The 57,671-nt window shown below is 66.4% G+C and carries 46 protein-coding genes, 2 tRNA genes and 2 pseudogenes (2 of these 50 running past the window's edge); 31 read left to right on the top strand and 19 right to left on the bottom strand.

Annotated features, from left to right (window positions below; translation table 11 throughout):
- Positions 1-1,240: the 3' portion of an acyl-CoA carboxylase subunit beta gene (locus OWC43_RS01075; protein WP_137829835.1), read on the top strand. 293 nt of this gene lie to the left of the window's left edge; only the last 1,240 of its 1,533 coding nucleotides appear in the window; its start codon lies beyond the left edge, outside the window; its stop codon occupies positions 1,238-1,240.
- Positions 1,241-1,386: 146 nt separating this feature from the next.
- Here OWC43_RS01075 and OWC43_RS01070 read toward each other — a convergent pair whose 3' ends face one another.
- Positions 1,387-1,725: a hypothetical protein gene (locus tag OWC43_RS01070; RefSeq protein WP_393955383.1), complete on the bottom strand. Its 339-nt coding sequence runs from the start codon at positions 1,723-1,725 to the stop codon at positions 1,387-1,389.
- 170 nt (positions 1,726-1,895) lie between these two features.
- A tRNA-Val gene (locus OWC43_RS01065) sits at positions 1,896-1,970 on the bottom strand.
- A gap of 206 nt (positions 1,971-2,176) precedes the next feature.
- Between OWC43_RS01065 and OWC43_RS01060 the strand changes: the two genes are divergently transcribed.
- The 3 genes from OWC43_RS01060 (at position 2,177) to OWC43_RS01050 (ending at position 4,719) form a co-directional block, all read left to right on the top strand.
- The gene (locus tag OWC43_RS01060) at positions 2,177-2,821 is read left to right on the top strand and encodes a TetR/AcrR family transcriptional regulator (RefSeq protein WP_393955382.1); all 645 of its coding nucleotides are present in this window, start codon (positions 2,177-2,179) and stop codon (positions 2,819-2,821) included.
- 32 nt (positions 2,822-2,853) lie between these two features.
- Positions 2,854-3,873 carry a ketol-acid reductoisomerase gene (gene ilvC / locus OWC43_RS01055; protein WP_137829832.1) on the top strand — a complete coding sequence of 340 codons (1,020 nt, stop codon included), beginning with the start codon at positions 2,854-2,856 and terminating at the stop codon, positions 3,871-3,873.
- 192 nt (positions 3,874-4,065) lie between these two features.
- The gene (locus OWC43_RS01050; RefSeq protein ID WP_393955381.1) at positions 4,066-4,719 is read left to right on the top strand and encodes a pyridoxamine 5'-phosphate oxidase family protein; all 654 of its coding nucleotides are present in this window, start codon (positions 4,066-4,068) and stop codon (positions 4,717-4,719) included.
- Here the strand turns inward: OWC43_RS01050 and OWC43_RS01045 are convergent, their stop codons facing one another.
- The 4 genes from OWC43_RS01045 to OWC43_RS01030 all read right to left on the bottom strand — a co-directional run bounded on the left by OWC43_RS01045 (position 4,720) and on the right by OWC43_RS01030 (position 10,197).
- Positions 4,720-5,409 carry a haloacid dehalogenase type II gene (locus OWC43_RS01045; RefSeq protein WP_393955380.1) on the bottom strand — a complete coding sequence of 230 codons (690 nt, stop codon included), beginning with the start codon at positions 5,407-5,409 and terminating at the stop codon, positions 4,720-4,722.
- A gap of 4 nt (positions 5,410-5,413) precedes the next feature.
- Complete coding sequence (gene trpS, locus OWC43_RS01040) at positions 5,414-6,475, bottom strand: tryptophan--tRNA ligase (protein WP_393955379.1); 1,062 nt, start codon at positions 6,473-6,475, stop codon at positions 5,414-5,416.
- A 283-nt stretch (positions 6,476-6,758) separates the two neighbouring features.
- Positions 6,759-7,475, bottom strand: a complete 717-nt coding sequence (locus OWC43_RS01035; RefSeq protein ID WP_137829828.1) for a PhoH family protein — start codon at positions 7,473-7,475, stop codon at positions 6,759-6,761.
- Between the two features lie 382 nt (positions 7,476-7,857).
- Positions 7,858-10,197 carry an ATP-dependent helicase gene (locus OWC43_RS01030; protein ID WP_393955378.1) on the bottom strand — a complete coding sequence of 780 codons (2,340 nt, stop codon included), beginning with the start codon at positions 10,195-10,197 and terminating at the stop codon, positions 7,858-7,860.
- Between the two features lie 117 nt (positions 10,198-10,314).
- Between OWC43_RS01030 and OWC43_RS01025 the strand changes: the two genes are divergently transcribed.
- A complete protein-coding gene (locus tag OWC43_RS01025; RefSeq protein WP_393955377.1) occupies positions 10,315-10,590 on the top strand; it encodes a hypothetical protein in 276 nt (91 codons plus the stop codon).
- Positions 10,591-10,778: 188 nt separating this feature from the next.
- Here the strand turns inward: OWC43_RS01025 and OWC43_RS01020 are convergent, their stop codons facing one another.
- The 3 genes from OWC43_RS01020 to OWC43_RS01010 form a co-directional block, all read right to left on the bottom strand.
- Complete coding sequence (locus tag OWC43_RS01020; protein ID WP_393955376.1) at positions 10,779-13,256, bottom strand: TonB-dependent siderophore receptor; 2,478 nt, start codon at positions 13,254-13,256, stop codon at positions 10,779-10,781.
- A 177-nt stretch (positions 13,257-13,433) separates the two neighbouring features.
- Positions 13,434-14,378 (bottom strand): FecR family protein, encoded by a 945-nt coding sequence (locus OWC43_RS01015; RefSeq protein WP_393955375.1) that lies wholly within the window; start codon positions 14,376-14,378, stop codon positions 13,434-13,436.
- Positions 14,379-14,450: 72 nt separating this feature from the next.
- Positions 14,451-14,975, bottom strand: coding sequence for an RNA polymerase sigma factor (locus OWC43_RS01010; protein ID WP_393955374.1), 525 nt, complete (start codon positions 14,973-14,975; stop codon positions 14,451-14,453).
- 511 nt (positions 14,976-15,486) lie between these two features.
- Here OWC43_RS01010 and OWC43_RS01005 point away from each other — a divergent pair.
- Positions 15,487-23,298: an Ig-like domain-containing protein gene (locus OWC43_RS01005; protein ID WP_393955373.1), complete on the top strand. Its 7,812-nt coding sequence runs from the start codon at positions 15,487-15,489 to the stop codon at positions 23,296-23,298.
- Positions 23,299-23,553: 255 nt separating this feature from the next.
- Here OWC43_RS01005 and OWC43_RS01000 read toward each other — a convergent pair whose 3' ends face one another.
- Both OWC43_RS01000 and OWC43_RS00995 read right to left on the bottom strand, forming a co-directional pair.
- Entirely contained in the window at positions 23,554-24,006 is a 453-nt protein-coding gene (locus OWC43_RS01000) for a hypothetical protein (protein WP_393955372.1), read from the bottom strand.
- Between the two features lie 113 nt (positions 24,007-24,119).
- Complete coding sequence (locus OWC43_RS00995) at positions 24,120-24,305, bottom strand: hypothetical protein (RefSeq protein WP_137829822.1); 186 nt, start codon at positions 24,303-24,305, stop codon at positions 24,120-24,122.
- 645 nt (positions 24,306-24,950) lie between these two features.
- On the opposite strand from OWC43_RS00995, the gene OWC43_RS00990 reads away from it, so the two are divergent.
- The 3 genes from OWC43_RS00990 to OWC43_RS00980 all read left to right on the top strand — a co-directional run bounded on the left by OWC43_RS00990 (position 24,951) and on the right by OWC43_RS00980 (position 28,492).
- Positions 24,951-25,994 (top strand): Hint domain-containing protein, encoded by a 1,044-nt coding sequence (locus OWC43_RS00990; RefSeq protein ID WP_393955371.1) that lies wholly within the window; start codon positions 24,951-24,953, stop codon positions 25,992-25,994.
- Between the two features lie 532 nt (positions 25,995-26,526).
- Entirely contained in the window at positions 26,527-27,573 is a 1,047-nt protein-coding gene (locus OWC43_RS00985) for a Hint domain-containing protein (RefSeq protein ID WP_393955370.1), read from the top strand.
- A gap of 25 nt (positions 27,574-27,598) precedes the next feature.
- A complete protein-coding gene (locus OWC43_RS00980; protein WP_393955369.1) occupies positions 27,599-28,492 on the top strand; it encodes a hypothetical protein in 894 nt (297 codons plus the stop codon).
- A 200-nt stretch (positions 28,493-28,692) separates the two neighbouring features.
- On the opposite strand, the gene OWC43_RS00975 is transcribed toward OWC43_RS00980, so the two are convergent.
- Both OWC43_RS00975 and OWC43_RS00970 read right to left on the bottom strand, forming a co-directional pair.
- On the bottom strand, positions 28,693-28,884 hold the full coding sequence (locus OWC43_RS00975) for a hypothetical protein (protein WP_393955368.1): 192 nt from the start codon (positions 28,882-28,884) through the stop codon (positions 28,693-28,695).
- A gap of 69 nt (positions 28,885-28,953) precedes the next feature.
- On the bottom strand, positions 28,954-29,466 hold the full coding sequence (locus tag OWC43_RS00970) for a DUF892 family protein (protein WP_393955367.1): 513 nt from the start codon (positions 29,464-29,466) through the stop codon (positions 28,954-28,956).
- 273 nt (positions 29,467-29,739) lie between these two features.
- Here OWC43_RS00970 and OWC43_RS00965 point away from each other — a divergent pair, with 273 nt between their 5' ends.
- From OWC43_RS00965 to OWC43_RS00950, 4 genes are all read left to right on the top strand, one after another.
- Positions 29,740-29,913, top strand: a complete 174-nt coding sequence (locus OWC43_RS00965; protein WP_393955366.1) for a hypothetical protein — start codon at positions 29,740-29,742, stop codon at positions 29,911-29,913.
- A 25-nt stretch (positions 29,914-29,938) separates the two neighbouring features.
- A complete protein-coding gene (locus tag OWC43_RS00960) occupies positions 29,939-31,006 on the top strand; it encodes a phosphoesterase (protein ID WP_393955365.1) in 1,068 nt (355 codons plus the stop codon).
- Positions 31,006-31,689: an SDR family NAD(P)-dependent oxidoreductase gene (locus tag OWC43_RS00955; RefSeq protein ID WP_393958463.1), complete on the top strand. Its 684-nt coding sequence runs from the start codon at positions 31,006-31,008 to the stop codon at positions 31,687-31,689. The genes OWC43_RS00960 and OWC43_RS00955 overlap by 1 nt, the downstream gene beginning before the upstream one ends.
- 90 nt (positions 31,690-31,779) lie before the next feature.
- Entirely contained in the window at positions 31,780-32,034 is a 255-nt protein-coding gene (locus tag OWC43_RS00950) for a hypothetical protein (RefSeq protein WP_393955364.1), read from the top strand.
- Between the two features lie 316 nt (positions 32,035-32,350).
- On the opposite strand, the gene OWC43_RS00945 is transcribed toward OWC43_RS00950, so the two are convergent.
- From OWC43_RS00945 to OWC43_RS00935, 3 genes are all read right to left on the bottom strand, one after another.
- Positions 32,351-34,492: a peptidase domain-containing ABC transporter gene (locus OWC43_RS00945; protein ID WP_393955363.1), complete on the bottom strand. Its 2,142-nt coding sequence runs from the start codon at positions 34,490-34,492 to the stop codon at positions 32,351-32,353.
- A gap of 74 nt (positions 34,493-34,566) precedes the next feature.
- Positions 34,567-35,313, bottom strand: a complete 747-nt coding sequence (locus OWC43_RS00940) for an HlyD family efflux transporter periplasmic adaptor subunit (RefSeq protein WP_393955362.1) — start codon at positions 35,311-35,313, stop codon at positions 34,567-34,569.
- Positions 35,314-35,890: 577 nt separating this feature from the next.
- Positions 35,891-36,829 carry a hypothetical protein gene (locus OWC43_RS00935; protein ID WP_393955361.1) on the bottom strand — a complete coding sequence of 313 codons (939 nt, stop codon included), beginning with the start codon at positions 36,827-36,829 and terminating at the stop codon, positions 35,891-35,893.
- Between the two features lie 537 nt (positions 36,830-37,366).
- On the opposite strand from OWC43_RS00935, the gene OWC43_RS00930 reads away from it, so the two are divergent.
- From OWC43_RS00930 to OWC43_RS00915, 4 genes are all read left to right on the top strand, one after another.
- Positions 37,367-37,705: an acyl carrier protein gene (locus tag OWC43_RS00930; RefSeq protein WP_393955360.1), complete on the top strand. Its 339-nt coding sequence runs from the start codon at positions 37,367-37,369 to the stop codon at positions 37,703-37,705.
- The gene (locus OWC43_RS00925; RefSeq protein ID WP_393955359.1) at positions 37,702-38,898 is read left to right on the top strand and encodes a beta-ketoacyl-[acyl-carrier-protein] synthase family protein; all 1,197 of its coding nucleotides are present in this window, start codon (positions 37,702-37,704) and stop codon (positions 38,896-38,898) included. The genes OWC43_RS00930 and OWC43_RS00925 overlap by 4 nt, the downstream gene beginning before the upstream one ends.
- Positions 38,899-38,911: 13 nt before the next feature.
- On the top strand, positions 38,912-39,517 hold the full coding sequence (locus OWC43_RS00920; RefSeq protein ID WP_393955358.1) for a MaoC family dehydratase: 606 nt from the start codon (positions 38,912-38,914) through the stop codon (positions 39,515-39,517).
- Positions 39,518-39,901: 384 nt separating this feature from the next.
- The gene (locus tag OWC43_RS00915; protein WP_393955357.1) at positions 39,902-41,107 is read left to right on the top strand and encodes a TolC family protein; all 1,206 of its coding nucleotides are present in this window, start codon (positions 39,902-39,904) and stop codon (positions 41,105-41,107) included.
- A 384-nt stretch (positions 41,108-41,491) separates the two neighbouring features.
- Here OWC43_RS00915 and OWC43_RS00910 read toward each other — a convergent pair.
- Positions 41,492-41,662 (bottom strand): annotated as a pseudogene (locus tag OWC43_RS00910) (transposase); the annotation flags it as partial.
- Positions 41,663-41,823: 161 nt separating this feature from the next.
- Between OWC43_RS00910 and OWC43_RS00905 the strand changes: the two are divergent.
- Positions 41,824-42,474, top strand: a pseudogene (locus tag OWC43_RS00905) (cytochrome P450); the annotation flags it as partial.
- Positions 42,451-42,987 (top strand): FAD-binding protein, encoded by a 537-nt coding sequence (locus tag OWC43_RS00900; RefSeq protein WP_393958461.1) that lies wholly within the window; start codon positions 42,451-42,453, stop codon positions 42,985-42,987. The pseudogene OWC43_RS00905 and the gene OWC43_RS00900, both read left to right, overlap by 24 nt.
- Before the next feature lie 1,789 nt (positions 42,988-44,776).
- Here OWC43_RS00900 and OWC43_RS00895 read toward each other — a convergent pair.
- Positions 44,777-44,853 (bottom strand) — tRNA-His (locus OWC43_RS00895).
- Positions 44,854-44,986: 133 nt separating this feature from the next.
- Between OWC43_RS00895 and OWC43_RS00890 the strand changes: the two genes are divergently transcribed.
- From OWC43_RS00890 to OWC43_RS00875, 4 genes are all read left to right on the top strand, one after another.
- The gene (locus tag OWC43_RS00890; RefSeq protein ID WP_393955356.1) at positions 44,987-46,822 is read left to right on the top strand and encodes a chloride channel protein; all 1,836 of its coding nucleotides are present in this window, start codon (positions 44,987-44,989) and stop codon (positions 46,820-46,822) included.
- Positions 46,823-46,866: 44 nt separating this feature from the next.
- Positions 46,867-47,391: a hypothetical protein gene (locus tag OWC43_RS00885; protein ID WP_393955355.1), complete on the top strand. Its 525-nt coding sequence runs from the start codon at positions 46,867-46,869 to the stop codon at positions 47,389-47,391.
- A gap of 8 nt (positions 47,392-47,399) precedes the next feature.
- Positions 47,400-48,263 (top strand): 3-deoxy-8-phosphooctulonate synthase, encoded by an 864-nt coding sequence (gene kdsA / locus OWC43_RS00880; protein ID WP_393955354.1) that lies wholly within the window; start codon positions 47,400-47,402, stop codon positions 48,261-48,263.
- Positions 48,264-48,438: 175 nt separating this feature from the next.
- On the top strand, positions 48,439-48,759 hold the full coding sequence (locus OWC43_RS00875) for a hypothetical protein (RefSeq protein WP_137827406.1): 321 nt from the start codon (positions 48,439-48,441) through the stop codon (positions 48,757-48,759).
- A 78-nt stretch (positions 48,760-48,837) separates the two neighbouring features.
- Here the strand turns inward: OWC43_RS00875 and queF are convergent, their stop codons facing one another.
- Complete coding sequence (gene queF / locus OWC43_RS00870) at positions 48,838-49,299, bottom strand: preQ(1) synthase (protein ID WP_393955353.1); 462 nt, start codon at positions 49,297-49,299, stop codon at positions 48,838-48,840.
- Positions 49,300-49,567: 268 nt separating this feature from the next.
- On the opposite strand from queF, the gene eno reads away from it, so the two are divergent.
- The 8 genes from eno to lpdA form a co-directional block, all read left to right on the top strand.
- Entirely contained in the window at positions 49,568-50,857 is a 1,290-nt protein-coding gene (gene eno, locus OWC43_RS00865) for a phosphopyruvate hydratase (RefSeq protein WP_393955352.1), read from the top strand.
- A gap of 281 nt (positions 50,858-51,138) precedes the next feature.
- Positions 51,139-51,450 (top strand): septum formation initiator family protein, encoded by a 312-nt coding sequence (locus OWC43_RS00860; RefSeq protein ID WP_137827403.1) that lies wholly within the window; start codon positions 51,139-51,141, stop codon positions 51,448-51,450.
- A gap of 188 nt (positions 51,451-51,638) precedes the next feature.
- Positions 51,639-52,688 (top strand): pyruvate dehydrogenase (acetyl-transferring) E1 component subunit alpha, encoded by a 1,050-nt coding sequence (gene pdhA / locus OWC43_RS00855; protein ID WP_137827402.1) that lies wholly within the window; start codon positions 51,639-51,641, stop codon positions 52,686-52,688.
- 124 nt (positions 52,689-52,812) lie between these two features.
- Positions 52,813-54,261 (top strand): pyruvate dehydrogenase complex E1 component subunit beta, encoded by a 1,449-nt coding sequence (locus tag OWC43_RS00850; protein WP_393955351.1) that lies wholly within the window; start codon positions 52,813-52,815, stop codon positions 54,259-54,261.
- Positions 54,262-54,540, top strand: coding sequence for a DUF5076 domain-containing protein (locus OWC43_RS00845; protein WP_137827400.1), 279 nt, complete (start codon positions 54,262-54,264; stop codon positions 54,538-54,540).
- 82 nt (positions 54,541-54,622) lie between these two features.
- Positions 54,623-55,210 (top strand): Uma2 family endonuclease, encoded by a 588-nt coding sequence (locus tag OWC43_RS00840; protein ID WP_393955350.1) that lies wholly within the window; start codon positions 54,623-54,625, stop codon positions 55,208-55,210.
- Positions 55,211-55,213: 3 nt separating this feature from the next.
- Positions 55,214-56,635: a pyruvate dehydrogenase complex dihydrolipoamide acetyltransferase gene (locus tag OWC43_RS00835; protein ID WP_393955349.1), complete on the top strand. Its 1,422-nt coding sequence runs from the start codon at positions 55,214-55,216 to the stop codon at positions 56,633-56,635.
- 148 nt (positions 56,636-56,783) lie between these two features.
- Positions 56,784-57,671 carry the 5' portion of a dihydrolipoyl dehydrogenase gene (gene lpdA, locus OWC43_RS00830; RefSeq protein WP_393955348.1) on the top strand. The gene runs 552 nt beyond the window's last position, so only the first 888 of its 1,440 coding nucleotides appear in the window; it begins with the start codon at positions 56,784-56,786; its stop codon lies beyond the right edge, outside the window.

Here is a 57,671-nt window from a genome sequence, read left to right as displayed (position 1 = left end):
CTCGCTGTCCGAGGCGCACGCCGCCAAGATCGTCAAGGTCCAGGATATGGCGCTCAAGATGCGCGCCCCGATCATCGGCATCTTCGATGCCGGCGGCGCCCGCATTCAGGAGGGCGTGGCCGCGCTGGGCGGTTACGGTGAAGTGTTCCGCCGCAACGTCGCCGCCTCGGGCGTGATCCCGCAGATCTCCGTCATCATGGGGCCGTGTGCGGGCGGCGACGTCTACTCGCCGGCCATGACCGATTTCATCTTCATGGTGCGCGACACGAGCTACATGTTCGTCACCGGACCCGACGTCGTGAAGACGGTGACCAACGAGGTCGTCACGGCGGAGGAGCTCGGCGGCGCCAAGGTCCACACCACCAAATCCTCCATCGCCGACGGCTCGTTCGAGAACGACGTCGAGGCGATCCTGCAGATCCGCCGCCTGCTCGACTTCCTGCCCGCCAACAACATCGAGGGGGTGCCGGAGATCGAGAGCTTCGACGACGTCGATCGCCTCGACAAGTCGCTCGACACCCTGATCCCGGACAACCCGAACAAGCCCTACGACATGGGCGAGCTGATCCGCCGGGTCGTCGATGAGGGCGATTTCTTCGAGATCCAGGCGGCATACGCCCGCAACATCATCACCGGCTTCGGCCGCATCGAGGGCCGCACGGTCGGCTTCGTGGCGAACCAGCCGCTGGTTCTGGCGGGCGTGCTCGACTCGGACGCCTCGCGGAAGGCCGCCCGCTTCGTGCGCTACTGCAACGCCTTCTCGATCCCGATCGTCACCTTCGTCGACGTGCCGGGCTTCCTGCCGGGCACCGCGCAGGAATATGGCGGCCTGATCAAGCACGGCGCCAAGCTGCTCTTCGCCTACAGCCAGGCGACCGTGCCGCTCGTCACCATCATCACCCGGAAGGCCTTCGGCGGCGCCTACGACGTGATGGCGTCCAAGCATGTCGGCGCCGACCTCAACTATGCGTGGCCGACGGCGCAGATCGCGGTGATGGGTGCCAAGGGCGCGGTCGAGATCATCTTCCGCGCCGAGATCGGCGATGCGGAGAAGATCGCCGAGAGGACGAAGGAATACGAGGATCGCTTCCTCTCGCCCTTCGTCGCGGCCGAGCGCGGCTATATCGACGAAGTCATCATGCCCCACTCCACCCGCAAGCGCATCGCCCGCGCCCTCGGGATGCTGCGCACCAAGGAGATGGAGCAGCCCTGGAAGAAGCACGACAACATCCCGCTCTGAGGCTGCTGTTCGATCCGCTTCCATCGTCCTGAAGCGCCCTCGAAGGGGTTCCGGTCTTCACGAAGACTTCTGGATCCCGCCTTCGAGGGCGTCTCTTCGCGTCATCGGCGCGGGATGAGGGTGTCGAGGGGGGGCGCCGTGCGCCGCTACTCCGGCACCGCCGCCACGCACAGCCGGACCGCCGCGTCGAGTTCGAGGTCGCGCGGGTCGCCGATATTCACGGTCTCTTCCAAGCAGCGGATGAAGTAATCGCGGTCGAGCCGGGGCGAGAGTGCCGAGAACGACTTGGCGAGGCGGTTGGCGAGATCGATGCGGTCCTCGCTCGAGGCACGGCGATAGGTGCTGAGCTTGTCGGTCACCGAGAGCCGCGCCTCCGCGCCACCGACCGAGCCTCCAAGGAAGCCGCAAGTCAGGAGCAGCACGCCGATCCGGTGAAGCCTCGCTCGGCCCAGGCGTGTGGCGGGGATTGCACGGCGGAGCGGCATCGGCATGTCCTGACAGCATCCGACAGCGGACGAGCCGTCAGTGTCTCCGCGCAGCCGATGCCGGGTCAATGGCAATCGGTCAGGCAAAACTGCCCGACGCATGTGGACGAACGGCGTGGAGACACTGTGCCTTCCGACACCTGATGGGATCGATTTCGATGAGAGGGGCGTGGTGGGCGCGACAGGGATCGAACCTGTGACCCTTCGCGTGTGAAGCGAATGCTCTCCCGCTGAGCTACGCACCCGTGCCCCGACATGCCGCCCGGGAAAGTCGGCATGGGCGCCGCAAACGCGACGTGAGCGCCGTATACGTCGGGTCGCGGCGCTCGTAAAGCGCCTTGTGCGACGGCGACCACGGTTGTTTCGCTCACCCGCTCATCCGCCTTGCGACACCCAACAAATCGTATTAGAGAGCCGAACCGTACGGTACAGTACGGCACCGATCCCGGATATGCCCCCGAGCGCCGCCCTCCTCGACACGCCGACGGAACAGCCCTCCCTGCGCCAGCAGGCGGTGCTGGACGCCGTGCTGTCGCTGATCGTCGAGGGTGGCGATCCGCTGACCATGGATGCGGTGGCGCGGCGCGCCAGCTGCTCCAAGGAAACGCTCTACAAGTGGTTCGGCGACCGCGACGGGATGCTGACCGCCACGGTGCGCTGGCAGGCCTCGCGGGTCCATGCGGGCCGCACTGAGATCGACAGCCTCGACGCCGCGACGCTGAGGAAGAACCTGCGCGACTTCGCCGAGAGCTGGCTCTCGGTGATCGCGAGCCCGACCTCGGTCGCGCTCAACCGGATCGCCGTGGCGCATGCGGGCTCCCACAAGAGCAATCTCGGCGCCATCGTGCTGGCGAACGGGCGCTTCGCCATCGGCGAGCGGGTCAAGCCCGTGCTGGAGGCGGGCCGCGCCGCCGGACTCCTCGCCTTCGACGACACGGAAGGCGCGTTCCGGACCTTCTTCGGTCTGGTCGGCCGCGATATCCAGATCCGACTCTTGCTCGGCGACGCGCTCTCCCTCGACGCCGCCGGGATCCGAAGCGACGCGGCGAACGCCGTCGAGCAGTTCCTGGCCCTTTACGGCCGGGCAAAACCCTGACCCTCAAACCACGAAGAAGAGAGGACACCGCCATGCGCGTCTATTACGATCGCGATGCCGACCTGAACCTGATCAAGGGCAAGAACGTCGTCATCGTCGGCTACGGCTCTCAGGGCCACGCCCACGCGCTCAACCTGCGTGATTCCGGCGTCAAGAACGTCGTCATCGCCCTGCGCGAGGGTTCGGCCACCGCCAAGAAGGCCGAGGCCGAGGGCTTCAAGGTCATGAACGTCGCCGACGCCGCCAAGTGGGGCGACGTGGTGATGATGCTCACCCCCGACGAGCTGCAGGGCGACATCTACAAGGAGTCGCTGGAGCCGAATCTGAAGCAGGGCGCCGCGCTCCTGTTCGCCCACGGCCTCAACGTGCACTTCAACCTGATCGAGCCGCGCAAGGATCTCGACGTGCTCATGGTCGCCCCGAAGGGCCCCGGCCACACCGTGCGCGGCGAGTACCTCAAGGGCGGCGGCGTGCCGACCCTGATCGCCATCGCCCAGGACGCCTCGGGCAACGCTCACGATCTCGGCCTGTCCTACGCCTCGGCCAATGGCGGCGGCCGCGCCGGCATCATCGAGACGACCTTCAAGGAAGAGTGCGAAACCGACCTGTTCGGTGAGCAGGCCGTGCTGTGCGGCGGCCTCGTCGAGCTCATCAAGGCCGGCTTCGAGACCCTGGTCGAGGCGGGCTACGCCCCCGAGATGGCCTATTTCGAGTGCCTGCACGAGGTGAAGCTGATCGTCGACCTCATCTACGAGGGCGGCATCGCCAACATGAACTACTCGATCTCGAACACCGCCGAGTACGGCGAGTACGTCACCGGCCCGCGCATCGTCACGCCGGAGACCAAGGCCGAGATGAAGCGCGTCCTCAACGACATCCAGTCGGGCATCTTCACCCGCAACTGGATGCTGGAAAACAAGGTCGGCCAGACCTCGTTCAAGGCCACCCGCGCCAAGCTCGCCGCCCACCCGATCGAGGAAGTCGGCGCCAAGCTCCGCGGCATGATGCCGTGGATCTCCGAGAAGGCCCTCGTCGACAAGTCCAAGAACTGATCTCTTGCGACAGGCAGGCCGTGTTCTGCTCGGCCTGACCGTTGAGATTGAGGCCGGTGTCGCGAGGGCGGCGCCGGCCTTTTTCGTGCGCCGTGTCGGGCATTTTGCCCTTCGCCAGCGAACTGCCGACGTGCCAAAAGAGCCTCACCCGCGAAAAGACGGGCCGGACGGAAACGGGTAGGGAAGAAGAGAATGGAATCGCTCTACAGCGAGGAGCACCGTGCGCTCCAGGACGCGTTCGAGACCCGGAAGCTCGCCGATTTCCTCGACAAGCACCACGTTCAACCGGTGATCGGCGAGATGGAGCGCGGCTTCATCGAGAGCCGCGACATGTTCTTCCTCTCCACCGTCGATCCCGAGGGCAACCCGACCGTCTCCTACAAGGGCGGCCCGACTGGCGTGGTGAAGGTGCTGGGGCCGAATGAACTGGCCTTCCCCGGTTTCGACGGCAACGGCATGTTCCTGTCCATGGGCAATGTCGCCGGCCAGGGTAAGGTCGGCCTGCTGTTCATCGATTTCGAGACGCCCCACCGCCTGCGCGTCCAGGGCACCGCCCGGATCGTGTGCGACGATCCGCTGCTCTCCGAATGGGCGGAGGCGAAGTACGTCGTGCGGGTCGAGGTGACGAAGGCCTGGGTCAACTGCCCGCGCTACATCCACAAGCACACCAAGGTCGAGCAGAGCCGTTACGTGCCGAAACCCGACGCCGAAACGCCGCTGGCGCAGTGGAAGCGCCTCGATTTCGTGCAGGAGGTCATCAGCGAGGAGGACAAGGCCCGCGTCGCGCAGGAAGGCGTGCTCGACATGGAAACCTACGGCGCCAAGGTGATGCGCGGCGAGGGCTGATCAGCCCCCGAGCTGGCGCGCCAAGTCCGCGAGATCGCTTGCCGCGTAGGTGACCGGCACGGCGGGCCCCGTCTCGCCGCCTGCCGGTCCGTTCTCCCTCGGGCGGGCGATGTGAGCCGTGGAGAGCCCCTCCCCGGCCGCCGCGGCGAGATCGCTCGAATGGGCGGCGACCATCAGGATTTCGGCCGCGGCGTATCCCAAAGCCGTCACGGCGTCGCGGTAGAGGGCCGGTTTCGGCTTGTAGTCCCGGGAGAACTCGGCGCCGAGGACGGCGTCGAAGACGAGGCCGTTGCGGCGGGCGAGCGCCACGATCAGCCGGACATGCCCGTTCGAGAGCGGCGCCAGCACGAATTTCTGGCGGAGGGCCGCCATCGCGGCGGGCACCTCAGACCATGCGTCGAGACGGTGCCATGCCAGCACCAAGTCCCGCCTCACCTCCGCGGCGGCGTCCGCATGGCCGAATTCCACCAAAAGGGCGTCCACGCTCTCGGCCTGGAGCGTGTCAAGGTCGGCGAAGGGGCGTCGGCCGGAACGGACCGCCTCCATCGACGGCTGGTAGTACGCGCGCCACGCATCGGCGAAGGCGCCGCCGTCGATGCCGGGGAGCCGGCTTTCGGCCTCGCGCGCGACGCCGGAGCGCCAATCGACCAGCGTTCCGAACGTGTCGAAGACGAGCGCCCGGATCGCCATCGGCCTACACCGCCCGGAGCGCCGGCCCCCGCCGGACGAAGCCGACGATGTCCTTGACGGCGTCGAGCGTCGGCGCCGCAATGGCCTCCGCCCTCCCCGCGCCATCGGCCAGCACCGCGTCGATATGGGCCGGATCGGCCACGAGCCGCTTCATCTCGGCATTGATCGGCGCCAGGGTCTCGACTGCGAGATCGACCAGGGCCGGCTTGAAGCTGGAGAACTGGGCCCCGCCGAAATCCTTCAGCACGTCCTCGCGGGTGATGCCGCGCAGGGCCGCGAAGATGCCCACGAGGTTGTCGGCTTCCGGGCGGCCCTTCAACCCCTCGACCTCCGAGGGCAGTGCTTCGGGATCGGTCTTCGCCTTGCGCACCTTCTGGGCGATGGCGTCGGCGTCGTCGGTGAGCGCGATGCGCGAATATTCGGACGGGTCCGACTTCGACATTTTTTTCGTACCATCCCGAAGCGACATCACCCGCGCGGCCGGCCCCCCTATCAAAGGTTCCGTGATCGGGAAGAACTGCTCGCCGTGGCCATGCGCCTGGATCGACGGGCCGAAGTCGTTGTTGAATTTCTGAGCGATGTCGCGGGTCAGCTCGAGGTGCTGCTTCTGGTCCTCGCCGACGGGAACATGCGTCGCCCGGTAGGCCAGGATGTCGGCTGCCATCAGTACCGGATAATCGTACAGGCCGATCGACGCGTTCTCCCGGTCCTTGCCGGCCTTGTCCTTGAACTGCGTCATGCGGTTGAGCCAGCCGAGCCGCGCCACGCAATTGAAGATCCAGGCCAGTTCCGCGTGCTGCGGCACCTGGGACTGATTGAAGACGATCGAGCGCTTCGGATTGATGCCGGCGGCGAGGAAGGCGGCCGTGACCTCACGGATCTGCCCCTTGAGCGCCTGCGGATCCTGCCAGAGGGTGATCGCGTGCAGATCGACCACGCAGTAGAGGCACTGCGCATCGCGTTCCTGCATCTCGACGAAGCGCTTGATGGCGCCGAGGTAATTGCCGAGATGCAGGTTTCCGGTCGGCTGGACGCCGGAGAAGACGAGTTCGTTGAACGCGGCCATCGGCTCGGGTCCCAGGGTGAGGCCGGGCCGAGGCGATCTCGCATCCCGTTCGAAGGGGCGTTCTCTGGCCCGGCGGTGCCGCCGGGTCAAGGCGAGGGAATCGGTCTGAGGCCAGGGTACCACCGTCGTTTCGGTGCGCCGCAGGCGAACCCGGATTCCACGACTGGGCGCAACACCGTCCAACAGCCGCGCATCACGGGTGGGTTCCGGGATCCACGGTGCGGCCACGGAATGACGGTGGAAAGGCAAGCGGCGAGGATCGACCTCGCCGCCCTCGTCTCCCCTAGAGGCTCGCCTCCTCGAACGCCCGCACCCATTCGGCACAGATGCCGGAGCGGACGATGTCGTCGAGGGTGAACTCCACGATCGGAATGTTCATCATCCGGCTCTTGACCAGATGGATCACGGTGCGGAGCCCCGACGTCTCCCGCAGATCCGTCTGCGAGACGTCGCCGTTGATGATGACCTGGCAATCGTCGCCGATGCGGGTCAGGAACATCTTGATCTCGGCGGTGGTGGTGTTCTGCGCCTCATCGAGGATCACGAGGCAGTTCTTGAAGGTGCGGCCGCGCATCACCTCAAACGGCACCACCTCGATGTCGCCGGCCTTGACCGCGACGTCGAAGGCGCCCGCGCCCATCCGCTCCTTCATGGTCTCGGTGAGAGGGGCAACCCAGGGGGCGATCTTCTCCTCCAGGGTGCCTGGAAAGAACCCGAGGGAGCGGCCCGACGGAACGTTCGGGCGAGTGATGACGACTTTGGCGATCCGGCGCTGGCGGAGCTGGTCGGCGGCGCGGGTGCCGGCGATGTAGGTCTTGCCGGTGCCGGCCGGACCGAGGACGATGACTTGTGAAGAGGAAGCGAGAGCGTCGAGGTACTGACCCTGTTTATCCGTCAGGGGTTGGATCGGAGCGGGGTTTCGTTCTTCATCGAACCGCGTTCGATGCATCCGGATCGACCGATCCTCAACCAGTTCAAGCCGTGCGCGTCGTCTCTTCATGGATGAACACTCCACCTTGACTCGTGCGTGACTTACTCAACCTCGATGTCTCAATCGGCCTCGACTGTCTTCTCGTCTCCCCGTAACTGAACAACACCGCAGCTCCGGCCGTTCGTGTCGTTGCAAGAGCAAAGCCAACCCTGCCGAGTCGGTTCCACGCGGTTTCGTAATCTCTGTGGAATGCGTCTCTTTCGCCACGCAGGTTTGCCCGCCCGAGCCTTTCAGGCGCCGGCGACGGCAAAGTGACGGGTGGGCGAAAAAGCGATGACGCGCCCCCGAAAGGGTGTGGCCGATGGATCGGGACGATCCTGGCATGCGCATCGCGGGCATCGCCCTCCTCGGGCGAGCGGGCCACCGGCGGGGGACCCGCCGGCCGGACGCCTCATCCGGGTTGGACGAAGCTGTCGAGGACCATCTTCCGGCCCGCCTTGTCGAAGTCAACGGTGAGCTTGTTGCCATCGATGCCGGCCACCGTGCCGGGGCCGAACTTGGTGTGGAAGACCCTTGCGCCGTGCGCGAAGGCCGATGCCGCGGCGGTGGATTTCGCCACCAGCTCGCCCTCGATCTCCCGCGGCCCCGCCGAGCGCCCGGCCCCGCGATTCCCGCTGCCGAATCCCCCGGAGGTGTTGGCCTGCGCCCGCTGCCAGCCGGGCGTGCCGTAGGAGGAGCCGAAAGGGGTCGGATTGCGGTCGAACCGCGAAGCGCCGGCGCTGAAATGCGCGGGCGCCTCGATCACGTCGACGGCCTGGGGCGGCAACTCGTCGATGAAGCGCGAGGGAATCGTCGAGGACCACAGCCCGTGGATGCGCCGATTGACCGCGAATGACAGCTTGGCGCGTTTGCGGGCCCGGGTCAGGCCGACATGGGCGAGGCGCCGCTCCTCTTCGAGCCCGGCGCGCCCGCTCTCGTCGATGGCCCGCTGGTTGGGGAACAGGCCGTCCTCCCAGCCGGGGAGGAACACCGTGTCGAATTCGAGCCCCTTGGCGGCATGCAGGGTCATCAAAGAGACCCGGTCGGCCCCTTCCGCCTCGCTCGCCTCCATGACGAGGGAGACGTGCTCCAGGAAGCCCGCCATATCGGGGAACTCCTCCATGGAGCGCACGAACTCCTTGAGGTTCTCGAGGCGTCCGGCGGCATCGGCCGAGCGGTCCTTCTGCCACATCTCGGTGTAGCCGGATTCCTCCAGGATGGTCTGGGCGACTTCCGGATGGGGCTTCGTCTCGATCAGCCGGGCCCATCGCGAAAAGCTCTCGACGAGGCCGCGCAGCATCGAGCGGGCTCGGGGCTTCAACTCGTCGGTCTCAATGAGTTTTCTGGCCGCACCCAGGAGGGGAACCCGATCGGCGCGGGCGAAGGCATGCAGCGTCTGGAGCGTCGCGTCGCCCAAGCCCCGCTTCGGCGTGTTGAAGATCCGCTCGAAAGCGAGGTCGTCGGCGCCGTTCATGGTGACGCGCAGATAGGCCAGCGCGTCGCGGATCTCGGCCCGCTCGTAGAAGCGCGGGCCGCCGATCACCCGGTAGGGCAGGCCCACCTGGACGAAGCGGTCCTCGATCTCACGCATCTGGGCCGAGATGCGCACCAGAACCGCGATCTCGGACAGCGGATGCTGCTTGCGCTGCAGCGACTCGATCGATTCGGCGATCTGGCGCGCCTCCTCCTCCGAATCCCACGAGCCCATCACGGTGACGGGCTCACCCGCTTCGTCCTCGGTGCGCAACGTCTTGCCGAGGCGGCCCTCGTTCTTGGCGATGAGGCCGGAGGCGGCGGCCAGAATATGCCCGGTCGAGCGGTAATTGCGCTCGAGGCGGACCACGGTGGCGCCGGGAAAGTCGTGCTCGAAGCGCAGGATGTTGTCGACCTCGGCCCCGCGCCAGCCATAGATCGACTGGTCGTCGTCACCGACGCAGGCGACGTTCTTTCGCGCCTGCGCGAGGAGCCGCAGCCAGAGATACTGGGCGACGTTGGTGTCCTGATACTCGTCGACGAGGATGTAGCGGAAGCGGTCCTGATAGTTGGCCAGGATGTCCGGGTTCTCGCGCCACAGCTTGAGGCACAGCAGCAGGAGATCGCCGAAATCGACCGCGTTCAGCGTCGCCAGCCGCGCCTGATAGGCGGTGTAGAGCGTGCCGCCCTTGCCGAAGGCGAAGGCCTGCGCCTCCCCCGGCGGCACCTGCTCCGGGCCGAGGCCCCGGTTCTTCCAGCCATCGATGGTGTGGGCGAGCGAGCGGGCCGGCCAGCGCTTCTCGTCGATGTTCTGATCGGCGATGACCTGTTTCATCAGCCGGATCTGGTCGTCGGTGCCGAGGATCGTGAAGTCGGATTTGAGCCCGACCAGCTCGGCATGGCGCCGCAGGATCTTGGTGCCGATGGCGTGGAAGGTGCCGAGCCAGGGCATGCCCTCCCCCGCCGGCCCGATCAGCGCACCGATGCGGTGCTTCATCTCCCGGGCGGCCTTGTTGGTGAAGGTCACCGACAGGATATCGTAGGGCCGCGCCTTGCCGGTGGCGATCAGGTGGGCGATGCGGGTCGTCAGCACCCGCGTCTTGCCGGTACCCGCGCCGGCCAGCACGAGGACCGGACCCTCCGTCGCCTCCACGGCGCGGCGCTGCTCGGGGTTGAGGCCGGACAGGTAGGATGCGCCATCGGGGCGCAGAGCGGCCATGGCGCGGGCGGCGATCGAAGCGGGAGCGGCCTCCGGCTCTCTGTCACGGTCATGCATCATGCCCGCATCCCTGGACCAAAAGGCGAACGCCGTCGAGACCCGTGCGGAACCGGCCCTCCCCTTCGGGCGTCACTTCCTCAGAGGCCGATCCATTCATCCCAGAGGACAAGCGAGGCCATGAGAGCCTTTCCATTGAGCGTTCGAAATCGTCGAGTCGCGGGCGTCGCCGCCGTGGCACTGCTCGTCGGCATCACGGCGGCCGACGCCCAGGTCCTCGGCCAGGGCGGCAACAGCGGCACCAGCCGCATGAACCAGAATTTCGAGATCCAGAACCAGAACCGCAATTTCCAGCAGCGCCAGACGCTGGAGAACAGCGCCGTGCGCAATCAGATTCAGCGCGCACCGCTGAACCAGCCGCCGCCGAGTGGACCGGGCGCCTTTCCCCGGCGGTGAGGTGCCGGGGTGTCTTTCCTCAGCCTCCAATTATGAATCGCTGCTTCGTGGAGGAGGAGCGGGTGCGGTCCGTTCTCTCCGCGTCGAGACACAGGCTTCCTGCCTTGAAAAACGGAGGGGCCGCTGGAGCGTCTGCCCATCTCTGTCTCGGCGCCCAGTGAGTCATCGGGACGAGGGAGGCACGCGATCTACAGGTCGACCGCGACTGAGAGAAGGTAGGTCCGGGGCGTGCCCTGAAAGAACGTTCCGAAGGATGCCACCCCGGTCCAGTAACGCCCGCCGGTCACGTTGAGAACGTTGGCACGGATTGTCGTCCGATATCCGCCCACCAGGGTGGCGTAGCGCAGGCCGAGATCGAGACGCGCCCAGTTCGGCAAGGCCTGCGTGTTCGCAGTATCGATGAACTGGCGGCCCGTGTAGATCACCGCGCCATTCACCGTGAGGCCCGGCATCCAGGGTAGATCCCATTCGCCGCCGACATTGAGTTGGACGCTCGGAACGCCGATCGGAGTGTGGCCGACATTGCTGGTAAACGCCGTCTTCGTCAGGACGCCATCGAGAAGCGTGAGACCGCCCAGGATGCGGGCTTGAGGTGTGATCTCGCCGTAGACGCTGAACTCCAATCCTCTGACCTGCTGCTCGCCGGTCTGTGCGAAGCGGCGTTGCGGGCTGAGTTCGCCGATCGGTCGCGTGATTTGAAAGGCGCTGAAGGTTGTGCCGAGGGTGCCCCACCAATTGACCTTGAGCCCGGCCTCGACCTGGTGCGCGACGTAGGGCGCGAGGACTTCACCGGAATTGCCGGCTGCCGCTGGCGCCACCTCGCCGCGGCTCAGACCCTCGATGTAATTCCCGTAGATCGACACGTTCTCCCAAGGCCGTACGACGAGACCGACCATCGGACTGAGGGCGCTCTTGTCGTAGGACGATGCCAGCGTGCCGACATTGGAGGTGTAGTTGTGCGCCCCGATGCCTTGATGGCGCAGGCCGAGCGTGAGGAGCAGACGATCATCGAGAATCGACATCGTGTCCGCGATCGAAATCCCGGTCAGGGTGCTGTCGTAGAGCGGCGGCCGCGAGTCGATCACGGTCGGCGCGATGTAGGATGCCCGAACCGGGTCATAGAGGTTGGATCGGTAGCTGCCGCGGGCGCTCATGAGGCGGCGGTCGGCATCTTCCTGATAGCGAGAAGCCTGCACCACGAAGGCATGGCGGATGAAGCCGGTATCGAATCCGGCCCTTACCCCGCCATCCACCGTGTAGCGCTCGACGCCGAGGCTGTAGAATTGCGGGCTTGTGCTGGTGTCACCCCGCGCATTCAGGATCGTCGGTGCCGATGCAAAGTAGCGCTCGACACCGCTCTGCGAGCCGCCGACATCGCCGAATAGCGTGATCTGGTCAGTGAGATCGTATTCCAGGTGCAGCAGGCTGCTACGGTCGTCGATGTCCGAATATTCCCACGGCTGGCTCACGTTTCGGCGGCCGTCGGGGGCACGGGGCACTCGAACGCCCGATTGTAGGAGGAACGGTCGCAAGGGCGCATCGAAGCGGTCGGTCTGCGCCAGCATGTACAGCGATGCGCGGAACCGTTCGCCTTGATAGTCGAGGGCCAAGGCCCCGACCCCCATCGTTTCGGATTGCCGGTCGATCGGCGTGTTGCCGCCCCGGAGGCTGCCAACGACGCGGATGCCCCATTCGCGGTTCGCGCCGTAGCGTCGGGCCAGATCGAACTGGCCGCCGCCCCGCGCGGTCGAGCCGTAATCGAGGGTGATACGCGTCAGATCCTCTCCGGCTCGTTTCGGAACGATATTGATGACGCCGCCGATGCCGCCGTTGGGAGAAACGCCCGAGAGCGCGGCGGACGGTCCTTTGAGAACCTCGATCCGTTCGGCGTAGTCCGTGAAGACGCGGAAGCTCGGAGCGATCCCGTAGACCCCGTCGAAGGCGACTTCGCCACTGGTGTTCTCGTTGAGGGGAAAACCGCGGATGTAGAACGAATCAAAGGGAGCCCCCGTCGATTGTGTGGCCCGTACGGAGGGGTCGAGGGCGAGCGCTTCGGACGCGGTGAGCGCCTGACGATCGCGAATGAACTTGTCGGTGTAGCTCGTCACGCTGAAGGGAGACTTGGCGATGTCCGTATTGCCGAGCATGCCGAGCCGCGCACCCTGCGCCACCTGACCACCGGCATAGGCGGATGGAAGCCGGGATGCGCTAGGCCCTGCTTTCGTGTCTTTTGCCTGAGCCGCGACCGACAGCTCTTCCAGTTGGATGCCGGTGGGTGGCGCGGGTTCCCGCAATTGGACATAGCGTGGATTGACCAGGGTGATCGTCGCGGCACCGGCGCTACGGTAGGTCAGGTCCGTATCGCGGAGAAGCTCGGCCAAGGCGTCGATTGGACGGAATGCCCCTGCGATGCCCCGTGTCGTCAGACCGGCGGTGAGCGCGGTCTCGTAAGCCAGCGTGATCGAGGTTTGCTTGGCCAGTGCCTTCAAGGCAGCGTCGAGTGTTCCCGGTTCGATCGAGATATGCCGGGGCTGGTCGGACGCGTCCTCCCGCTGCGATACGACCTTTGCTGCGACGGGAACAATGTGGATACGCTTTCCGGCCTCCAACAGGATCGGAGGCGAAGGCTTGTCCGATGCCGATGCCGTTTGGCCGATCGCCGCCATCAGAGTCGCGCTGACCGCCGTCGACAGCCTGAAGGCCGTACCACCAATCCGCATCCCCAACTCCCAACCCTCGTCCCAGGCGAGGGTCGGCGCATCGTGCTGTCTCGCCCCTCATACGGAGAGACTGACGAGGTCCCGAAAGCCGAACGTGGACCCTTGAAAATTTCCGGGCGTCGGTCAGGACGCCGCCGTGATGATGACCAAGAAGGGGGTAACGCGCGTCACCTTCAGGCGCAGGCTGGCGGATAGGACGGCCAACGCGTCGTCGGTATCGCGCAGATTGAGCGTTCCGGTGAAGCGCCGAGTCCCCAGGGCGGCGTCGAGCAACAGGATGCGCCCGCGCCGGTAGCGGTTGAGTTCCGCTAGGATTGCGGTGAGCGGTTTTCCAACGGCGATCAGGCGGCCATTGCGCCACGCGGTGACCTGTTCGACATCGCTGCGCTGAAGGGCGATCCGGTTGTCAGTTCCTTTGCGGGCAGCCTCGCCGGCTGCGATCATCGTATGGTCGGTTCCGATCGCAGCTTCGACACGTCCCTCGGCGACGCCGACGATCTCCGCCGCGCCATCGAGGCGGACGTAGAAGCGTGTTCCCACCGCGCGGACGATCAGACCCGCTCCTCTCACGACGAACGGTCGATCTCGATCGGAAGCCACGTCGAACACCGCCTCGCCGCGCAACAGCTCGATGCCCCGCTCGTTCGGCGTGAAGCGCAGGGCGACCGCCGTATCGGTGTTGAGATCCAGCCGGCTGCCGTCTGCCAGGATTGTCGTTTCGAAGCCCCCGACCCCCGTCCAGGCATCGGCGCGCAGGCGATCGAAGAGGCCCAGTTCGTGGGTGATCAATCCGGCCAAGCCCAGGGCCGCCGCAAGGAGGGCGACGCCCTTCGGAACCCGCCGCGCCTTCGAGCGAGGGGGCGGGGCCAAGCCCATCGTGCGCCGCCATCCCGATAACTCGGCGTAAGCGTCCGCATGGGCCGGGTCGGCGGATCGCCACGCCTCGAACGCCGCTCGATCCGCCTCCGTCGCGTCCGCCGAGGACAGGCGGGCGACCCAGAGAGCGGCCTCGGCGAAGATCGGATCCTGCCCGGGTTCGTCAGCATCACCTGCTGCGTGCTGATCCATTCCACTTCGCCATCCGTGCCGGATTTTCCCTGTTCTCAAGACCGCCGAAGCCCGGGAAACCGGATGCTTCGCTCAGAAAAAATCGCGGCAGCGCTGATACGTGTCGAGCACGGCCTTCGCGATATGCTTTTCGACCATGCGCTGGCTGATGCCGAGACGGAGGGCGATCGCGCCGTTGGGCAGACCTTCGAACGCGCTGAGGAGGAAGACTTCGCGGCAGCGTGGGGGGAGCCTGTCGATGGATGCCGCCACGAGGCGCAACTGCTCGCGGGCAATGATCTGCGCCTCGACCCGCGCCTGGCTGTCGGCGATCTGGGTCAGGTCCAGATCGGTCATGGATTGAAACAGCGATGTTTCGAAGCGTCGCCGTTTCGCCAGCGTGGCCGCCACGTTGCGGGCGATGTGGAACAGGAAGACGCGCGGGTGCTCGAGATCCGTCGTCGTGATCGCGCGAACGAGACGCAGATAGGTTTCCTGGGCGGCATCGGCGGCATCGGCCGAATTGCCCAATGTCCGACGCAGAAACCGCTGCAGCTTCGCGCCTTCGCTCCGATGCAGGGCATCGATGGAGACCGCTCGCATCACACCGCCCTCCACCTCTCTCGAACGTTTGGCAGACCGATCCGCCGTGGGTCGAGGAAAGAGAAAAACGACTGATGGGCAAGGTTGGAAGAAATCTATACTGATTCCAAAATGGACGGACGAAGGTGCGACAAATCATTGTTTCGGAAGTATAAAAATCCCTGCTGAATATGATCTCTATTGCGCCGCCCATCGCGCCTCGCTGAGAGATTCTCGACATGTTGCGACTGTGCAACGCTCTTCGCCTCTTGGTCTGGATTACGTGAAATGTCCCATTGAAGAGAGGCAATGCGGAGCGCGATGTGCGTAACGCTCTAGACCTCAGAGGCAGGATGGCATCCAAATTGCCATTATTACCTATATTGATCCGGGATATTATAGTAGATTTGACTTCCTAAAGTAAATCAGTGAAAAATAAGATATAGTCGATGGACTAATCCGTAATACGAATTGCCTCAAAATTGTGCGCCATATAGTTGCCCCCGAGTAAACCGCTGCCAATGCGGGCTCGACAGGGGAAACACCGATGGCCACGACGTCGATCACCGGCACCCAGACCACCGCCGTCACCCTCAAGAACGGCAATGCCGGTGCCGATGACGCGCTCACGGTTGCGGCGGGCGCGACGCTGAAGACCAGCGCGACGGCCGTCCTGATGAATCTCACCGCCGCGCGGGCCGCCGACGGCATCGTCATCACCAATAACGGGCTCATCACCTCGACCGGTGACCGGACCCTCGACACCACCGGCACCGTCGCCGGCTCGAAGATCACGCTCAACAACAACGGTTCGATCACGGCGAGCGGCGCGACCAAGGCCGACGTGTTCCGTGTCGCCGACGACATCGTCAACGGCGCCATCACGGTCAACAATACCGGAACGATCCAGTCGACCGGCACGACCAACGACAGTCAAGCCCTGCGCTTCGGCAAGTCGTATTCGTCGACGATCGAGATCAACAACAGCGCCACCGGCAAGATCCTCACCGCGGGGGCGGATACGATCCGGGCCGGCAACAACGCTACCATCACCAATTACGGAACGATCGCGGCCTCGGCCGCCTCGGCGCTGACGGCGAAGCAACCCATTCACGCCATCGATATCTCGACGGCGCAGTCGGCGACGATCAAGAATTTCGGGACGATCACCGGCGCGCAGAGCGCGCTGGGCTCGGATGTGGCGAACAACAGCCCGACGGGGGCCACGACGCCCGCCAACTACACGGTCACCAACGCCGCGGGGGCGACGATCACCGGGCAGAGCGCCGGGGCCATCGTCTCAAGCGGCACGGCGACGGTCACGAATGCCGGCACGATCCAGGGGCTCGGCCTCTCGACACTGAGCGGCGGCGCGACGGTGAGCGCCTATGACGGCGACGGCATCGACACGGTCGGCCTCGCCACGATCACCAATTCCGGCACGATCCGGGGCGTTCAGTCGAAGGGTATCGGAACCTCGGGCCGCAAGAACTTCTCCGAAGGCCTCGATATCGGCGGCGGCAGCGTCGTCAATTCCGGCACCATCGAGGGCGGCGATTTCGGCATCACCGTCAACAACGTCAATAACGGCGACCAGACCCGGAGCGGCGCGGCGGCGCTCACCCTGACCAACCAGGCCGGGGGAAACATCGTCGGCGATAACGGCTACGCGATCCGCTCCGAGAACAAGACCGCGACCGGCAGCCTCAAGGCGGCGCTCACCGATGACACGGTGATCAATTACGGCACGATCACCGGCAATGGCGGCGTCCCGGCCGGCACCGTCTACATGAACGGCACGACGACCACGAAGGACCCGAACACGGTCGGGCCCCTCAACGGCACGACCTACGGCACGGCGGATGCCGGCAATGCCCGCTTCATCCTCGGCGACGGGGCCGCGATCCAGCTCGGCGAAGGCAACGACACCCTGACGAATTACGGCACGATCACCGGCAATTCCGGCCGCGCGATCAGCCTCGAGGGCGGTGACGATACCCTCAACCTCTTCACCGGCCAGGCCGTCAGCGGCACCATCGACGGCGGCGTCGGCAGCGACACCCTCAATCTCGACGCCGCTTCCGGTCAGGCGAACGGCACCCTGGCCAAGGTCGCGAATTTCGAAGCCCTCACTGTGAGGGGCGGCCAATGGACCCTTCTCGATGCGGAGAGCTACGCCAACGGCATCACCATCGCCTCCGGCGCGACGTTGACGCTCGGCGCCTCCGCCTCGCTCGGCGGTGCGATCGCCGATGCCGGCACGCTCATCGTCCAGACCGGCGGTGCGCTCACCCTGTCCGACGCCATCAGCGGCGCGGGCAGCCTGATTCTGAACGGCTCGGGCACGCTCACGCTCTCGGGTGCCAACAGCTTCGCCGGCGGCCTCGCGCTCAATGCCGGCACCCTCGACGTCGCGGCGAGCGGCGCGGCGGGGACCGGCGCGATCACCTTCGGATCCGGCGCACAGGCGCTGGTGATCGAGCAGGCTGCCCTGGCGCAAACCGGCGGTACCTACGATTTCGCCAATCACCTCAAAGGATTCGGTCTCGGTGACACCGTGCGCTTGATCGGTGTCGGCAACGAGACCTCCGTCGCCTATGACGGGTCGAGCGGCACCCTCACCCTGACCGGAGAAGCCGGATCGGAAGCCGTCACGCTCCATGTCGAGGCGTCGCAGCCGCCGGCCGGCTATGCCTACGGCGTGACCGCCGACGGCGCGGGCGGCGCGATCCTGGCGCTCGACAAGATCGCCACCGTGCAGGACGTGACGGCGAACGCGGCCAAGGATGCCGTCAAGGCGGGGGACAGCTTCACCATCGGCCTCGCCTTCGACAAGGCGGTCACGGTGTCGGGAACGGCCCCGGTGCTGCACCTCAGCGACGGCGGCATCGCGACCCTAAGCCAGGATCTCTCGACCGCGACGAAGCTCGTCTTCGTCGCCACCGTCTCGGACGGCGAGAACGCCGCGGGGGTCCGGATCGTCGGGGTGGACAATGCCGGCAGCATCCAGGACGGCGCGCATGTCGCGGTCGATCTCGGCAACGCGCTGAGTCACGCGGCGGTCGGACCGACCATCGATACCAGTGCCCCCGTCCTGTCGATCACGAGCGCGGGTGGGCTCACCAACCAGCCGGAACAGACGGTTTCCGGCACGGGCGAGGCAGGCCTCACGGTCGTCGTCTATGACGGCACGACCGAACTCGGCCGCGCCGGCGCCGACAGCACCGGGCACTGGTCGCTCGACGTGACGCTCGCGAGCAACGCCGACCACGTGCTGCATGCCGCCGCGACCGATGCGGCCGGCAATATCGGTCAGAGCGGCTCCATCACCTACACGCTCGACACGGTGGCCCCGACCGTCACCGTCACGGCCTTCTCGGGCCTCGTGAATGCCGCGAGCCAGACCGTCACCGGCACGGTCGACGTGAACGGCAAGGCCGACAGCATCGGCACCACCGTCACCATCCTCGATGGCACCGACGTGGTGGGAACCGGTATCGTCCAGAGCGATGGAACGTGGTCAGCGGGCATCACCCTCAGCGGCGACCGCTCCCACGCGCTGAAGGCCCTCAACACCGATCTGGCCGGCAACACCGGCTACAGCGCGCCGTTCTCGGTCGCCCTCGACACCGCCGCGCCCGACACGGCGATCGGTGCGCACCCGGCCGCGATCACCAACACGACCGACGCCGTCTTCGGCTTCACCGGGACTGACACCGCCGGCGGTTCGGGCGTCGGCGACTTCCTCGCGAGCCTCGATGGCGGGGCCTTCACCTCGGCGTCGAGCGGCGGCGTCGCCTATCATGGACTGGCCGACGGCCAGCATACGCTGACCGTCAAGGCGGTCGATGCCGCCGGCAACGTCGATGCCAGCCCGGCCAGCTACGCCTGGATCGTGGACACCGCGGCGCCCGATACGGCGATCACTGCCGGGCCTGCCGCGGTGACGAGCGGGACGAGCGCCCATCTCACCTATGCCGGGACCGACGAGGCCGGGGGAGGCGGCGTCGCCTCCTACCGCGTCAGCGTCGATGGCGGCGCCGTCACGACCACGACCGCCACGAGCCTCGATCTGACGGGCCTGACGGATGGGACGCACAGCGTGCAGATCGCTGCGGTCGATGCGGCGGGCAATGTCGACGCGACGCCCGCGAGCGTCGGCTGGACGGTCGACACCGTCGCCCCCGGCGTCGCGATCACGGCCAAGCCCGCCCTTCAATCCAACGTCGCGGACGCCCATTTCGCCTTCGCGGGCTCCGACGGAGCCGGTTCCGGCGTTGTCTCCTACCTCACCAGCGTCGATGGCAGTGCCTTCACGACGAACACCGCCGGAAGCCTGGACCTTGCGGGTCTCGCGGAGGGACGGCACAGCTTCGCCGTCGAGGCCGTGGACGCGGCGGGCAATGTCACCGCCTCGGCGGCCACCTTCGCCTGGACCGTCGACACCACGCCGGCCGCACTCGCCTTCACCAGCACCGGCGGCACCGTTCATACCGGGCAGCAGGTAATCTCGGGAACGACCGATCTGTCGGAGGCGGGCCGGACCGTCACGATCGCGGAGGGCGGCACGGTGCTCGGCACCGCTACGGTTTCGTCCGAGGGACGCTGGGCGACGAGCGTGCTCCTGAACGGCGCGGGCACGCACAGCCTGACCGCGAGCGAGACCGACGCTGCCGGCAATCTCGCCACCACGGCGACCCCGCTGAGCTACGACCTCGATCCCACCAGCCCGACCTTCCTGAAGGGCAATCTGGTGCTCAGCATCTACGGAAACGGCGACGGCAGCGGCGAGTACGACGACAACGCCGCGACTCCGATCGTGCTGCAGCAGGTCACGACATCGGGCACGTTCGTGAATCAGATCGTGCTGCCGCAGGCGACGATCGGTGCGAACTCCGTCATTTCCGGCGAGTACGGCTCCTCCTCCGAGGGCACGCTGCAACTCACGGGCGACGGTAAGGCGCTCCTGATCGCCGGCTACGGCATCAACGCCTACCAGTACAATGACGGCGGCGCGGCCGTGTACGGCGACGCGGCGCTGGCGCAGACCACCAGCCTGACCAACCAGACCAAGTTCGTGCCCGTGAGCCGCGTCATCGCGCAAATCGGCGTCGATGGTTCGGTCGATTCGAGCACCGTGCTGTTCAACGTCTTCGACGGCAACAACCCGCGCTCCGTCGCCTCACTCGACGGCTCGACCTATTACATCTCCGGCCAGGGCATTGCGGGCGATCTCACGCAGGGCGTGTTCGTGGCCCAGCACGGCGCCACGACCGCCACGTCGATCGATCACTCGACCGACACCCGCACCGCCGTGATCTATGACGGCCAGCTCTACGTGTCCCGCGACAGCAAGCAGCCGAAGACCGGCAGCGTGACGGGCACGGCCAACATCTCGACCTATAACGGTTTGCCGACGGGTGAGACCAAGCCGATCGTTCTCAGCGGCCTCGATCGCTCGGTGACGCTGACGAATTTGCAGACCAACACGATCAATCATGCCGGCGAGAAGGTCTATCTCGATCCCGAGAACTTCTTCTTCGCCAACAGCAAGACGCTCTACGTCGCCGATGGCGGCATCGCCAAGATCGGCGGCGTCGGCGATGGCGGCCTGCAGAAGTGGGTGATGAACGACGCGACCGGCAAGTGGGAGCTGCAATACACGCTCTCGACCGGTCTCGGCATCGTCCAGCCGGGAGCCGCCGCCGGCACGACCGGCCTGATCGGTCTGACCGGAAAGGTCGTCGGCGACACGGTGCAGCTCTACGCGACGAACCAGACCGTCGGCGACATCGACCAGAAATATCTGTTCGGCATCACCGATCACCTCAGCGACACGAGCGGCGCAGGCAAGAGCTTCGCCACTCTGGTGACCGCGGCTCCCGGGACCAACATCCGCGGCGTGTCGTTCACCCCCTCGACCGACGCGCCGACGGTCGCCATCGACAACAAGGGCGGGCTGACCAACGCGCCGACCTTCACCCTGAGCGGCACGGTCGATCTCGCCGATGCCGGCACGACGGTGATCGTGAAGGACGGCGCGGCCGTCCTCGGTACCGCCCTGGTCGGACTCGACGGGACGTGGTCGACCTCCGTCACCCTGAGCGGCGATGGTCTGCACGGGCTCGTCGCCTCCGATACCGATGGCTACGGGCAGACCGGATCGGCGAGCGTCTCCGTGACCCTGGATACGGTCGCGCCCACCATCGCCGTCACCTCGGCCGGCGGCCTCGTCCGGACGGCCGGTCAGATCCTCAAGGGCACCGGCGAGGTCGGGACGTCGGTGACGATCCGCGAGGGCACGCAGGTGCTCGCGACCGTTCAGGTCGCCTCGGACGGCACCTGGAGCACGAGCGTCGCTCTCGCCGGCGAAGGCCAGCACACCCTGATCGCGACGGATACCGATGCGGCCGGCAATGTCGGCACGGCCGCATCGCTCCTCTACACCCTCGACACCGTGGCACCGAATGCGCCGAGCCTCGTCCTCACCACCCCGGACGGGGGGGCGGGCCTGCCGAACCCGGTCCTGACGGGCACCGCCGAACCCGGTGCGACCGTGTTCCTCTATGACGGCAAAGTCCTTCTCGGGACGGCGAGCGCGGATCCGGCGAGTGGCGCCTTCGCCTTCGCGACCCTCCCGGCGATGGCGGCCGGCACGCACCGGCTGACAGCGCAGGCCCAGGACGCGGCGGGCAATCTCGGTATCGCTTCCGCAGCCCAAATTCTGTCGGTCGCCGGAGACGGTACGGTGACGATCACACAGGTGCGCGCCGACAAGTCGAAGGACGTGTACCTGACGAATGTGACCGGCAAGAGCTACGTCGCCGAACACGACATTGTCGACAACCGTGGCGTCACCACCGACATCGTCCGCACCCATGCCGACAAGTCGCTCGACTACACCTATCACCTCGACACCGCGACGGGCGTGAAGACGGTCGACACCTACGACGCGGCCGGTCGCCTGAAGACCGATCTCGTCACCCGGGCCGACGGCACCACCGATCTCAAGACCTATGCGGGCGACGGTCGGACGCTCGTCAGCGAGGTGATCAAGTTCGCTCAGGGCCCCGGTCAGACGGAACTGTCGGACACGTTCCAGTACAGCAACGGGATCCTCGTCAGCGAAACCCAGGTCCATGCCGACAAGTCCCGGGACGTGTACCTGACGAACGTGACCGGCAAGAGCTACGTGGCCGAACACGACACCTTCAACGGCCGGGGCGTCAACACCGACATCGTCCGCAGCCATGCCGACGGGTCGCTCGACTACAGCTATCACCTCGACACCAAGACAGGCGTGAAGACGGTCGATATTTTCGATGCGGCCGGTTGTCTGAAGACCGCTCTCGTCACCCGGGCCGATGGCACCACCGATCTCAAGACCTTTGCGGGCGACGGCCGGACGCTCGTCAGCGAGGCGATCAGGTTCGCCCAGGGCCCGGGCCAGACGGAGCTGTCGGATACGTTCCAGTACAGCAACGGAATCCTCGTCAGCGAAACCCAGGTCCATGCCGACAAGTCGAAGGACGTGTACCTGACGAATGTGACCGGCAAGAGCTACGTCGCCGAACACGACACCATCGACAGTCGTGGCGTCACCACCGACATCGTCCGCACTCATGCCGACAAGTCGCTCGACTACACCTATCACCTCGATACCACGACGGACGTGAAGACGACCGACACCTACGACGCGGCCGGTCGCCTGAAGACCGATCTCGTCACCCGGGCCGACGGCACCACCGATCTCAAGACCTATGCGGGCGACGGTCGGACGCTCGTCAGCGAGGCGATCAAGTTCGCTCAGGGCCCCGGTCAGACGGAACTGTCTGACACGTTCCAGTACAGCAACGGGACGCTCGTCAAAGAGACGCAGGTCCATGCCGACAAGTCGAAGGACGTGTTCGACTTCAACGTCACCGGCAAAAATTATGTCGCCGATCACTATTTCTACACAGCGGACGGCAAGCTGGCGACGACCGACCTGACCTATGCCGACGGGTCCCACGCCCAGACGGCGTCCCAGGCGGGCCAGACGCTGGTCTCGCATGCGAACGTCACTGACACACTCAAGAGCTTCGGCGGCGACACGTTCGTCTTCGGTCAAGGCTTCGGCAAGGATGTGGTCGTCGGTTTCCGGGCAGGATCGTCGGCAGGGCACGATGTCCTCGTGCTCGACACGGCGCAGGCGGCGAGCTTCCAGGATATGCAGGCCCACCACATGATCACGGCGTCCGGTCGTGACACGCTGATCACGCTCTCGAGCACCGACACGATCCTCCTCAAGAATCTGGCACCCTCGGCTCTCACTGCCGACGATGTCCAGTTCCAGGATCACGGCCTGTTCCACGCCTGAGCCGTGATCGCGTCGGCTGACGAGAAGGCGCAACGAAGCGCGGCATGTCGGCCTCTACGGCACGACTTGCCGCGCATCCGGTTTCACGCGCCGCCATGGTCCATCGGAAACAGCGGCTTGCCCGGATTCTTCCTGCTTCCGAAAACGTGGCTTTCGCGCGATATGCTCACATCCGGAGCCGGGCACGCTGGTCGGAGATGAGCCGTGGAAGGCCATCTCCAGTCAGGGTCGTAGCGAGGTTCGCGCGATCGGGGGTCAGCCAGCCGGCGGGACGAGAACGTATTTCCCCACGAAGGGGTCGCTCTGGCTGTTCACACCGGTGCAACCATAGGGCCGCTCACTGGCCGCCATCGTCCGGAATTTGAGCGTCGCCTTCCCGTTCAGCTTGATCGTGTAGCCCTTCTCGCTCGCGGAATGGCCCTGGTCGCCGTCCACATGCTGCACGAGACCGTTCTCGAACTGGCCGTCGATGGTCAAGGTGACGGGCTGGTCGGCATGATTGACGACGCGCAACTCGGCATTCGTGTCGGCCGGCAGGCGCAGTTCGGCCGGAGCGCAGGTGATCTTGCCGTCCTTCTTCTCGATAGTCAGCTCCATGACCGGCTGCCCGCTCGATGCGGGTGGCGGCAAGGGTTTGCCCTGGGCCAGAGCCATGGTGGTCGAGAGGACGAGGCACAACGTGCCCAGCGTCCATTCCGCATGTCGCATGTGATCGGTCTCCTATCGGTCCGTCGGGGAAGACCGAGGCCGGGTCACACGTTCCGGAGCGCGACGCCGTACCACGTCCGCAAAGCGTGAGCGGTGACGCGCGGACAAGCGTGTCAGTCGCCGCCGCGGCGTGAGCCGAGGGCGAGAAAGGCGAGCGATCCACCGGCAATCAGCCCCACGAAGAAACCGGCGCCGAAATCGCTGTCATCCTCGTGCGTGCCGAGCCACAGGCTGCCCGCGACCAGTGATAGGACGAGCGTGACGAGCGCAGGATCGATCAATCGGCGGAGGCGATGCATCGCCCTCCCCTATCACAGGCGAGAGCGGAGGGGTCGTTCACCCATTGATGGCGCCGAGACGTCGCGTGCCGAAGGTCGAGGGGGGACGGCGAAGTTGCGTTTCCTCGATGGCTTCATCGACGTCTGTCACCCGGCCCGCCGCGCCACGACACCCATCAAGGAGGGCCCGAACTTGATCGAGTGATCGCTCGGATTGGCCATCCCCCGGTGCGGGGCGATGCGGCATCGCCCATCTCTTTCGGGCCAAGGCGATCAACGACCGGCCGCATGGATGCACCAACCGATCGGTCCATTGCGTATCGGGCCCGACAACATAGGCCTTTTTGGTCGTTTGTCTTGCCGTTTTTGCCCGACTGATTTTCCTAAATTGCCGAATGTCTCATGCTTTGTATCAATAACTGTTGCCGCCATGCCACTAAATCTTTGAATATGGGCGAAAAATAATACTTCTTGTCGAGCGCCAGGCAAAACGGATTGTCATAACCGGGCGCTCCCAGCATGCTCATGCCTCGACCGAAGGCAGTATCGGAAAAGCAACGCAATTGTTGCAGATATAATATTTCGATTGCTGTCAATTGGCTCGCTCAAGCTTAAAATAAACGCTGCGCTATCTGAACTATAGCCAGCGGAGAATGGGAGAAGGCCGTGGCACTACCGATCACCTTCGACAATAAAACTTACGGCGCAGGTTTTCTCGGAATCGATGACGGCGGTGCCTCTGCGACGTTCCAGGTCGATGCTGCGTCCACTTACAGCGTCAGCGTCAACGGAACCGTCAACGCGGTCGGTGATACGGTTACGCTGACCTACGGGGCCGATGCGCCGGCCGGGTTTGCTGGACGTTCCATCGATCTCGTTGCGACACAGTACGACAACGCGGACATGGTTCTGTTCACCAGCCGGTCTCTTCCCCCCGGGGAAACCGAGACGGGAAACTATCGGTACCTTCTTTCGAACACGCAGGTATACGGAAGAAATCCCCCAGCACCCGCGACGCGGACGCGCTTCACGGCCGATGACAACGAACCGGGCAGCTACAACGCGCAGGCCGTGCCCTGCTTCACGACGGGCACTCTGATCCGCACCGCGCGCGGCGACGTCGCGGTCGAGGATCTGATGATCGGCGATCTAGCCGTGACGGCCTCCGGCACGCTGCGCCCGATCACTTGGATCGGCAATCGCGATCTCGACGGCCATGGCAAAGAGCTGTCTCACAATGAGCAGCCCATCCACATCCGCGCTGACGCCTTCGGCCCCGGCCTGCCTGCCCGCGACCTGCGCCTCTCGCACGGTCATCCGGTGCTCGTCGGTGCTGATGCCGAGGGGAGCGGCGGCGTCTTGGTGCCGATTATGTGCCTGATCAACGGCACCTCCATCCTCCGTGAGCCGGCGACGCACGTCACCTACTGGCACATCGAGCTGGACAGCCACGATGTCCTGCTCGCCGAAGGCCTGCCCGCCGAGAGCTTCTACAACATGGGAAGCCGTCCGTGGTTCGCCGGCGCGGACAGCGCATTGCTCGATCCGAACTTCGTTCCGGCAGGTGCCTATGGCCGTTGCCGCCCGGTCGCGGTGGATGGCCCGGAGGTCGAAGCCGAGCGCATGCGCCTTGCCGGCGTGTTCGCGATGAGCCTTGCTGAGGATTGCGCTTGGGAGGACGCTGCGCAGTTCGAGTGGCTGGCTGCGTAAGGCGAGAAAGGGGCTGGACGGTATCCACGCCCCGACCCCCTGACCACCACAAGGCGCCTTGGCTGAGCCAGGGCGCCTTTTTCTATGCTTTCAGCCAGGCGTTTCTCCGCGAAAGACCAAGCCTGAGGCGGCCTGTGTTCCATGGCTTCAATCGCCAGTCCCGACTTCCGTCCGTCACCGCATAGGCCTGCCTGCCGCGCTCGCCACGGCGAGGCCGCTAGGCCGAACCTATAAAGCCGCATCGGAAGGCGCGGTTGCGTCGATGGCGATCTATCCCCAGTAATCGTCACGATTGATTTTTTAAAATATCCTATTGTATCGCATAGTTCGTGTCGTGATAGACCAATTTCCGTTGAATAATGGTCCGAGTCATAACATAATTTATTGTAATCGGCGATCATAAGGTGCGTATCGTGCTAGTTGCTCAATTGCAACACGCCTCGATATTGGCGAATAGCTAATTGAAATTGGCTTGAGAAAAACTTTCAATGCATATGCAAATAACCGCTCAAAACGGATTGAGGGGAGTGTCATGACGTACGCACAGTTTCCGGCCGGATACAGCTACGAGCTGCAGAATTCTGGACAATTTCCGACCGGTTCTGACGTACGCTCCGGGAATACGGAGACGTTCACCGTTCAAACTTCAGGTACGCAGTTGGCGAGTGCGCTCAACGTACCTCCCGACTCGCGGGTCTTCGTCACGTCTCCGGATCCGGCTGTCGATAACAGGCCCGGTGCCGTCATCATCTCCAGTGGTTTCGGCCCCGCATTGACGGGGGTCCAGACTGGCTACCAGACGACCGATGCCATCACGATCGCTCTCGATTCCGGCCAGTCCCTATCCGGCAACCTGGTGATTGCGTCGAGTGTCGTAGCACCGGGCCAGCAATTCACGTTGCCGAACAACACGCCTCAGACCTTCTCCAACCTGGAGCAGGCGCCTTGCTTCGTCACCGGCACCTTGATCCGCACCGCGCGCGGCGACGTCGCGGTCGAGGATCTGCGCATCGGCGATCTGGCCGTGACGGCCTCCGGCGCATTGCGGCCGATCACCTGGATCGGCAACCGCGATCTGGAGGCTCAGGGCTCGGCGTTGCCGCACAATCAGCAGCCCGTTCACATCCGCGCCGGCGCCTTCGGCCCCGGTCTGCCTGCCCGCGACCTGCGCCTCTCGCACGGCCATCCGGTGCTCGTTGGCGCCGATGCCGACGGGAATGGCGGCGTCCTGGTGCCGATCATGTGCCTGATCAACGGGACTTCCATCACCCGCGAGCCTGCCACGCGCGTGACCTACTGGCACGTCGAGCTCGATCGCCACGACGTCCTGCTCGCCGAAGGCCTGCCCGCCGAGAGCTTCTACGACATGGGGAGCCGCGCGTGGTTCGCCGGTGCGGACAGCGCCTTGCTCGATCCGGACTTCGTTCCGGCGGGTGAGTACGGCCGCTGCCGCCCTGTGGCGGTGGATGGCCCGGTGGTCGAGGCGGAGCGGGCACGCCTCGCGGGCCTCTTTGCCCTGAGCCTCGAAGCGGGTTGCGCCTGGGAGGACGCCTCCGGTTTCGAGTGGCTTGCCGCGTGAGCTCGACCCTTCTACAGCCCGGGCCATGAGGCCCGGTCTGCTCACCCTCGACGCCTTCCTGAATCGCCGGGCTGCGGACCGGCGATTGGCGCGGCTGACCCACGATATGCCTCTGCCGGAAGCGCGGGGGCTGGAACTTGGTCCGGGGAATAATCCGGTCCCGCTGCCCGAGGGCGTGAGCGTCACCTACATCGACCACGCCCTCGATGCGGGCGCCGGCCTGCTCGACGCGATGCCGATCGATCAAGCCTGGGCCGGCTCCGGATCGCTGGCCGCCTTGCTCGGAACGGAACCGAACGACTTCGCCATCGCCGCGCAAGTGGCGCAGTACGTGCCGAATCTTCTCGGCTGGCTGCGCGGCATCCATGAGGTGCTGCGCCCCGGCGGCGTGCTCAACCTTTCGCTGCCCGACAAGCGGTTCATGTTCGACGCGACGCGCCCGGCCAGCACGCTGGCGGAACTCGTCGAAGCGGATCTGCTGAATCTCGAGCGGCCGAGCCCGCGCCAGATCTTCGCCCATGCAAGCGAGGTCCGCGCGATCGCGCCAGCGGATATCTGGGACGGAGCGGATCCTGCGGGCGCGACGCGGCTATCCGGCGATGACGCGATGGGGCATGCCTACCGGGAAGCGTCCGCAGCACTCGCCGCTGGCCGCTACGTATCTTGCCATTGCTGGGTTTTCACACCGGAAAGCTTCCTCGGTTTGGTGGCGGGGGCCACGCAACTCGGATTGTTTCCGTTCGTGCTGAACCGGATCGGCGCCACCGTCGTCGGCGGTTTCGAGTTCTACGTCTCCATGCGGCGCGACGCCGAGGCTGATCCCGAGGCTCTGCGCCGGTTGCAGGATGGGGCAATCGATTACCTCTCCCGAGGCCTGGCACAGCAGCATCGCAGTGCCGCGCTGCTGGCCGGCCGATAAGGCCGTATCCACCGTGGATGCACGCCGTCGCCGCCTCGGTTTTCGAATGGGCTGCGCGCTCTTGCCGGGATCGCTGTCGCTGTTCCAGGCTCATTCTCACCGCGTCGACCTCGGTGATCGAATGTCACCTCAGGCGATCTGACGGCGATCAACCGCGTGTGTGCCGGCTCGATCTGTTACGGAAACGGGTCGCCGCGCGGTCAACCGCTCTGCGCGGCCCCGAAGGCCTTCAAGGCTGCGTCGCCGGCCGCGCCCGCATCCTCGGGTGAGGCGTACGATTCCGGAGAGACGCGCACCGAAACGCCGTCGCGGTCCGTCAGATGCCAGCGGTAGCGCACCGAACTGTCCGGACAGGTCTCGACGGTGACGGCGACGGGGGTAGGATCGTCCATGGGGTCCGGCCTCGGCTGGCAACTTCGGAAACCGGAGCGACCCCTGGGCGGGCCGCTCCGAACGGGTTGTTAGCTATCCGCCTTCGCACCGCTCAGCGTCAGATCGAGATAGGTCTTGGTGACCGGTTCGATCAGCGCGGCGATCTCCTCGGCGGCCTTCGTTTCCTCGTCGATCGCGGCCCGGAAGAAGGGAACCTGATCAGACATGCCGGCCCGCTCGGCGATCACCGACAGGGAGCGGTAGGCCGCGATCTGATCGTATTGGTAGGCGTAGCCCGCGTAGAGGTTCTTCAGGGTCTCGTCCTGCGCTGTGGCATGGACGGCCGCGCCGATGGTACCGGCCACGCTCGTGACGGCTTCCTTCAGCGACGACCGGCTTTCCCCGATCGCCTCCAGAGCGGTGTCGAGACGGTCGAGCTGTGCTTTCGTCGTCTCGACATGGTGCCGGAGGACGGCCGCGTAGTCTGGGTAACGCTCAAGACCGGAGAGCTGACGTTCCATCTGTTCCAAGCCCTGCTTCTCGAGGGCGCGCGTATTACGGAGAGATCCTGCATAAATCTTGCTGATGTCGGGCGTAGCCATGTCGTCATTGCTCCGGATAGTCTTCTAGTCCGGCGGCTAACTCAGGTAAGAGACGGCTGTTTCCGGTCGACCCCTGCGACGGAAGCGCCCCGTCAAGCCTGTCCTATGACACTTGCGGCATCTGTTTACAGGCATGCCTTCGGTTCACAGAGGCGTTGGCGCATCCGCTCCGGGCCTTGGCGACGTCTCCATGCGTCAAGTGGCGCGGCAACCCGCACGTGTCGGCCCCGGTTGCCGACCCGCATGGCTCCAACATCGCCGGAGAGACGCCTCATGTCCGACACCGGTCACTGCCGCTCTGCCCCGGCGCGGAAGTCGGAAGGGGTTGACGCAGCCGGCACGTCGTCGGCCACCGCCGGCAAGGCCGAGAAATGGGCTCCCGCCGAGACTGCAATCATGACCCAGAAGCAGCACGGTCGCGGATGGCGCGAGGCGGCGGAAGCATGAGCCAGATCGGTCGGGGTCGGCTCGCGTGAGCACAATCTCCGCGCACGGGGCGGCCTTCGCCGAGGCCATCACCCGCTTCGGTTCGGGCAAGCCCGCCATCCTCTGTCACGACGACGCCGACGGTCTGTCGGCCGGCGCGATCCTCTGGCATGCTCTGACCCGTATGGGCCGCGAACCCAGGCCTGTCCGTGTGGTCGGGCGCGGCGAATCGGCTTGGTCTGCGGCGCTTCGCGACGAGCTCGCCGCGGACGCTCCGGCGGGTCTCGTGGTGACCGATCTCGGCGTCCAGGCCGGCACGATCCTGCCCGGTATACCGACGCTGCTCATCGATCACCACGTGCCGCGTTCCTGGCCCGACGCCGCCGAGGCCACGGTGATCAGCGGTCACGACGAAGCGCCGATCCCGACATCCAGCCTCCTCGCCCATCGCTGCGCCGCGGCGCTCGGCGGGGCGGACGATCTGGCATGGCTGGCCGGTATCGGTCTGGTGGGCGATCTCGGCGAGCGGGGGGCGAGCGGCGATTTTCCCGAAATCATGGGTCCGCTGCGAAAAGCTTACACCGCCAAGGCCATGCGCGAGGCGGTCAGCCTCATCAATGCGCCGCGGCGCTCGGCATCCGGTGATGCCGGGCCGGCCCTGCGGATGCTTCTGCGGGCCGATGGCCCTCGTGACATCGTCGCCGGCACGGATCCGGATGCCGCGGCCCTGCACGCGGCACGGGCGGAGGTGAAGGCGGCGCTCGATGCCGCCCGCACCGTCCCGCCGCTCTTTGCCGGACCGATCGCCCTGATCCGCTGCGACTCGCCCTGCCAGATCCATCCGCTCATCGCCCAATCCTGGATCCACCGCCTCCGGCGGCAGGTGGTGATCGGCGCCAATGCGGGCTTCCGGGCGGGCTATGTCCATTTCACGGTCCGTAGCCTCGGCGTCCCGGATCTGATCGGCTTCCTCGAGGAGCGCGCACCGCCGCTCGGGCCGGATGATCAATTTGCCCAGGGGCACCGCCGCGCCACCGGCGGCCAAGTGCGGATCGAAACATGGAACCGCTTCGCCGCGCAGGTCGGCTTCGGGCCGGAAGCGCAGGTCGCGTGATGCGTCGCGTGCTGATCGTCGGGGCCTCGCGGGGGCTCGGCCTCGGGCTGGCAGCCCAGTTCCTGAGCCGCGGCTGGGACGTCACCGCGACCGTGCGGCGGCCCTCGCCGGCACTGGACGAACTGGCCGTGGGCCATTCATTGCGGATCGAGATCGGTGTCGACATCGACGACGACAGCGCAGTGGCCGATCTCCGCGCGCGGCTGGCGGAGGCGCCGGACTTCGACATCGTCTTCGTCGTGGCCGGGGTCGCCACGCAGGCGGGTACGCCCGCGGCGCTGCTGCCGCGGGACGTCGTCGGCTCCGTGTTCCAGACCAATGCCGTGAGCCCGATCCGCTTTGCCGAGGCCTTCCACCGCCGGGTGGCGCCGGGCGGTCTCATCGTCCTGATGACCTCGAAGCTCGGTTCGGTCTCCCTGAACCGTGGGGGTGGTTGGAGCAGCTACCGCGCGAGCAAGGCGGCGCTCAACACCCTCGCGCGCTCCTTCGCCGGTCAGCACAAGGGGGCGGATTGGGGCGTCATCCTCATGCATCCCGGGTGGGTGCGCACGGATCTCGGCGGGCGCCGCGCCACCCTCGATGTCGAGACGAGCGCGCGGGGCATGGTGAACGTGCTGGAAAGACAACTCGGCCAGCGCGGCTGCGCCTATCTCGACTATGCCGGCGAGACGGTGCCGTGGTGAGAGGACCGGCAGTCTGCGCTCGATCGGAGTACGGACGGCTGCGGCATCAGGGCTCGCGAACTCGAAGCGCGATCGGCCTGTTGGTGGCGCATGAGCGAAACTGATCCGAAAGCACTTCCCCCCGTCACCGATGAGGTGATTGCCGCACGCCGCCGCGAGATGGCCGTCGAGCACATCCTGTTCGGGGCCCTGCGCCATCTGGCGGGTCGCCATCCCGAGATGCTCGACGAACTCGAAGGCAGCCTGCCCCATCTCTGGGATCGGTCCGAGGGGACGGCGCGCGACGACGAGGCGGTGCGCGAGATCGCCCGGCGTTTCATCAAGAGCCTGCGCGCGGAAGCCTGATCGGTCTCGCCCACGCCGAGCTAGAGCATCGTGTCGGATATCGGATCCGGCACGATGCTCTAGGCTATTGTGATGCATCGGCTTTTTCCGAAAGCCGGCTCCCACCTTTCGGGCCGATGCTCTAGCGGAAGCCGGTGGCCTGGGCGAAGATGCCGTTGACGACCCGACACGGGGGCTGACCGAACGAACCGAGGGACGATCACATCTTCCTCAACGGTGACTTCGCCGAGCTCGGGCCAGCGATCTGCCGAACAGCCGATCCCTTCGGCATCCCCGATGCGGACGTCCGCGCGGGACGCGTTCGGTCAGGGACGCCTCATGCCGCCTCGCTGGCCTGCGCCGTGACGTCGACGAGCCGCCCGCCGCTCACCTTCAGGACGCGGTCGGCGAAGGGCAAGACATGGCCGCTATGGGTCACGAACACCTTGGCCGCGGGGTATCGAATGAGCGTCTGGACGAGGTCGGCCTCCGAGGCCGGATCGAGATTGGCCGTCACCTCGTCGAGCAGCAGAAGGCGCGGGCGCCGGCACAGGGCACGGGAGAGGATCAGCCGCCGCCGCTGACCGGTGGAGAGCAGCGGGCTCTCGTCGGAGAGCAGGGTCGCGTAACCCTGCGGCAATCCCTGGACCGCGTCGAGCAGGCCGACCAAGCCGAGCGCCTCCTCGATGCGCGCCTGACTCACATCGGGGGCGTGCAAGGCGACGTTCTCGGCCACCGTCCCCGCGAACAGGCTGTCGTCGGCGAACACGCAGCCGATATTGGCGCGGTACTCATGCACGCCGAATGCGTCGAGCGCCCGCCCGTCCACGAGAACCCGGCCGCGCGGGGTCGGATGCAGGCTCGCCAGGATGCGCAGGAGCGAGGACTTGCCGCAGCCCGACTGGCCGATGATCGCGATGGTCTCGTTCCGGGCGATGTCGATCGTCAGGTTCACGTCGGCGAGCAGCGGGCGTTGGCCCGCCCCGAACTGTACCGCCACGTCCTCCAGGCTGACGTTGCGCCGGATCACCCGGGCGATGTGGACGCCTTCGCTCGCGGGTTCGGGCGCCTCGTCGAGCACGTCGTCGAGCCGTCCGAAATGCACCCGCATCACCGAGAGCTGCAGCAGGCTCATGATCAGCGTGTTCATGCTGTTGAAGAACGAGGTGCGCAGGGCAAAGAAGGCGTACAGCACGCCGACCGAGAGGGTGCTCTTCATCACGTCGGTCACGCCCATGTACAAGGTCGCGACCGTGCCGAGCATGAAGATCAGGTGCAGGAACAGGTCCGCGTCGATGGACAGCTTCTTGGAGCGGTAGCTGGAATTGGCGAACCGCGTAAAGCTTTCCAGCCACTTGAGCGCGAAGAAGCTGCCGGAGTTGCTCACCTTCAAGGCGGCGATCTGGCCGAGCCCATCGAGCAGCCGGGCTTGCTCCTCGGAGCGCGATTCGAGGGACTGCGCGGTCGAGCGGGCGATCTCGGGATAGGTCGCGAAGCGCACGAGGATCGCCGCGACGAGCGTGGCGAGCGAGGCCGCCGTCATGGTCGGCGAGTAGTAATACATCATGCCGATCAACAGGACCGTCATGGTGCCGTCGGCGATCGAGGAGACGAAGCCCGTCACGAGGAAGGTCTTGATGTGATCGACCGAGTTCAGCCGGGTGACGAAATCGCCGGGATGGCGGGCCTCGAAGAAGCCGAGCGGCAGGCGCAGGGCGTGTCCGACGATGTTGCGGGTGAAGTGGATCTCGAACATCGTCGCCGCCCGCAGGGTGATCACGTCGCGCAGCCAGCGCGAGACCGCCTCGAAGGCGCTGAATAGGATCAGGCCGACGATCACCACCGTCAGGAGGTCGAGATCGTATTGCGGGATCACCGTATCGATGGCGGTTTGCAGGAAGACGGGGGTCGCCAGCGTGAAGAGGGTCGCGGCAAAGGAGAGAACGGCGATCATCCCGATCGTGTGCTCGATGCCGCGGCAGGAGCGGTAGACGCTCCAGAACAGCGACTTGCGCTCGGCCTTGACCGCCTTGAAATCGATGCGTCGCTCGAATTCGAGGGCAACCCCGCCGAAATGCCGTTCCATGTCCTCTCGGGCATAGATCCGTGGACCGAAGGCCGGGTCGTGAATGTGAAAGGCGCCGCGCACGACCTTCTCGAGCACGACGAAGTGGTTGCCGTTCCAGTGCAGGATCGCCGGGCAGTTCACCTTGGCGAGTTCGCCGATATTGGAGACCCCGAGCCCCTGTGCGTCGAGGCCGATCTGGCCGGCCACCTCGACGATCTCGGCGAAGGTCATGCCGCGCCGCGAGGGTGGGAACAGCGCGCGCAGGTAGGGCAGATCGAGGTCGTGCCGGTAGGCGTTGGCGACCATGACGAGGCAGGCGAGCCCGCATTCCATGTTCTCGCTCTGCATCACCGTGCGCACGGGACGTTTGTGCGCGGTGCCGGAAAAGCGGGCGAAGGTGGCGGCGAACATCGGCGTCTGTCCTGGGAATGTCCCTGTCCCCGCGGCGGTCGGCCACCGTGGGGAATGCGTTCCGGGGGGCGCTCTCAGCGTCCGCGCAGCGCCCGGATCGGATCGAGCATCCAATCGATCAGGCGGCGGCGCTCGACGACGATGTCCGCCGACAGCGTCGAGCCGACCCGGATCGGAACCCGCTCCCCATAGGCATCGACATCGGTCCGGTCGGGCACGATCTCGATGCGGTAGGCCGATTGCAGGGGCACCGGCCGCGGATCGAGGCCGCCATCGAGCTTCTCCTCGGTGATCGGGCCGCGGATCGCAGCCTGCGAGATGTAGCTGATCGTGCCGTGGTGGATGCCGAAGGTCTTGAACGGGAAGGCGTCGTATTTCAGCACCACCCGCTGCCCGACCTTTGCGAGGCCGACCGCCCGGGCGGGCGCCTCGACGACGATGACCGGCGCGGCGCCGGCATCGCCGATCGCGGCGACGAACTGACCGGGCTTGACCGAGTCGCCGACCTTGCCCGCGAGCGCCAGCACCGTGCCGTCGCGCTGGGCCTGGATTTCCAGGAGCGCCTCGGTGCGCAGGGCCGCGAGCCGGCTGTCGGTGGCCTCGATCTGGCTCTGGGCGGCGGCCTTCTGCGATTGCTTGGCGACGATGAGTTCGCGGAAGGCGCGCTTCCGTTCCGCGTCCTGGCGCTGATACTCCATGCGCCGCAGATGCAGGTCGGCCACCTGCCGCTCGTAGTCGAAGGTGGTGCGCTCGTGCTGCTCCAAGAGATCGCGGGTGGCATCGCCCTGCCGCACATAGGCAGCGATGCGGCGCACCGCCATGCGCGACTTCTCGGCTGCCGCCTGATTGCGCTTCGCCTGCTCGGCAAGGCTCGCGTAGAACGGCGCTTGGTCAGCCTCGATCTGCTCCTGCTGGCGAGTGGCCTCGACGATGAAGCGTCGGCGCGGGCGATCTCGTCCTGATAGCCCCGGCGGGTCTGCTGGAGATTGCGGATCTCCGTCTCGACCGCCGACTCGCCCCCCGAGGCGGCGGTGCCCATGCGCAGGGCGTAGAGGGTCTGGCCCGCCCGCACGGCGGCGCCCTGACTCACATCGATGCGCGAGATCACGCCGGAGCGCGGGGCGTCGAGGCGCGCGAAGCCGCCGGTCGCGGCGACGTACCCGCGCACGCTCTCGGTCTGGGCGAAGCGTCCGAACCACAGGCCCGCACCCACCGCGACGACGGTGACCACGACGAGCAGCGCCGAGACCGTCGCGCTGCGGTCCTGCCGCAGGTCGATCGTCTCCAGCACGCGCGCGGCGGGGATCGTCTGGACCGGGCTCTCGGGCGAGGCGGGGCCGCCCTGGGGCGTGTCGTGTGCCGCTTCGGGCGGGGGCGTGTCGGGCGTGTCGGCCGGCGTCATGCCGCGGCTCCGCTCTCGCCGGCCGAGCGATCGTGAACCGGGTCGGGCGCGTCACTCAGAAATTCGTCCAAGCGCGGCCACATGTACCATTGCTGGGGGGCGCGCAGCACGGAGGCCTCGATGTGACGGCGTACGTCCTCGGTGACGCGGCGCTTGGTCTCGACTGAATTGTCGGCCACCTCGAAGGGCTGGCCGACATGGACCGTGTCGCCCTGGACATCGGAGGTGACGCACAACGGGAGCACCGTCCCCTCGGTAAGGCGGGCGAGGCCGTCGATGCCCATGGCGAGGCGGGCCGGACGTCCGAACAAGGTCGTGTCCGCGGCCACACCGTAGCTCGCCGGCAGATCGAGGAAGGAGACGATCACCGAGCCGGAGCGAGCGAAGCGGATCGCATCGATGAAGTCCTGCTTGTGGCGCACGTTGAGGAAGCGCATTTCCACGCCCGCCTCGTTGATGCGCTGCATCACCTGCGTATCGATCGCATGGTCCTCGCGGGCGCGCAGGATCAGCATCCGCCGCCCGCGGAAGACCGCATGGATCAGGCCCGCGAAGGGCAGCGCGAAGCAGCCCATATGCAGCGGCGCGAGGATGACCGGCCGGCCGCTCGCGGCCACGCGCTCGATCAGACCCTGATCGGGGATGCGCACATGGCGCAGGTCGTCACGGATGTCGTCGTGCGAACGGTTGAGCAGCGCCAGCCATTCGAGCTCAACAAGATTGTCGGAGAAAACGGCCTCGGCATCGAGGCGCAGACTTTCCGCGCGCGACACGCGCAGGGTCCGCTCCAGCACCGTATCGATGCCCATGCGACCAGACCCCTGCAGGGTCCCCGGCAAGATGCGCCGCGCCCGCCAGGAGGCTCGCAACACGCGCCGGCGCGCCGGCAACGGCAGGCCCGCGACGAAGGCCTGCTTGCGGGTGACCTCGATCATGGCAGCGCTCGGCCCATGGCGGGGCGCTTGGCTGGGACCAACACGGGGATGAGGCGATGCGCGGCCACCGATAGGGCGGAGGCCGGCCTGCTGGCGCCCATGGCGCACGAGCGTACGCCGTGGGCGGGGCCCCGTACGATGCGTCCGGGGCGATCAGGACGAGCCTGAGGGCTTACGACTTGTCCTTGCTGTTGCTCTTGTGGTGGTGATGGTTGCCGTGATCGGACGAGCTCGAAGAGCTGTTGGTGCCGCCGGAAACGGTCTTCAGGGTCGAGAGATCGAGCTTCGTCATGAAAATCTTCCTTGTCACGCCGGCGCAGCCCTCGCTCCGCCGGGCGGCCATCTGCTGACCACGACGCAAAACTGGACTTTCGATCCCCTCTGATCAAGTGTTGCGAACTGCGTAGACTCAATTTTCCACCGATAGTCTGTTTAATTCATTTACCAAGCTGCACATTGATTGATTAAAATCTGATAAACCACTTGCAAAGGCGTGTTCCGGTTATGACACTCGCATTGTCACCGCGAGGAGCAGTCATGACTGTCGCTATCACTCCCGATACCACCAATAACGCCCTCACCAATACAGGTATTTCCATGCCTTCCGCTCATGGAGAAGAAGATGTAGAGGCGGGCCTCTTGGCGATCATGCGAAAGTATCTGAAGAGCCCTGACGCGGCCTGGACCGCGCAGACGACCATGGAAGAAGCACAGGTCGACTCCCTCGACCTCGTCGAGATCGTCTTCGAGATCGAAGAACGCTTCGGCGTCGAGATCAACTTCAACGCCAATTCTCGCCCTGTTAGCGAGATGAACTTCGGTGATGTCGTCCAAATGATTCACGCGTCCCTCGCATCCAAGGCGCGGGCGGCGTGAGTACCGTCGTCGTGTCCGGGCTGGGGGTCGCGGCCCCCGGCGCCCTCGACGTCGAGACGTTCTGGGCAAACCTCATCGCGGGCCGTCCGGCCTTCGTTCCGGCGGCGGCCCTGCCGGATTCCGGCGTGATCGTCGGCGCGGTCGAGGAAGGCAGCACCTTCGCCGATCTGCCGATCCCGTTGCCGGCGGCCTGTGACCGCAACGCCGTCCTGGCGGTGGCCGCCGCCGGGCAGGCGCTCACGCAGGCCGGGCTCGTGCCGGGCACGGTTGCGCCGGAGCGCGTCGCGGTGGTGCTCGGCAACGGCGGAGGCGGGCTTACCAGTCTCGATGTCCAGTACGAACGCCTGTTCGCGCAGGGCAAGCGCCCGCATCCCTTCTCCGTGCCGCGGGCGATGGGCAGTTCCTCGGCGAGCTGGGTGTCGATCGCCTACGGGGCGCAAGGCCCCTGTTTCGTCGTGGCCAGCGCCTGCGCTTCGGCAACCCACGCGATCGGCGTGGCGGCGGCCCTCGTGCGCAGCGGCGCGGTCGACGTGGCGATCACCGGCGGGACCGAGGCGCCGCTGTCGCGCGGCACGCTGCTCGCCTGGAACGCCATGAAGATCATGAGCCGCACCGGCTGCCGACCCTTCTCCCGCGATCGGGACGGGCTCGTCGTGGCCGAAGGCGCCGGCGTGCTGGTGCTGGAGCGCGAAGCGCATGCCCGGGCCCGCGGGCTGCGGCCCGACGTGGCGGTCGCGGGCTTCGGCTCGGGGGCGGATGCGGGCGACATCGTCGCGCCGACCGCGGACGGCATGGCCCGGGCGATGCGCGCGGCGCTTCAGGATGCGGGCCTCTCGCCCGCCGAGATCGCCTACGTGAACGCCCACGGCACGGGCACCCGCGCCAACGACTTCACCGAGGTCCAGGCGATGCGCGACGTGTTCGGGGCGGGCGCCCTGCCACCGACCTCCTCCATCAAAGGCTCGACGGGCCATAGCCTGGGCGCAGCGGGTGGGCTGGAGGCGGTCGCCACCGTGCTCGCCATGCGCCGCGCGCTCGCTCCGCCGACCGCCGGCCTCGACGACCCCGATCCCGAACTCGCCCTCGACGCGATTCCCCTGACGGCGCGGGGCATGGCGATCCCGGCGGCGATGTCGAATTCCTTCGCCTTCGGCGGGCTGAACGCGAGCCTGATCCTTCGTCGATTGAACTGAGCCGACCGAGCCGATGAGCGCCTCCCCCATCCTGCTGCACGCAGACTCGCCCGCCCCCCTGCCCGCCCCCTTGCCCGCCCCCTTGCCCGCCCCCTTGCCCGCCCCCTTGCCCGCGGCCGCCCTCCCCCCGCCGGGGCCGACCGCCTTCCTGGCGGCCCTGCGCGAGCGGGTCGGCACGCGGATCGGCACCTCCGCCTGGACCCTGATCGATCAGGCGCGGATCGACCTGTTCGCGCAGGCCACCGGCGACCACCAGTTCGTCCATGTCGATCCGGTGCGCGCGGCCGCCGAGACGCCGTATGGCGGGACGGTGGCGCACGGCTACCTGACCCTGTCGATCCTCGGCGCTGCCGCGGGCGAGGCCCTCCCGGCGCATCCCTGCATCCGGGCCGTGCTCAACCTCGGCGCGGACCGGGTGCGCTTCCTCGCCCCCGTGCCATCGGGCACGCGCCTGCGCGGCGCCTTTACGCTCACCAGCGTCACTGCCCTGCCCGAGGGCAAGGCAGCGTTGCGCCTCGCGGCCAGTGTCGAGGCCGAGGCGGGTGAGGCGGTTCGTTCGGTGCTCGCCGCCGATTTGACCCTGATGCTGGTGCTGGCCGAGCCAGAAAATTCCACTTGATCGAGAAGCCCGGCAAGCGCCCTCGCCGCGCTGCCGGCCGCGCGGTGCGCGTGCTCAGGGCGGTTATCCCGAGACCGCGCGGTGACTGTTCCACTTGATGCGGGTGCTGGGCTGACCGCTTATTACCCTGCATCAAAGCATCCCCGTTTTGTGCAGTCTTTCCGCGCTTCACACCCAATTAACCTCGATCGATGATTGATAAATCCGACCGCGCGATGGGGCGCGAACGGGTCGGATCTCCGCATGGCCGCGGCATCGAGGGGAACAGGATCGGGATCGCGCGGCCGGCTCGGACGGAGGGCCGCGGCGATCGGGGTCGGCGCCGGGATCCTGGCGCTGTGGGCATCCCCCGCTCGGCCCGAACCCATTGAGGCGGTGATGGGCATGGCCCTTCGCACCAGTTTCGACCGCATGGCGGATGACGAGCGTCAGGCCGGCATGGAGGCGAAGCTCCGGGGCAGCTACGAGGCCTTCCTGCCGACTGTCGGCTACGCCTTCAACCACCGGCTCGACAGCAAGATCACCTACACGCCCGACCTCTTCACCGATCCCTTGGCCCCGAGCAGGACCGACACGCTGGCCCGCCGCCAGCCGCACAGCGAGGGCTTCCAACTCACCATGCCCCTCTATGACGGGCTGAAGCGCTTCAACGACATGCAGGCCGCCCGCAGCGCCGCGGCGGCGGGCCGGGGCCTTCAGGACGACAAGGCCCAGCAGATCCTGCTCGACACCGCGAGCGCCTACCTCGCTGTTTTGCGCGACCGTGCCATCGTGCGACTGCGCGAGGCGGGGCTCGCCGACGTCGAGAAGGTCGCCCGCAGCGTCGCCCTGCGCCGGTCGGTCAACGACGCAACCAACGCCGAGGCGGCGCTCGCCGAATCGCGGGTGATCGCCGCCAAGGGGGCGCTCGAACAAGCGCGCGCCGCCCTGACGGTCTCCGAGATCGAACTGTTGCGGCTGGCGGGCCCGGGCGCGAATCCGAGTCAGCTTCCGCTGGTGCCCAATAGCCTCCTGCCGGGTACGGCCGAGGAACTGCGCGGTATCCTGCTCGGCAATAACCCGAAGCTGATTGCCGCGAGACTCAACGCCGATTCCGCCGCCTTCACGGCAAGGGCGGCCTATGCGCAATTCTCGCCCCAGCTCAATCTCGTCTTCACCCAGTCGCGGCGCGGCGTCGTCTCCAACACGCCCTACCACGTGAAGGACACCACCACGCTGCTCCAAGCGCTGATCCCGATCTATCAGCCAGGTTCCTTCTCGAACCTGTCGCGCGAGCACGCATGGGCGCGCCAGAAGGACTACGAGGCGCTCGACCTGGAGCGCGCGCTGCTCGCCCAGGTCACCGCCGCCTTCCACCAGCGCCGCTCGACGATTCAGCAGGTGGGCCAAGCCGAGCAGCGCGTGCGCAAGATTGCCCGCGCCGTGCAGGGCCGACAGATGGAATTGCGGCTCGGCGCGATGACCACCATCGACGTGCTCAACACGGTGGCCGAACTCGCCGAGGCGCGCATCGCCAAGATCAACTTGGAATTCGCCCGCGATCGGGCCACCTACGCCCTCGCCGCAGCGATGAACCGCCTGCGGGTGTGACTTATCCTTGCCGATCGCGACGCTCAGTCTGCCTGACACAGCCTGTGAAGCACGTGAGATCCTACGCGACGGCCGCGGATAGCGGCACCGCCGATTTGGTTCGCAGCGATTCCGCCGGTCGGCGATGAACACCCTGCTGACAAGAGCGGCGGCGAAAACATCCCAAGCCGTGCCTCAAAGCCGTTCCGGCCCTTCGGTTTGAAGTGGTCGGAGTAACGGGATTCGAATTCACGACCCTTGCCTAAACCTACTGCCATTGCGGTGTGAGGGCGGACAGAGAAGCGCGGAGCAGCCGGTGCGAAGGTTTGCGGTGGGTCGGAAAAGCTCCGTTGGTTTGGCCTATCCCCCGCACGCCGACCCCGCGCCAGCCCAGTCCAGTGCCGGTTGATCGACCTGCAGGCCGCCGTACTCCTTGCGCCAGCGATAGTAGCTTTGCTCGGAGATCTCGGCCTCTTTGCAGGCCAGCGCCAAACTCTTGCCCTGGGCCGTCTGCACCTCGATCTGGCGCAGCTTCAGCACGACCTGCTCCGCACCCGTCTTCTGACCTCGCTCCATGCCCAGCTCCTTCGGTCCTGGCTGATCCTCTCAATCAGCCCGGTCCAAAGCCAGCCGGTCAGGTCAAAGGTACGCTATCCGCGCCCCGGCAACTGTGAACCGCTCGAGTGCAAACTGCCATGTTCGGCCGTTCCAGGCCGATGAGTCGCTGACAAGCAGACTTGCGAGAGGTCATAGGCGGGTGGAAAGTAGCGGTTCAGCGCCTACCGGCTCCGGGCGCCGCCTCGCGCCACGACCTCCTCAACCTGATGCTGGAAGGACGCGACCCGGAGACCGGCGAGGGGCTGTCGGACGAGAACATCCGCTACCAGATGGTGACCTTCCTGATCGCGGGTCACGAGACCACGAGCGGGCTCCTGTCCTTCGCCCTGTACCTGCTGCTGAAGAACCCCAAGGTCCTGGAGAAGGCGCGCGGCATCGTGGATGAGGTGCTCGGCGGCGAGCGTCCGCAGGTCGAGGACCTGTCGAAGCTGCGCTACGTGGAGCAGATCCTGCAGGAGTCCCTGCGGCTGTGGCCGACCGCCCCCGCCTTCGCGCTCGCCCCGAAGGAGCCGACCACCCTGGCGGGCCGCTATCCGGTCACGCCGGAGGACACCCTGTTCGTCCTCACGCCGATGCTGCACCGCGACCCGGCAGTCTGGGACGAACCCGAGGCGTTCCGGCCCGAGCGCTTCGCCCCGGAGACCGCACAGACGCTGCCCCCGAACGCCTGGAAGCCCTTCGGCAACGGCATGCGCTCCTGCATCGGGCGCGGCTTCGCCCTCCAGGAAGCGCAGCTCGTGCTCTCTATGATCCTGCAGCGCTTCGGCCTGACCATGGCCGATCCGGGCTACAAGCTGGAGGTCGCCGAGACCCTCACGCTGAACCTGGACGATCTCGTCGCGGGCATGAACGCGCTCGTCGACAACGACCGCCTCTCCCTCGATGGCATCCGTGCCGAGATTGTGGCCCGGGATCGAGAGATGGCGAACCCATTCTGCAAGGACGCGCAGGTGATGGGCATCCACAACGCCCGCAAGTCGCTCGGCGATAAGCTCGTTCGCACCGCCAAGTCCCATGAGCTCCTCGACCCAGCTCACGGACCGCTGATCGCGGTGCGTCTGAACATCCTGACTCGGAAGACGCTGGGCGGGTTCGAAACTGACCTCGACGGGCGGGTGTTCGGGCAAAATGGCGCGATCATGCCCGGCCTATACGCGGCGGGCGAGGCATCGGGATTCGGCGGCGGGGGCGTGCACGGGTACCGGTCGTTGGAAGGCACATTCCTGGGCGGTTGCCTATTCAGCGGCCGCCAGGCCGGACGTGCCGCGGCCCGCGCGGCTTAATGGACAAGCGACGTCAGCGACTGCCAGCCTTCGATGCCGAGCATTGAGCGTGAAGCAGATCCGCACTGTCCCTCTGGAGGTCGGGTGACCGGTCGTCCCAGTACGCGCGGGTCGCTTGCACGCCGAGCAGACGCTAAATTTTCGACGTTTCCTTCTCGACGGAAATTCAGCCAGCAGGCCGCGTGGGCCATACCCCGATCACCACGCGGCCTGCACCTTTCGCGGACACTGGCTCATCCCCCTCAAGGGGCCAGCTTCGTCGATAGAGTGATGTCCACCAAAACGGAGGTACTTCATACGACTGCTTTTAAGCATCTGTTGGAGCTTTCGTAACGGTAGAGTCGAGTTGGACGCGGAGCGTCCGCTTCTGTGCGAAGGGCTAGGGACCGCTCCCCACCGAGGCCGTGTGGAAACGCAGATCCCTCGGGATCGGGGCGAGCGCACCGAGTGGCGCCGGAGATCGAGCTGCTTTAGCCCAAGCGTTTCCGCTCAAGGCACGGTGAGCTTTCCGAAACGTTAGACAGCTTCATCTCTTACGGTCCAGCCTCTCAGCCGGACCCGCAAGGACTTGAACAAGCCGCCCACGTTTCTCTTTCTCGATATCAACTTGTCAAAGAGCGATGTCCGTATATCCGAACATCTTTTTCAAAGTCAACCGGCAATTTAACTCGGCTTGTGCCGTTCGTATCTTGCCGTCGTCTTCGTTTAGTCTTTCCGGGCGGGCCGGTTTGTCTCGGCACCGCGTCGGGAGCCGCCGTATAGGGGGGTGCGATCGGCGTGTCAACAGCCTGCTTCCCGAGGCTCACGATCGGCGCCGCGGGTGTCGACTGCGATCCGCGAGGGGAGGGGGCTCGACCGGTTGACGGGCTCTCCGATCGGAGAGGACAGGAGCATCTGCCATCATCATCCCCGGATTCTTGATCGTCAGTTGATGACGCAAAAGCCCCCGACAACCTTCCGACTCGTACACCAGGGCGGGGCAGGTACCGGGGCAATCTGCGACGTTTGGGACGGAGGGACTGCACCCGAGCCATCCGTCGCATCTGCGGCAGAGCTTCGATAGGCGTCGAGCGACCGATCCCCACCTCGCTCACCGGGCGCACCGATTGGTGTAAGGTCTCGGTGAGCGCGGATGACGGGAACGTAGGTCGGCCGGGCAAGCGGCGTCACGGTGACCGCGCGCGACGTCGCGGCATTGCGAGCGCCCCACAGAGCCCCAAGGCGCAGGCCGCGGGCTTCAGAAGTCCCCGACATGCTCGAAACCGCGACAAGAACGCCGAACGCAACCACAACCCGCATCTCGTTCTCCCAATCAACGATTGAGAGTCTATCGAATGCCGCTTAACCGTGTATGGCGTCCTCGTCCGGCGCTTCATCCGCACGTGCGCCGATGGGCGGATGGAGGATGGCGAGCCTGCCGGTTCTGGGCAATGGGTGGAGGGGAGCCGACGGCTTGCCGCCCGACACAGGCGGTCCTTGGTTCATCAAATTCGATTGGTCACGGATGTCCGCCCGCGCGGTGCCGGAGTCACTGGACAAATCCCGCAGCTCAGCCCGACGCCACTCCCCTTTGTCGGACTGTGATTGCAGCGATCGTCGTGGGAACCCACGACGCTTTTGCAGAGGTCATGCGTCCCGCGGTCGAAAACGCTTCGGCCGAAACTTCCCGATCGTGGGATGATCGCATGCGAGCGCTGCTGCCTGACATCGCGGCATCAAACAGAGAGCAACCGAAACGCAATCGGGGCCTGACCCATCGGCCAGACCCCGGTTCGGTCGTTGAAATGGATGGTACCACCGCCCCGGCTCGAACGGGGGACCCCTAGATCCACAATCTAGTGCTCTAACCAACTGAGCTACGGCGGCACGCGAGGGGGGACTTATCGCGAGCCTCGCGGCATTTCAAGCGCTTCTCACATCGTTCTCCCCCGCATCGCGCCCGCGGCGTGCGGATGCTAGACCGCCAGAGCATGACTGACCTCGCGCTCTCGCCCCTTTGATGCGTGCGCTCCGCCCGTTCGCCGGCATGGGTCGGCTCGTACCGGTACGGCTGCGCGGGTGGGTGCGGGGCAGCGAGATCGCCCTCGTTCTCCTCGCTGCGGTGACGGGATGTCTCGGCGGTCTCGCCGTCGCCGGAATGAGCGCTGCCGCGCAGACACTGCGGGAGATCCTGTACCGCCTACCGGCCGGGGAACGCCTCAGCAGCCTCGCCAGGCTGCCGACGGATGCCGTGTTGGGCTTCCCCTTCCTGGGACCGGCCCTGGGCGGGCTCGTCCTGGGTGTGCTGATCCTCGCGATCGGGCATGGCCGCAAGCGGCGGGCCGCCATCGACCCGATCGAGGCCAATGCTCTCCATGGCGGGCGGATGTCCCTGCGCGATTCTGGCGAGGTCGCCGCACAGAACATCGTCTCGAACGGATGCGGCGCATCGGTCGGGCTGGAGGCCGGCTATACGCAAGTCGCCGCGGGCATCGCCTCTCGGCTCGGTTCCGCCTTCGAGATGCGCCGCTCCGATCTGCGGACTCTCGTCGGTTGCGGATCGGCCGCGGCGATCGCCGCCGCCTTCGGCTCGCCTCTCACCGGGGCCTTCTACGCCTACGAACTCGTCATCGGCACCTACACGATCGCGTCGCTCGCCCCGGTGGTGGTCGCGGCCTTGTGCGGCAGCCTGGTGGCGCGGGCACTCGCACCGAACCCGGCGCTGATCGATGTGGGCGCTCTGGCCCTCGGCAAAGGAACCGCCCTTGGCGCCGCGGACACGCTCCCCTGCCTCCTGCTCGGCTTGGTCTGCGCCGGATTGGCGGTGGCGCTCATGCGCGGGGTCACATGGGTGGAGCATGGTGTACGGGCGACGCGCCTACCGGTGCCGCTGCGGCCGGCCCTCGGGGGCCTCTGCGTCGGGCTTCTCGCCTGGGTGACCACACCGCAGGTTCTCTCCGGCGGCCATGGTGCGCTCCATCTTCATCTAGCACCCGAGACTTCGCTGACGGTGACCGCTCTCGCAGGCCTGATCGCGGCGAAGGCCGCCGCCTCGGCAGTGTCGATCGGCTCCGGGTTTCGCGGCGGCCTGTTCTTCACCTCGCTGTTCCTCGGGGCGCTGGTCGGGCGCCTGTTCGCCCAGATCGCACCCTTGGTCTGGCCGGACTTCGCCGATTTCGGTCTCGCCCCGATCGGCTACGCCGTGGTCGGCATGAGCGCCTTCGCGGCGGCCATCGTCGGCGGCCCCCTCACCATGACCTTCCTGGCGCTCGAGATGACCGGCAGCTTCCCGGTCACAGCGCTCGTGCTCGCGGCGGTGATCGCGTCCTCGCTCACCGTGCGCAAAACCTTCGGCTACTCCTTCGCGACGTGGCGCTTCCATCTGCGCGGCGAATCGATCCGCAGCGCCCACGATATCGGCTGGATGCGCAGCCTGACGGTGGGGCGGATGATGCGGCGGGATATTCGGCCGGTCTCCCTCGATACGCCGATGGCGACCTTTCTGAGAGCGCATCCCCTCGGCTCACCCTCCCGGGTCGTGCTGGTGGATCAATTCGGACGCTATGCCGGCATCGTTCTCGTTCCGGAGGCTCATGCTCATGCGGCAGTGATCGGCCTAGGGGAGCCCGCGCACCTCTCCGATATCGCCCGCGACACCGACGCCTTCCTTCTGGCCGACATGAGCGCCAAGCAGGCGGCCGAGGCCTTCGACGGGGCGGAAAGCGAAGCGTTGGCGGTCCTGGACAGCGCGGAGAACCGTCACGTGATCGGGCTTCTGACCGAGAGCCATACGCTCAAGCGCTACAGCGACGAGCTCGACCGCCAACGGCGCGCCATGCTCGGTGAGACTGCGTGACGGTGATTTCGTTTCGCATTTCGGGCCGTGTTATGAGGAGAGCCATGTCTGTGCGCGCCCTTGTCGCCGGTTTTGCTGCCGGCCTCGCCGCCCTCCTGCTGGCCCCTCCGGCGCGCGCGGATGCCTGCGATGCCCTCACCGTTCGGTTGATCCGCGCGACCGGGGCTTCTCTGGTGGGGCGCATCGGCCCGTTGGTCGTGTTCCGCGCCGCGGATGCCGAGCGGTTCCGCCTCCAATGCGCATCACCCCGCACCTTGCTGTTCCGCTCCGCCGACCGCGAGCCGCCGGGTGCCACTTTCGTGCTGATCGGGCAGGCCGCGCGCGCGCTGACGGGGGCGCCGGAGGCGGCGGTTGAGACCCTGAGCCGGCAGTTGCATCAGGACAGCCTGCTGACGGGGGAGCCGCAGGTCGGGCGGGTCGGTGGCGCGGTGATCCGCTGCGATCCTGGAGACCGCCCGGACGGTTTCGGTCTCGGGACGCTCTGTCGGGTCGCGGCGGACCGACCGCAGGGAAATCGAGAGCGCCTGCGCCGCAAGGCCGGCCTTCCCGCCGAGGCGACGGCGGGCTAAATGGCGGCATGACCGAGACCGATCTTTCCCCAGGCGCCGTCGTCCGTGCCGGCGATGTCGCCTTCGCCAATCACCTGCCGCTGGCGCTGATCGCTGGGCCCTGCCAGCTGGAGGGGCGCAACCATGCCCTCGAAATCGCCGCCGCTCTGAAGGAAATGGCGCAGGGCCTCGGCATTGGCCTCGTCTTCAAATCCTCCTTCGACAAGGCAAACCGCACGTCCGGGGCGACGGCGCGCGGCGTCGGCCTCGATGAGGCGCTGCCGGTCTTCGCAGAGATTCGCGAGACCCTGGGATTACCGGTGCTGACCGACGTGCACGAAGCCGAACAATGCGCCCGCGCGGCGCAGGCGGTCGATGTCCTGCAAATTCCGGCCTTTCTCTGCCGTCAGACCGATCTGTTGCTGGCGGCTGCACGGACGGGACGGATCGTCAACGTCAAGAAGGGGCAGTTCCTCGCCCCGTGGGACATGAAGCATGTGGCCGCCAAGGTGACCGAGGCGGGCAACCCGAACGTGATCGTCACCGAGCGCGGCGCCTCCTTCGGCTACAACACCCTCGTTTCCGACATGCGCGCGCTGCCGATCATGGCTCAGGTCACTGGAGGCGCACCGGTGGTGTTCGATGCGACCCATTCGGTGCAACAGCCCGGGGGCCAAGGCACAACCTCCGGCGGGCAACGGGAATTCGTCAGTGTGCTGGCACGGGCCGCCGTGGCGGTCGGCGTCGCAGGCGTCTTCATCGAAACCCATCCCGATCCTGACCGGGCGCCCTCGGATGGACCGAACATGGTGCCGTTGCACCGTATGCCCCAGCTCATCGAGGAGTTGATGGCGTATGACCGGATCACCAAGCGTGCTGGCGGCAAGGATTGAGCGACGCTGTCAACCGCGGTTGTAGGTTAGCTTCAGGTCGTCTTGGTTAATTTTTCGGATCCCATCCAAGAAGCGAGAATGCGGATCAGGCTCGAAAGCCGTCAGGGCGCTCAGGAACATTCGGCCAAGCTGAACGTTTCTACCGTCAATTCGTCGGCAGATCGGAGAGGATCTTATGCGTAAGCTTGCACTTGTCACCGCCGCCCTCATTTCCGTCGGCACGCTGACCGCCACGTCGGCCGATGCGCGTCCGGGGCGCGGCTACGGCCACCATCACGGCGGCTATTACGGTGGCGGTTACGGACGCGGCGCCTACTATGGTGGTCGCCGTCGTGGCATCGGCACGGGGGCTGCCGTCGGCCTCGGTATTGCCGGTCTCGCGGCCGGTGCGATCGCCGCCGGTGCTGCTCGTGACGCCTATTACCGCGATGGCTATCGGCGTCCCGCCTACGGCTATGGCTATCAGCGTCCGGCCTACGGCTACGACGGCTACTGAGCCGTCACGGATTTAGAGATTAAGGGGCGGCCGAAAAATCGGCCGCCCCTTATCGTTTCAAGCAACGGTGCCGAAGAGTCAGCCGCGTCCACGATAGGGGGCGACGCCCTGATCCGGGAGCCAGACATTCGGGAGGGGCGCCCCGGTCTGCCAGAACACGTCGATCGGGATGCCGCCCCGCGGATACCAGTAGCCGCCGATCCGCAGCCAGCGCGGTTCGAGCAGGCCCGCGAGCCGGCGGCCGATGCCGACCGTGCAATCTTCGTGGAAGGCGCCGTGATTCCGGAACGCGCCGAGATAGAGCTTCAAGGACTTCGATTCGACGAGCCAGCGATCCGGTACGTAGTCGATCACCAGGGTGGCGAAGTCCGGCTGGCCCGTGACCGGACAGAGGGACGTGAATTCGGGCGCGGTGAAGCGCGCCACATAATCGGTATCGGCGTGCGGGTTCGGCACACGATCGAGCTGCGCCGCTTCCGGTGAGTCGGGCAACGGTGTCTGCCGGCCGAGTTGTTTGGCGTGGGCTTCGATGTCGCTCATACAGGCGCTATACGCCCGGGCCTCGGGTTTCGCCTAGGCGGCTGACGAATGGCAGGCGTTCCACGGTCGGCCGGCTCGCTCACAAAAGCTTGTGGATCGCACTGGCGCTGCAACGGATGGGTTGAGGCCGCCAAGTGCTTGCCAAAGCTTGCAGGCGCTTGCCCGCGTCGGTCGCTTGGCCGATAAGCCCGCCTCGGAGAGCGTCGCCGATGCGTCGGGCCCGGAGCCCGTGCGGACGGCGCGCCGCGACGCAACCGAAGGAGCGCCCATGACTGCGATCACCAACATCGCCGCCCGCGAGATTCTCGACAGCCGGGGCAATCCCACCGTCGAGGTCGATGTGCTGTTGGAGGATGGCTCCTTCGGCCGTGCAGCGGTGCCCTCTGGCGCCTCGACCGGCGCGCACGAGGCGGTCGAGCTGCGTGACGGTGACAAGGGTCGCTACAACGGCAAGGGCGTCCTCAAGGCGGTCGAGGCAGTGCAGACCGAGATCCTCGACGCGATCGGCGGCATGGATGCCGAGGATCAGGTCGCGATCGATGAGGCGATGATCGCCCTCGACGGCACACCCAACAAGGCGCGGCTGGGCGCCAACGCCATTCTCGGCGTCTCGCTCGCCGTCGCCAAGGCTGCGGCCGAGACGGCGGGTCTCCCCCTCTACCGTTACGTCGGCGGCGTTCAGGGCCGCGTGCTGCCCGTGCCGATGATGAACATCGTCAACGGCGGTGCCCATGCCGACAACCCGATCGACTTCCAAGAATTCATGGTGATGCCGGTCGGCGCCGCCTCCCTGTCCGAGGCCGTGCGGATGGGTGCGGAAATCTTCCACACGCTCAAGAGCGCGCTGAAGAAGGCCGGGCACAACACCAATGTCGGCGACGAGGGTGGCTTCGCCCCGAATCTGCCGTCGGCCGAGGCCGCCCTCGATTTCGTCATGGAGTCGGTTCAGGCCGCCGGCTTCAAGCCGGGGTCCGACATCGTGCTGGCGCTGGACTGCGCCTCGACCGAGTTCTTCAAGAACGGCGCCTACCATTATGAGGGCGAGGGCCAGACCCGCTCCATCGAGCAACAGGTCGAATACTTGGCCAAGCTGACGGAGGCCTACCCGATCCTCTCGATCGAGGACGGTATGGCGGAGGACGATTGGGAGGGGTGGAAGCTCCTGACCGACCGGATCGGCAGCCGCGTTCAGCTGGTGGGCGACGACCTGTTCGTCACCAATGTGGAACGTCTGTCGCGCGGCATCGAGTCGGGCACCGGCAACTCGATCCTCGTGAAGGTCAATCAGATCGGCTCGCTCACCGAGACGCTGGCCGCCGTCGATATGGCCCAGCGTGCTGGGTACACGGCCGTGATGTCCCATCGCTCCGGCGAGACCGAGGATTCGACCATCGCCGATCTCGCGGTCGCGACCAATTGCGGGCAGATCAAGACCGGCTCCCTCGCTCGTTCGGACAGACTGGCCAAGTACAATCAGCTGATCCGCATCGAGGAGGGCCTCGGCGCCCAGGCGCTCTATGCCGGGCGCGGCGCGATCCGGCAGCTTGCCGGTCGCTGATCGACACCGGTGCAAGGCGGGGCCGCCGAAAGCGGCCTCGCCAAGTTTCGATTGTCGGTACAACGCGGTTTCGAACCGTATCCGCTCCTTCGCAGAGCACTTGGCAGCTCGTTCCAGTCGCCCGGAAACGCATTCGGAACGGGGGCAAGGCGCATCCGCTTCGACCATCCGATCCACTGACGGAACCGAAGATCCAGGCCCCCCCTTATGGAGGGCAGGCACGAAGTTCGGGCTTTTTGGAAACGCTTTCTTCACCCTGATCGGGTGAAGCTTCCTGCGCCATGGTCATCCGTCGCCGCGTCCGCGCCATCGTCGTCCCCGCCGTCCTCTGGACGGTCTCCGCACTCGTCGTCGGCTACTTCGTGCATCAGGCGGAGAGCGGCAGCCGCGGCCTGGAAGCGAAGCGAGCCCTCAAGATCGAGGCGTACGGCCTCACCCAGGAACTGAGCGCCGCGAAGGCCGAACGGTCGACCTGGGAGCATCGCGTCTCCCTGCTGCGCAGCGAGCAGATCGACCGCGATCTCCTCGAAGAGCGCGCGCGCGTGGTGCTCGGCCGCGTCCATGCCAATGATCTGGTAATCATCGACCCTTGAGATGAGACCTGATCTGAACCGCGATCTTGTCTTGTCAAAAAACGACACTTTCTAAGCTTATCCTTGCTTAGTCGGCATGGCTTCAAGCGTCGCAGTGACAGCCTACCTCTGGTGTCAGTTCTACCCTCGCTTTCCGTAGGTGGCTGTCCTAGAACCCGAACCAACGGATCGAGTTCGGGAGATCGCCGATGGATGCAGGCAACGAGGCGGGCAAACCCGTCGCGAGCGCGGACGCGCCCCAGCACCGGCCCGCACCGAATATCCCGCAATTCACGAAGGACGAGGATCTCCACGCCTACCGGGAGATGCTTCTCATCCGCCGGTTCGAGGAGAAGGCGGGTCAGCTCTACGGTATGGGCCTGATCGGCGGCTTCTGTCACTTGTACATTGGTCAGGAGGCGGTCGTCGTCGGCATGCAGATGGCCGGCGAAGACGGCGACCAAAACATCACCGGCTACCGCGACCACGGCCACATGCTGGCCTGCGGCATGGAGGCCAAGGGCGTGATGGCCGAGCTGACCGGACGCCGGGGCGGATATTCCCGCGGCAAGGGCGGCTCGATGCACATGTTCAGCCGCGAGAAGCAGTTCTTCGGCGGCCACGGTATCGTCGGCGCCCAGGTTTCCCTCGGCACCGGGCTCGCTTTCGCCGACGCCTATCTGAAGAACGGCAAAGTCAGCTTCACCTATATGGGCGACGGCGCGGCCAATCAGGGCCAGGTCTACGAGAGCTTCAACATGGCGGCCCTCTGGAAGCTGCCGGTGGTCTACGTCATCGAGAACAACCGCTACGCGATGGGAACTTCGGTTGCCCGCGCCTCGGCGCAGACCGACTTCTCAAAGCGCGGTCTCTCCTTCGGCATTCCCGGGGAGCAGGTCGACGGCATGGACGTGCGCACGGTCCGCGAGGCGGCAGCCCGCGCCATCCAGCATGCCCGCTCGGGGGAGGGGCCCTACATCCTCGAGATGCAGACCTACCGCTATCGCGGCCACTCCATGTCCGATCCGGCCAAATACCGGACCAAGGACGAAGTCTCGAAGATGCGCGACGAGCACGACCCGATCGAGATGGTGCGCAAGCGCCTGATCGAGGCGCACGGCGTGCCGGAGGCAGACCTCAAGGGCATCGACGCCAAGGTCCGCGAGATCGTCAACGAATCCGCCGATTTCGCGACCCACGATCCCGAGCCCGATCCGTCCGAGCTCTGGACCGACATCCTCCTCGAAGCCCGCGCCTGAGGCGCGTCACACCACCTCGCAGAACTCCCGCGGCACGGGGCCGATTTCGCTCCGCCGGCGGGAGCCCGCGGGACGCGCGGAATCCGCCTCTCCGTCCCGGACGAAGGATCGATAGAGCAGCGCCATGGCGACCGACATCCTGATGCCCGCCCTCTCTCCGACCATGGAGGAGGGAAAGCTCGCCAAGTGGCTCAAGAAGGAGGGCGACGCGGTCAAATCCGGCGACGTTCTCGCCGAGATCGAGACCGACAAGGCGACCATGGAGGTTGAGGCGATCGACGAGGGTGTGCTCGCCAAGATCCTCGTACCGGACGGGACCGAGAACGTGGCGGTCAACACGCCGATCGCCATCATCGCCGCCGAGGGCGAGGACGTTTCGGCCGCAGCAGCCAGCGGCGGCCAATCCAAGCCCAACGGTGCCGATAGCGGCGCGCCCGCCCCGACGCCGGACATGCAGGCCGAAGGCATGGCGGACAAGCCCGCCCCCCAGGCGAAGACGGGGGACGACGCCCCGCGCGCGCCGGCTGCTCCGGCCGTCATCAAGAACACCGCCGCGGCCCCCGTCATGGACGAGTTCCCGCCGGACTCGCCGATGGAGACCCAAAGCGTGCGCGAAGCCCTGCGCGACGCCATGGCCGAGGAGATGCGCCGCGACTACAAGGTGTTCGTCATGGGCGAGGAAGTCGCCGAGTACCAGGGCGCCTACAAGATCACGCAGGGGCTCCTTCAGGAATTCGGCGCCAGGCGGGTCGTCGATACGCCGATCACCGAGCACGGTTTCGCCGGCATCGGCGTCGGCGCGGCGTTCATGGGCTTGAAGCCCATCGTCGAGTTTATGACCTTCAACTTCGCCATGCAGGCGATCGACCACATCATCAACTCGGCGGCCAAGACCCTCTACATGTCCGGAGGCCAGCTCGGCTGCCCAATCGTGTTCCGCGGCCCCAACGGCGCGGCGGCCCGCGTCGGCGCCCAGCACAGCCACGATTACGCCGCCTGGTACTCGAACGTCCCCGGCCTCAAGGTCATTGCGCCCTACACCGCCTCCGATGCCAAGGGTCTGCTCAAGGCCGCGATCCGCGACCCGAACCCGGTGATCTTCCTCGAAAACGAGATCCTGTACGGCCAGTCCTTCCCGGTCCCGAAGATCGACGACCTCGTCCTGCCGATCGGCAAGGCGCGCATCCACCGGCCTGGCACGGATGTCACCATCGTCTCCTTCTCCATCGGCATGACCTACGCTCTCAAGGCGGCTCAGGCCCTGGCGGAGGAGGGGATCGAGGCCGAGGTCATCGACCTGCGCACCATCCGCCCCATGGATTCCGACACGATCGTCGAGTCCGTGAAGAAGACCGGCCGGTGCGTCACCGTGGAAGAGGGTTTCCCGCAATCCGGCATCGGCGCCGAGATCGCCGCGCGCCTGATGGTCGATGCTTTCGACTATCTCGACGCTCCGGTCCTGCGGGTGACCGGCAAGGACGTGCCGATGCCCTACGCGGCAAACCTTGAGAAGTTGGCCCTGCCCAACGTGGCCGAAGTGATCGAGGCGGTCAAAGCCGTGTGCTACAAGTAAATGTCGGACAAGTTCGAAGCATTGGAGATCCCGCCTGACGCCCTGGAACAGGGCGGGATCGAGATCGTGCGGGCTTCCATCGTCGACGGTGCCGTGAGCGTCGCGCTCCGGCGCGCCTTCGACGATCCCGCCACCTGGGGCCGGCTTCTGATCGACCTCGCCCGCCAGGCTGCCCGCGCCTACGCGCTGGAAGCCGACATGTCCGAGGAAGAGGCCTTCGAGCGCATCCGCGCCGGTTGGGAGGCCGAGGGCCTCGATCCCGGCAACACCCTCAACTAGCGGCGGGCCGAGGCGACGCGATGGACCGTCCCGACGCAATCCTCCGTCCTCTCGACGTGCCGGCACAGCGGAGGCCGTGACCATGGCCGAGGCTGCCACGCGCCGCGCCACCTACGCCGATCTCGCGGCTGTGCCCGACCATCTCGTGGCCGAGATCGTCGACGGGGTACTGGAGACGCATCCGAGGCCGCGCCCTCGGCATCTCACGGCAGCGTCGGACCTCGGCACGCTCCTTGGCGGACCGTTCCGTTACGGGCGCGGCGGGCCGGGCGGCTGGATTTTCATGGTCGAACCCGAACTCCATCTCGGGTCTGATGTCGTGGTGCCCGATCTCGCGGCTTGGCGCCGGGAGCGCATGCCGGTCGAAATCGAGACCGCCTTCATTGCCACGCCGCCGGACTGGATCTGTGAGATCCTGTCACCGTCGACCGCCCGGCTCGACCGCGGGCCGAAGCGGCGCCTCTACGCCGAGGCCGGAATTTCCTATCTTTGGCTGCTCGATCTCGCGGACGGCGTCCTCGAAAGCTTCGCCCTCACCGCAGGCCAGTGGCTCCTGACCGCCACCGTGGGGCGCGGCGAGACCGTCGCCGCCCCGCCTTTCGATGCGGTTCCGTTTCCGCTCGACGACCTGTTTCCCTTCGATCCGCCCTTTGCTTCGCCCGAGGCCTGAGACATGCCGATCAACGTCCTGATGCCCGCCCTCTCGCCGACCATGGAGAAGGGCAACCTCGCCAAGTGGCTGAAGAAGGAGGGCGACGCGATCAAGTCCGGCGACGTGATCGCCGAGATCGAGACCGACAAGGCCACCATGGAAGTCGAGGCGGTCGATGAGGGTGTGCTCGCCAAGATTCTCGTGGCGGAGGGCACGGCCGACGTGCCGGTGAACGAACTCATCGCCCTCATTGCGGAGGAGGGCGAAGACCCCGGCAGCGTCCAGGCCCCCACCGGCGGCGCAGCGGAAGGCGCGAAGACCGCGCCGGTCGAGCCGAAGGGAACGGCTGACATGAACGCGGCGCCCGATGGCGCCCATGCCTCCTATGCCCGGGTCGATACGGCCCCCGAGGGCGCCAAGCCCGGGGGCGTGGCCCATCCCGCCGAGGCTGGCGGCCGGGTCTTCTCCTCGCCGCTCGCCCGCCGTATCGCCAAGCAGGGTGGCGTCGACATTGCGGCGGTTCAGGGCTCCGGCCCGCATGGCCGGGTGATCGCCAAGGACGTGCAGGCGGCGATCGAGGGCGGCACCGCGAAAGCCGGCGCCAGCAAGCCGGCGGACGCCCCGAAGGCCGCTGAGGCACCGGCCGCGAAGGCCCCCGCGCCGGCGCCGAAGGCGGCCCCTGCGGGCGGCGCGCCGGCCGGGCTCACCCTGGAGCAGGTCAAGGCCTTCTACGAGAAGGGCGCTTACGAGGAAGTGCCGCTCGACGGGATGCGCAAGACCATCGCCAAGCGCCTCACCGAAGCGATGCAGGTCGCTCCGCACTTCTACCTGACCGTCGATTGCGAGCTCGACGCGCTGATGAAGCTGCGCGAGACGCTCAACGCCTCGGCCGGCAAGGACAAGGACGGCAAGCCGCTGTTCAAGCTGTCGGTCAACGATTTCGTCATCAAGGCGATGGGCGTCGCGCTCACCCGCGTTCCGGCGGCCAATGCGGTCTGGGCCGAGGACCGCATCCTGCGCTTCAAGCATGCCGAAGTCGGCGTGGCGGTGGCGATCGATGGCGGCCTGTTCACCCCCGTGATCCGCAAGGCCGACCAGAAGACGCTCTCGACGATCTCCGGCGAGATGAAAGATTTCGCGGCCCGCGCCCGCGCGAAGAAACTGAAGCCCGAGGAATATCAGGGCGGTGTCACGTCCGTGTCGAATCTCGGCATGTTCGGCATCAAGCACTTCACCGCGGTGATCAACCCGCCGCAATCGACCATCCTCGCGGTCGGCGCGGGCGAGAAGCGGGTCGTCGTGAAGGACGGCGCCCCGGCAGTGGTGCAGGCCATGACCTGTACCCTCTCGTGCGACCACCGCGTGCTCGACGGCGCGCTCGGCGCCGAGCTGATCTCGGCCTTCAAGGGCCTGATCGAGAACCCAATGGGAATGCTGGTGTGACCGATACTCGAACCGCCGCGCGCCGGTCCCCTCCGATAGGGGCGGATCGGGAGCGCGGTGGTTCGGGATCGATCGCGGTGGTGCTTTCCGCGCCGCCGCCACCGTTCATTCCCCCCGTGAAAGCGGCGGAGAACCTCCGGAGACCTGTATGTCCGACACCTACGACGTCCTCATCATCGGCGCCGGGCCCGGCGGTTACGTCACTGCGATCCGTGCGGCGCAACTCGGCTTCAAGACCGCGGTGGTCGATCGCGAGCATCTCGGGGGCATCTGCCTCAACTGGGGCTGCATCCCGACCAAGGCCCTGCTGCGTTCGGCCGAGATCTACCATTACATGCAGCATGCCGCCGATTACGGGCTGAAGGCCGACAACGTCAGCTTCGACGCATCCGCCATCGTCAAGCGCTCCCGCGGGGTGTCCGGCCGGCTCAACGGCGGCGTCGGCATGCTGCTCAAGAAGAACAAGGTCGACGTCATCTGGGGTGAGGGCTCGATCGAGGCGGCACCCAAGGGCAACGAGCCCGGCAAGGTCGCGGTGAAGGAAACCAAGCGCGCCGAGCCGCCCAAGGGTGCCAAGGGCGCAGGCACCTACGCGGCCAAGCACATCATCGTCGCCACGGGCGCGCGGCCCCGCGTGCTGCCCGGCATCGAGCCCGATAAGAAGCTGATCTGGACCTATTACGAGGCCATGGTCCCCGAGGCGATGCCCAAAAGCCTTCTGGTGATGGGCTCGGGCGCCATCGGGATCGAGTTCGCCTCGTTCTACCGCACCATGGGCGCCGAAGTGACGGTGATCGAGCTCCTGCCGCAGATCCTGCCGGTCGAGGATGCCGAGATCGCGGGGCTCGCCCGCAAGCGCTTCGAGAAGCAGGGCATCAAGATCCTCACCGGCGCCAAGGTGACGAAGGTCGAGAAGGGTTCGGACACGGTCACGGCCACCGTCGAGGACGACAAGGGCAAAACCCAAACCCTGACGGCCGAGAAGCTGATCTCGGCGGTCGGCGTGGTCGGCAATCTGGAAAATCTCGGACTCGAA

This window comes from Methylorubrum sp. POS3, assembly GCF_043352485.1.
Taxonomy (GTDB): domain Bacteria; phylum Pseudomonadota; class Alphaproteobacteria; order Rhizobiales; family Beijerinckiaceae; genus Methylobacterium; species Methylobacterium suomiense.
Note: the sequence above shows the minus strand (reverse complement) of the source record. Positions and strands in the feature narration are given on the sequence as shown.

What these genes read in the sequence shown, in the direction of transcription:
- OWC43_RS00845 (WP_137827400.1), top strand. Translation starts at nt 54,262, where the DNA reads ATGTCGGACAAGTTCGAAGCATTGGAGATCCCGCCTGACGCCCTGGAA.
- eno (WP_393955352.1), top strand. Translation starts at nt 49,568, where the DNA reads ATGACTGCGATCACCAACATCGCCGCCCGCGAGATTCTCGACAGCCGG.
- OWC43_RS00930 (WP_393955360.1), top strand. Translation starts at nt 37,367, where the DNA reads ATGACTGTCGCTATCACTCCCGATACCACCAATAACGCCCTCACCAAT.
- kdsA (WP_393955354.1), top strand. Translation starts at nt 47,400, where the DNA reads ATGACCGAGACCGATCTTTCCCCAGGCGCCGTCGTCCGTGCCGGCGAT.
- OWC43_RS00915 (WP_393955357.1), top strand. Translation starts at nt 39,902, where the DNA reads ATGGCCCTTCGCACCAGTTTCGACCGCATGGCGGATGACGAGCGTCAG.
- OWC43_RS00875 (WP_137827406.1), top strand. Translation starts at nt 48,439, where the DNA reads ATGCGTAAGCTTGCACTTGTCACCGCCGCCCTCATTTCCGTCGGCACG.
- OWC43_RS00835 (WP_393955349.1), top strand. Translation starts at nt 55,214, where the DNA reads ATGCCGATCAACGTCCTGATGCCCGCCCTCTCGCCGACCATGGAGAAG.
- OWC43_RS01060 (WP_393955382.1), top strand. Translation starts at nt 2,177, where the DNA reads ATGCCCCCGAGCGCCGCCCTCCTCGACACGCCGACGGAACAGCCCTCC.
- OWC43_RS00900 (WP_393958461.1), top strand. Translation starts at nt 42,451, where the DNA reads ATGATCCTGCAGCGCTTCGGCCTGACCATGGCCGATCCGGGCTACAAG.
- OWC43_RS01050 (WP_393955381.1), top strand. Translation starts at nt 4,066, where the DNA reads ATGGAATCGCTCTACAGCGAGGAGCACCGTGCGCTCCAGGACGCGTTC.
- OWC43_RS00860 (WP_137827403.1), top strand. Translation starts at nt 51,139, where the DNA reads ATGGTCATCCGTCGCCGCGTCCGCGCCATCGTCGTCCCCGCCGTCCTC.
- OWC43_RS01015 (WP_393955375.1), bottom strand. Translation starts at nt 14,378, where the DNA reads ATGGATCAGCACGCAGCAGGTGATGCTGACGAACCCGGGCAGGATCCG.
- pdhA (WP_137827402.1), top strand. Translation starts at nt 51,639, where the DNA reads ATGGATGCAGGCAACGAGGCGGGCAAACCCGTCGCGAGCGCGGACGCG.
- OWC43_RS01030 (WP_393955378.1), bottom strand. Translation starts at nt 10,197, where the DNA reads ATGATGCATGACCGTGACAGAGAGCCGGAGGCCGCTCCCGCTTCGATC.
- queF (WP_393955353.1), bottom strand. Translation starts at nt 49,299, where the DNA reads ATGAGCGACATCGAAGCCCACGCCAAACAACTCGGCCGGCAGACACCG.
- OWC43_RS01020 (WP_393955376.1), bottom strand. Translation starts at nt 13,256, where the DNA reads ATGGCGGCGATCGGCCAAACGGCATCGGCATCGGACAAGCCTTCGCCT.
- OWC43_RS00885 (WP_393955355.1), top strand. Translation starts at nt 46,867, where the DNA reads ATGTCTGTGCGCGCCCTTGTCGCCGGTTTTGCTGCCGGCCTCGCCGCC.
- OWC43_RS00965 (WP_393955366.1), top strand. Translation starts at nt 29,740, where the DNA reads ATGTCCGACACCGGTCACTGCCGCTCTGCCCCGGCGCGGAAGTCGGAA.
- ilvC (WP_137829832.1), top strand. Translation starts at nt 2,854, where the DNA reads ATGCGCGTCTATTACGATCGCGATGCCGACCTGAACCTGATCAAGGGC.
- OWC43_RS00890 (WP_393955356.1), top strand. Translation starts at nt 44,987, where the DNA reads ATGCGTGCGCTCCGCCCGTTCGCCGGCATGGGTCGGCTCGTACCGGTA.
- OWC43_RS00955 (WP_393958463.1), top strand. Translation starts at nt 31,006, where the DNA reads ATGCGTCGCGTGCTGATCGTCGGGGCCTCGCGGGGGCTCGGCCTCGGG.
- OWC43_RS00970 (WP_393955367.1), bottom strand. Translation starts at nt 29,466, where the DNA reads ATGGCTACGCCCGACATCAGCAAGATTTATGCAGGATCTCTCCGTAAT.
- OWC43_RS00940 (WP_393955362.1), bottom strand. Translation starts at nt 35,313, where the DNA reads ATGGCGGTGCGCCGCATCGCTGCCTATGTGCGGCAGGGCGATGCCACC.
- OWC43_RS00980 (WP_393955369.1), top strand. Translation starts at nt 27,599, where the DNA reads ATGAGGCCCGGTCTGCTCACCCTCGACGCCTTCCTGAATCGCCGGGCT.
- OWC43_RS00850 (WP_393955351.1), top strand. Translation starts at nt 52,813, where the DNA reads ATGGCGACCGACATCCTGATGCCCGCCCTCTCTCCGACCATGGAGGAG.
- OWC43_RS01035 (WP_137829828.1), bottom strand. Translation starts at nt 7,475, where the DNA reads ATGAAGAGACGACGCGCACGGCTTGAACTGGTTGAGGATCGGTCGATC.
- OWC43_RS00945 (WP_393955363.1), bottom strand. Translation starts at nt 34,492, where the DNA reads ATGTTCGCCGCCACCTTCGCCCGCTTTTCCGGCACCGCGCACAAACGT.
- OWC43_RS00985 (WP_393955370.1), top strand. Translation starts at nt 26,527, where the DNA reads ATGACGTACGCACAGTTTCCGGCCGGATACAGCTACGAGCTGCAGAAT.
- OWC43_RS00935 (WP_393955361.1), bottom strand. Translation starts at nt 36,829, where the DNA reads ATGATCGAGGTCACCCGCAAGCAGGCCTTCGTCGCGGGCCTGCCGTTG.
- OWC43_RS01045 (WP_393955380.1), bottom strand. Translation starts at nt 5,409, where the DNA reads ATGGCGATCCGGGCGCTCGTCTTCGACACGTTCGGAACGCTGGTCGAT.
- OWC43_RS00920 (WP_393955358.1), top strand. Translation starts at nt 38,912, where the DNA reads ATGAGCGCCTCCCCCATCCTGCTGCACGCAGACTCGCCCGCCCCCCTG.
- OWC43_RS00950 (WP_393955364.1), top strand. Translation starts at nt 31,780, where the DNA reads ATGAGCGAAACTGATCCGAAAGCACTTCCCCCCGTCACCGATGAGGTG.
- OWC43_RS01000 (WP_393955372.1), bottom strand. Translation starts at nt 24,006, where the DNA reads ATGCGACATGCGGAATGGACGCTGGGCACGTTGTGCCTCGTCCTCTCG.
- OWC43_RS00975 (WP_393955368.1), bottom strand. Translation starts at nt 28,884, where the DNA reads ATGGACGATCCTACCCCCGTCGCCGTCACCGTCGAGACCTGTCCGGAC.
- OWC43_RS00995 (WP_137829822.1), bottom strand. Translation starts at nt 24,305, where the DNA reads ATGCATCGCCTCCGCCGATTGATCGATCCTGCGCTCGTCACGCTCGTC.
- trpS (WP_393955379.1), bottom strand. Translation starts at nt 6,475, where the DNA reads ATGGCCGCGTTCAACGAACTCGTCTTCTCCGGCGTCCAGCCGACCGGA.
- OWC43_RS00840 (WP_393955350.1), top strand. Translation starts at nt 54,623, where the DNA reads ATGGCCGAGGCTGCCACGCGCCGCGCCACCTACGCCGATCTCGCGGCT.
- OWC43_RS01005 (WP_393955373.1), top strand. Translation starts at nt 15,487, where the DNA reads ATGGCCACGACGTCGATCACCGGCACCCAGACCACCGCCGTCACCCTC.
- OWC43_RS01025 (WP_393955377.1), top strand. Translation starts at nt 10,315, where the DNA reads ATGAGAGCCTTTCCATTGAGCGTTCGAAATCGTCGAGTCGCGGGCGTC.
- OWC43_RS01070 (WP_393955383.1), bottom strand. Translation starts at nt 1,725, where the DNA reads ATGCCGCTCCGCCGTGCAATCCCCGCCACACGCCTGGGCCGAGCGAGG.